Genomic DNA, 57,671 nt, shown 5'->3' on the forward strand with positions numbered 1-57,671 from the left:
GAAGCCAAAGTACTGCGCATGCGTTTCGGCATCGACATGAATACCGACCACACCCTAGAGGAAGTCGGCAAACAGTTCGATGTCACCCGCGAGCGGATCCGTCAGATCGAAGCAAAGGCGCTGCGCAAGCTGCGCCACCCGACGAGAAGCGAGCATCTGCGCTCATTCCTCGACGAGTAAAACAGAACCCCCGGCCCGCGCCGGGGGTTTTGCATTCAGGCCAGTCAAAACATGCCTGTACGCACAGCTTCGCTTGGCGCACGCGCAACACCACCGGTATAATCCGCCCGCCTCTGAGGGCCTATAGCTCAGTTGGTTAGAGCAGAGGACTCATAATCCTTTGGTCCACGGTTCGAGTCCGTGTGGGCCCACCACCTTTAAAGCCGCGCATTGCGCGGCTTTTGGCTGTCTGGACGAGCGACATTAAAATTTCACAGCGACTCAGCGTCCACATTCCGTCCACAGCAGCACGAAACTAGCGTCCTTTCTTTAGGAATTTGCTAGAGACGTACCCGTCTATCACGAACCCATTTAGTTCGTAGGAGACGTACCGCCACGTCGCTTCTAGCAACCCGCTCTTCTCAATAGCACTCTGGAATCGCTTCGTAAAACCTAACAGGCCGCTGTTTTCAAGAACGTGTCGGTGGCGCTCTGCCGCTTCTAGCAACCCGCTCCTCTCGACCGCAGTCTGGTAACGCTCCGCAACTGCAAGCAAGCCGCTGTCCTCCATAGCGTTTCGGTGACGCTCTGCCGCATGCAGCATGCCGCTTCGTTCAAGCATGTTCCTGTAACGCTCTGCAGCTGAAAGTAACTGCTGCTTTTCGTGCTTTTCTTTTGGATGCTCGTCGCCTGGGCGGTCTGTCATTCAATCAGCTCCTTCATAACTCGCCCCGTTGCGAGAGGATTCAAATTCACCACATCAGCCAAATGCCCCGGGCGTGCGGGTTTACGGCGAAGGCTGGTACCGCGGCGGAGCTGGCAGGGAAACTCAAACCGATCACCGCATAGTAAAAGCCCGCCATGCGGCGGGCTCATTATTCAAGCTGGAGACACTGGTATATTCAGCCAGCTATTAATTGGAGAATAGTAGTAAACGCCGTCACCAATAACATACCTTTCCACCGCTTCTTTGAAAAACCTTTCATCGTGCTCAAACACAGTGAAACGGTGAGAACTTAGAGATTTCGGTTTTCCGCGAATATGCGCTCTTAATTCCACATGATATTCACCAACAGCCCACTTATATTTTCTGTTGAAGTAACCATTTACTGCGAGATACGTTTCTGGTGCGATCGAGAAAGGCCCTTCACCGCCAATGGATCTACGCGCCATTTCTACATCAAGCTGAGCTCGAGACTCTAGCAGTCTCATTTCCCTTTCATCTGTTCGGGTGAGGTCTTCCCAAAAACAAACAGGATAAGCCCATTCCTGTCCAGGAAGAATCTTGAAGCTAGTCAAGAGCGTAAGCTGCCCACCCTCTGAACGCTGATAGGTTCTGGCAGGTATAGATATAACCTGGCCACAGGGGAATGTGACTCGGCAGCATAGCTTTTCAATTCTGACCTCTCTGCCGCCCTTGTTCTCAAAACCAAGGTACCACTGGATATTTGGAACCCCTATCTTATGAGTCAACTGAATCCGTTCATGGGCTTCGCAGATCACTCGGTAGCCTCGGAGCCACAAACGAACCGGTGGTAGCTGAGAAAGAATTACAGCCATCACAGCAACAACTGCAGACCAGAACTGCCAATCCAAGTACCAAACGCTATCCATACTTCCGCCGCATCCCTATCACTTGTAAGCAGTGCTTAAGCAGCAATAACGGTTAACGAAATACGCTGCCCTAGAACGGCAAGAGCGTGCTCGACTTGTTCAATCTTCGAGCGGTGCAGCAGATCCACTAACCGATCTACCTGAGGGCGGTTGACTCCAAGCCGCCGAGCCATTTCTGCTTTACCTACACCCTCAGCGCACATGGCGTTCCAAAGCGCCACCTTCGCAGCAGTCAACGCGGGCAAACGCACAACCGGTTGCCCTTTTTTTGCTGGCGAGGCTAATGGGATCGGGCGCCGCTGATCGACATACAGGGATAAAGCCGACTCCAATCCATCAACAGCATCTAGCAATGCTTCAGCATCATTGTCCCCAGCACTATTCAACTCGGGGACATCATCGCAACTGATCCATACGCTGCCCGCCTCATGGTGCAGGGTTACTGGGTAGTCAAACATCGGTCACCTCGCTTACTGATCTGGGATCCTAAAGCTCAATCCTTGAGCCCCAGGTCCTTTAGAATCTTCTTCCTCACCCTTCGCCAATTTCCTTGGATCCGTGGTCAGGGAAAATTGTCTGACGGTCACCGTAGTACGCCTTGAAATGGCTCCCCTTGGCCGGTTCGAAGAGGACACCTTGAGCCTTTAACCATCGTCGAAACTCGCTGTACTTCATGTGTACCTCCTACGTTTCGACGTGCACATGGTGCAACATAAATGTTGCCTGCGCAACACTTATGTTGCGCTACACATACCGCTCGAATAACGTATTTCGAGCCTAAAACTCGCTTACACGCGTTCTACTAGCAGGCCGTATTCACATCCTCCGGCTGTCACCACATCCTTGACCGGGCTATACCTCAGCGATGTACTGTATATGCACACAGTATTTAGTCGTGTCCGATCATGCCTTCCGCCGAAATCGTTTGCTCCCTTGACTGCTCAACTGCCGAGCTTCCGCTGTTCCTAGACCAAGTGCCTGCTGGTTTCCCCAGCCCGGCCCAGGACCACCTGGAAGAGCGGCTTTCTCTTGACGAGTTGCTGGATATACATGCCCCTCAGACCTTCATTGCTCGAGCGATGGGTTACAGCATGATTGGTGCCGGCATTTTCGACGGTGACCTTCTTGTGGTGAACAAAGCGAAGGACGCCAAGCACGGACACATCGTGGTCGCCTGCATCAACGGCGAGCACTTCGTGAAGCGTCTCGAAAATGAAGGGTTGGGATGGGTGCTCAAGGCAGAAAATTCCCGACTATCCGCCGCGCTACGTCATGGAATCCGACGAGCTAAGAATCTCGGGGGTCGTGAGTAACAGCATTCGGCGGCACCTCTGCAATGGCTGACCGCCGCTACGCCCTGATGACTGCAATTCCTTCTACGCCAGTTGCGAAAGAGTGTTTCGACCGGATCTAGCCAGGACTCCCGTCGTCGTAATTAGCAATAACGATGGGTGCGTGATTGCTCGATCAGCGGATGCAAAACCTTTTGTTGGCATGGGAGACCCGTATCACAAGGTCAAACACGCCCTGCGCCGCCACGGCATTGTGGCGTTCAGCTCCAATTACGCACTGTACGGAGATATGAGCCAGCGCGTCATGAGCGTGATCGAAAGCATGGTGCCCTGCGCTGAGGTGTACAACATCGATGAGTCATTCGCCGATCTGACCGGAATCCCGGGATCACTCGAAATCTTGGGCAAACAGATCAGGGCCCAGGTGCTGCAGTTAACGGGTATCCCCACCGGGGTGGGCATTGGTCCAACAAAAACCATCGCCAAGCTGGCGAATTACTCTGCCAAGCGCTGAATGAAACAGACAGGGGGCGTGGTTGACCTGTCAGATCCCGATCGCCTCGAGCGGGTGATGAAAGTCACTCCAGTTGGTGAGGTGTGGGGCGTAGGCCGGCGTATGCAGGAGCATCTCAATGCGCTGAGCATCACCACGGCGTGGGACCTCGCACAGGCAGACGCCTGGAACCTTCGAAAGAAATTCAGCGTTGTTATCGAGCGGACGGCCAGAGAGCTAACCGGGATTTCCTGCATGGAGCTCGAGGACGCAGCGCCGCCGCGCCAAGAAATCTACTGCAGCCGCACTTTTCGTGAGCGCCTCGAAGATCTCGCCCCAATCCGCGAGGCGGTGGCCACCTATTGCACCAGGGCTGCGGAAAATCTCAGGGCACAAGGCTCGGTCTGCACGCAACTACGCGTGAGTATTCGGACAGGCATGTTCAATCCCAACGAAGCCAAGTTTGCCAACGGCGTGGCCATACAGATGCCATATCCAACCGACGAGACCAGGCTGCTAATCCACGCCGCCATCCGAGCCCTAGAGGCTGCTTACCGACCAGGGTTTTCGTATAGCAAGGCGGAGGTGCTTCTACTCGGGCTTTGCGCTCGCAACGAGCACACCCTGGATCTGTTCGCGGATCAGCAACCCGCTGCGTCCGATCGCGTGATGCAGGTAGTCAACACCATCAACGCCCGATGGGGTCGGAGCACGATCCGACCAGGTGCATTACCAAGCAATCCTGACTGGGCCATGCGGCGCGACTTCAAGAGCCCCAGCTACACCACCAAACTCAGCGAGCTGTGGCAGATACCGTGTCGCTGAAAAATCTTGGCCGGAAGAAAACTGCAACGAAAACGCACTTGTCCCCCTCCCGCCGACGGGCTTTGCGTGTGTTTTTATTGCAAACCGAGCGTGCGGTGAAAGGACAGGCGCAGCCCAGCAGTTACGCGGGCCCCAGTGGGTGAGCATCAATTGCACGCTGTGAAAGAATTTGATGAGGAGTGCAAATCGGTACAGTTCAGAGTGTCCACATAGCGTCCACACAGCGCCGGGACAATGTCATTGAATGGCGGGCAATATTCCCTAAATCGTTGTTATCACTGCGTTTGCCCAGATCCATCGTCACTCTTGCTCGGGCTCATAATCCTTTGGTCCACGGTTCGAGTCCGTGTGGACCCACCACCTTTAAAGCCGCGCACTGCGCGGCTTTTTCGTTTGCCTCCGACCTTTCTTGTTGCAACGCCTCGCGCCACGCGACCTGAGCCTCTATTAATCGTGCTAATACCCAAAACGCATATAAACCGGAATAAACGTTCCTAGACTCTCTAAGTGCTCGACCCTATCGTGCGCGCGGGGCCGTTGTCTGCGGTCGGTCGTTACGCCACGTTAAGGACGTTCATGCTCTCCGATTCGCTGCCGCTGCTTTTCGTCTGCGCCTTGCTGGTCTGGGTGCTGGTGTCTTTCGTGCGGGAGACCTGGAGTCCGGACATCGTCGTGGCGATTGCGGTGGCGGTGTTAATCGCCAGCCAGTTGCTGACCCCCTCGGAAGTGCTCGGAGTATTGTCCAACTCTGCACCCGTCACCATTGCCTGCATGTTCGTGATATCCGCCGCACTGGAGCGCACCGGCTGCATCGATGCGTTGGGTAACTGGCTGGGTGGGCTGGTCGGCACCAGCCCGACCCGCGTGCTCGGTGGGCTGACTATTACTGCGCTGGTCATTTCAGCGTTTCTCAACAACACGCCCGTGGTAGCGATTCTGACGCCCGTGGCGATTTCGCTGGCTACGCGGGCCGGCACCACACCTTCTAAGCTGCTGATTCCGCTTTCCTACGCCACCATCCTTGGCGGCACGCTGACGATGATCGGCACCTCGACTAACATCCTGGTCGACGGTGTGGCGCGCAAGGCGGGCCTCGCCCCATTCGGCATGTTCGAAATCACCGGCGCTGCGCTAGTGCTCGCCGCGGCCGGCATGCTGTATATGCTGACCATCGGCAAGCGACTGCTGCCGGAGCGCGACACTCTCTCCAAGCTTCTCGGGCCTAGGCTCGATCGCACCTTCATGAGCGAATTGCGGGTTCCTCAAGGCTCGCCCGTCGTCGGCAAGAGCATTGCCGAGGCCAACCTCAACGGTGGCAGCGGACTGCAGGTGCTGCAGGTGAACCGCGGGGTTCATTTGCACAGCCGACCGGAACAGGATTTCAGCTTGCTGGCCGGCGATGTGTTGGTCATCCACGGCCAGGTCAAGGATGTAGTTGAGCTACGCGGCAGCGGTCATCTGAGCTTCAACCGCAGCGACGCCTTCGAGACCCTCAGCAGCGAGGATGAAGTGCTCGCTGAAGCCATTGTCGGGCGCAACTCGCGTTACAGCCACCGACCGATGCGCGATCTCGATCTCAGCGCCCGCTACGGGATCAATGTGCTGGCCGTGCACCGGCAGGACGAAAACATCCAAGGCAACCTCGACGATTTCCAACTGCAATTCGGTGACGTGATGCTGGTCGAGGGCACACCGGCGCAGATCAAGCGTTTCGCCGACAACGGCGAGCTGATCAGTCTCAACGCCGTACAGGAGCGCGCTTTTCGGCGAGACAAGGCGCCCATTGCCATTGGCACGACGCTGATGGTGATGCTGCTGGCTGCGTTCGGTGTGATGCCAATCGAAGGCCTGGCGATCATTGGTGCCGCGGCGGTTCTGGCGACCCGCTGCCTGGACGTGGAGGACGCCTACAAGGCGGTCGATTGGAAGATCCTCAGCCTGATCTTCGGCATGCTCGCCATCAGCGTAGCGATGAACAAGGTCGGGCTAGTCGGGCTGATTGTTTCCAGCGTGGTCGACCTGACGCCTTGGGCCGGCCCGCTATTCATGCTCGGGTTCATCTATCTGTTCACCTCAGTGCTTACTGAGATCCTCTCTAACAATGCCGTCGCCGTGCTGGTCACACCAATCGCCATCGGCCTCGCCCAGCAGCTCGGTATCGATCCGCGTGCGTTTGTCGTCGCGGTGATGTTCGCTGCCAGCGCCAGCTTCGCCACGCCGATCGGTTACCAGACCAACACATTTGTCTATAACGCCGGTGGCTATCGCTTCGCTGATTTCCTCAAGGTGGGTATCCCGCTGAACCTGTTGCTGTGGGTCGTCGCAACCTTGGTCATCCCGTTGTTCTGGCCGCTCACACCGCTTTGATAACGGTGCTTGCCCTGGATCATTGACCGCATCGGCGTTCAGTTTCATGCTCTCGGGCCTTTGCCCCGATGAACAAGAACAAGGAGCGCGTCATGAAGCTGGAAACCCTCGCCGTCCATGCCGGCTACAGCCCAGACCCAACCACCCGCGCGGTGGCTGTGCCGATCTACCAGACCACCTCCTACGCGTTTGACGATACCCAGCACGGCGCGGACCTGTTCGACCTGAAGGTGCCGGGCAACATCTATACACGCATCATGAATCCCACCACCGACGTGCTCGAACAGCGCGTCGCGGCACTGGAAGGCGGCGTGGCGGCATTGGCTGTGGCCTCGGGAATGGCGGCGATCACCTATGCCATTCAGACCATTGCCGAAGTTGGCGACAATATCGTTTCGGTCGCCAAACTCTATGGCGGCACCTTCAATCTGTTTGCCCATACCCTGCCGCGCCAAGGCATCGAGGTGCGCTTCGCTGCCCACGACGATATCGCTGCGCTGGAGTCGCTGATCGACGAGCGCACCAAGGCGGTGTTCTGCGAATCCATCGGCAACCCAGCCGGCAATGTCATTGATCTCGCCGCGCTGGCAGACGCCGCACACCGCCACGGCGTACCGTTGATCGTCGATAACACCGTCGCTACACCGATGCTGTGCCGCCCCTTTGAGCATGGCGCGGACATCGTCGTGCATTCGCTAACCAAGTACATGGGCGGCCATGGCACCAGCATTGGCGGCATCGTCGTCGACTCAGGGAAGTTTCCCTGGGCACAGCACAAGGAGCGCTTCGCGCTGCTCAACACGCCTGACGTGTCCTATCACGGCGTCACCTACACCGAGGCGTTCGGCCCCGCCGCTTTCATCGGCCGCTGCCGCGTGGTGCCGCTGCGCAACATGGGCGCGGCGATTTCGCCGTTCAATTCGTTCCTGATCCTGCAGGGGCTGGAAACGCTGGCGCTGCGCATGGAGCGGCATTGCGAGAACGCCTTGAAGGTTGCCGAATACCTGCAGGCACACCCGCAGGTGGCGTGGGTGAAATATGCCGGCCTGGCCGATCATCCGGAGCATGAATTGGCGCGCCGTTATATGAGCGGCACGCCGGCGTCGATCCTCTGCTTCGGCATCGAAGGGGGCATGGAGGCCGGCGCGCGCTTCATCGATGCGCTCAAGCTGATCGTGCGGCTGGTCAACATCGGCGACGCCAAGTCGCTGGCCTGTCATCCCGCCAGCACCACGCATCGCCAGCTGAACGCCGAAGAACTCGCCCGGGCAGGCGTTTCCCAAGATCTGATCCGGCTGTCGATTGGCATCGAGCACATCGATGACATCCTGGCCGACCTGACCCAGGCCCTGGACGCGGCCAAAGGCTGATTTCGCAAGACCGCTTTGCTCGCGACGCTTGATATCGCTTGATATCGGCCAGCGAGGCTCCACATTACTGCGACAGACCGCTGTGGAGCCTCGCCATGACCGACTCGCTGATCATCCCCTGCGCACATTGCGCCAGCCTCAACCGCATCCCCGCCGACCGGCTGCACGACGCGCCGCGCTGTGGACGTTGCAAGGAAGAAGCCTTGCCGAACACGCCGTTCGAGCTGCAGCAGAATCAGTTCGCCAACCAGATCAAGGGTGATTTGCCGCTGCTGGTGGATGTCTGGGCCAGCTGGTGCGGCCCGTGCCGCAGTTTCGCCCCAACCTTCGCCCAGGCGGCCGCCCAGCTGCAGGGCCGTTGCCGATTGGCCAAACTGGACAGCGAGGCCAGTCCGCAACTGTCTAGCCAGCTCGGCATTCGTTCGATTCCCAGTTTGATCCTCTTCAAGCAAGGCAAGGAAGTGGCGCGCCAGAGCGGTGCGATGCCATTGCCGCGGCTACTGGCCTGGCTCCAACAGCACGGGATATGACAGGCGCCACGCAGTAGTCTGATCGGCTTCTGAGGAGGCGGAAGAAGGTCTGGTAGCCATGCGGCTCGACGCCGGCATCGTCACGGCACGCGCAGCCTTGGAGATCGGGCTTTTTGGCAAACCTAGAACAGACCACCGACCAACCCCGCAGTTCCATGCATTAGGCCTGCCTTTTATCCGGATATTTCACGCAACGTTTGCCTAGGCTCGAGCGCGATTGGATAATGCCGCCGTTTTCACGGCAGACATTTACCGATAGTCGCTGTACAAGGACGTCGACACGCCAATAACAAAGGCTCGAGGATGAGCCGGTGAGTTCAGCGTGATTCAATTCGAAATCGATCAATGGCAGGCTTGGGCTCCAGGCCTGGCGAGCACTGATGACTGGGCCAATTGGGCCGGGGATCCGTGCGAGCTCGAAAGCAGTGACGCACAACCGGACGTCAGCTTCCTGCCGGCCATGCAGCGCCGCCGCCTGAGTCGCCTGGCGCGCATGGTGTTCGCCGTGGCCACTCCTCTGGCGGCCAACCGGGCGCCAATGCCGCTGGTCTATGCCTCCCGTCACGGCGAGACCACGCGCACTTTCGCCATCCTCAATGACCTGGCGAGCGACGAGCCACTTTCCCCTACCCAGTTCAGCCTGTCGGTGCACAACGCGATCATCGGTCTCTGGTCCATCCAGCAGCAGGACACCAGCGAGATGACGGCGCTCGCAGCTGAAGGTGACGGATTGGAGCATGCCGTACTCGAAGCAGCCTTGTTGCTCGGGGAAGGCGCTCCCGAAGTCCTGGTGGTGGTCGCGGAAGATCAGCCCCCTGCGGTCTATGCGCCCTGGATCCACGACGTCAGCTTTCCTTATGCCGTGGCGCTGTTGCTGAAGCCGGGCAAGACCTGGCAATTGAGCCTCGAAACAGCCGAGCCAGCCGCTAAGCAGGCATCGCACCCGCACGCGATCAAACTGGTCCACGCACTGCTCAAGGACCAACCAACCTTTCAAAACACCTGGGAGAGCCGCCAATGGAACTGGCAGCAAACCTGTTGAACCGCCGATACAGCGCGCCTTGGCTGTGGCGCCTGGTCGCGACCGGGCTGTCGTTTGCCCTGTTCGGTCTCGGCGGGCTCTGCCTGCGAATGATCGTTTTCCCTGTGCTGGGTCTGCTGCCAGGCGACACGACCGAACGCCGCGGTCGGGCGCGGCAGACCGTGAGCCGGCTGTTCTGGCTGTTCGTCCAATTCATGTACCGCAGCGGCGTACTGACCTATGAAGTCGAAGGTGCCGAACGGCTCGGCCGCCCTGGGCAGTTGGTGATCGCCAACCACCCTTCGCTGATCGACGTGGTGGTGCTGATCGCACTGATCCGTGACGCCAACTGTGTGGTCAAGCAGAGCCTATGGGACAACCCTTTCACTCGCGGGCCGATACGTGCGGCTCAGTACATCAGCAATAACGGCAGCGCGGAGATGCTCGACGACGCAGCCGATGCGCTGAGGCAAGGCCAGACGCTGATCATCTTTCCCGAAGGCACGCGCACCACGCCGGGCCAGGCGCCTCAGTTTCATCGGGGCGCGGCGGCTATCGCGCTTCGTGGCGCACGGCTGGTCACACCGGTCGTGATCACCGTAACGCCCACCACCCTGACCAAAGCCGAGCCCTGGTATCGGATTCCGGCAAGACGTTTTCATTTTCATCTGCGCGTCGGTGAGGATATCGACCCGCAGATGTTCGCTTCGCGTGGCGCAGCACCCATTGCCTCTCGGCAACTCAACGATCATCTGCATCGACACTTCATAAAGGAGCTCGCACTCGATGAGCCAACTGCAGCTTGAAATCAAGCAACTGATCATCGACGCCCTGGGTCTGGAAGACCTCGGCCCGGACGACATCGCGGCTGACCAGCCGCTGTTTGGCGAAGGGCTCGGGCTGGATTCGGTCGATGCGCTGGAGCTGGGTCTGGCGATCCAGAAGCGCTTCGGCATCAAAATCGACGCCGATGCGAAGGACACCCGCAAGCATTTCGCCAGTGTCGATAGCCTGACCGCCTACGTCAGCGCCAACCGCGCCGTCACCGAGGAGGCTTGAAATGGAAAGCCGCAACGAAATCTTCCAGACCCTGCGCGATGCGCTGGTTGAGCTGTTTGAACTCGAACCCGAGCGAATCAGCCTGGAAGCCAACCTATACCAAGATCTTGAAATTGACAGCATCGACGCCGTCGACCTGATCGATCACATCAAGCGCCAGACAGGCAAGAAGATTGCTGCAGAGGAATTCAAGTCGGTACGAACCGTGGGCGATGTCGTCGAGGCGGTGTATCGGCTGGTGAACCCGCAACCGGCCTGACCCACCCGATCAACCAACCAAGCATTGTCCGGTGAGCCCAGAGCTCCCCGGATCAAGCTCCCATGCGCAAACGGACGGCACGATGCAGACACCCGCTCGAACAGGCACTGCGAACGCCAGTCGGCTAACAGGCCTCGCCCTGTTGCTGGCCGGCCTCGCCTACCCGTTCGTTGTGTATGTGGGCCTGGAGCAGCTGTCGCCTCGGCTCTTTGCGCTGCTGCTCGGCGCGCTCTGGCTGGCTCGCCTATGCAGTGGCAAGCAGACACCGCTGAGCAATACGGTGGCAGCGACCGCGCTGCTGTTCTGCCTGTTGCTGGGGCTGGCTGACGAGCCGGCGTTGTTACGCTGGTATCCCGTACTGATCAGCCTGGCGCTGCTTGGCCTGTTTGCCGGCAGCCTCTACTCCGGCATGCCGATCATCGAACGCCTCGCGCGGCTAAGCGAACCCGAGCTCCCACCCGCGGCGGTGCGCTATACGCGGCAGGTGACCTGGGTCTGGGTGGGCTATTTCATCGTCAACGCCGGTATCGCCAGCGCACTCGCGCTCTGGGCGCCGCTGAGCTGGTGGACTCTTTACACCGGATTGATCGCCTATCTGCTGATGGGACTGTTATTTGCCGGTGAGTGGTTGATACGCCAGCGCGTCAGGAACGTTACATGAACTGGATTCCCCTCGAACATCTGCTCGACCAGACGCCCACGTCGCGGCCGGTCACGCTCGATCCCGTCCTGGAGCATGCCGAGCTGCGCCAACGAGCGCTGCGTGTGGCTGCCGGGCTGCGTAACCGCGGCGTCGCCAGGCTCGCAGTGCATCTGGAGGACGCCGGCGAGCTGGCGATTGCCTTGCTCGGCGCCTGGCGAGCCGGCGTAACTGTATTGCTACCCGCCGACCTGCAGCCCGCCAGCCGAGCGCGACTGGCCCACCAGGCCGACCTCTGGCTGACCGACCAGGACGGCGATGCTCATCTCTCGGAGCTGTTTGCCGAGCCGCTCGAAGGGGCGAAGCTGGATCTGGACCAGTGCCGACTGCTGCTCTGCACCTCCGGCTCCAGTGGCGAGCCGAAACTGATCGACAAACGCCTGCGCCAGCTGGCAAACGAAGTGGAAACACTCGAAGCCTGCTGGGGCGCCGAACTCAGCGACGCCTGCGTGATTGCCAGCGTCGCCGCGCAGCACATCTATGGACTGCTGTTCCGCGTGCTCTGGCCGTTGTGCGCCGGCCGTCCCTTTCTGCGCCGCGCGCAACCCTTTTCCGAAGACCTGCAGCTGGCCAGCCGTCAGCATCCGCGCTTCTGCTGGGTGGCCAGCCCGGCGTTGCTCAAGCGGATGGGGGACAACCTCGACTGGCCGGCTTTGCGCAGCGTGCGCCGGGTCTTTTCCTCGGGAGGAGCCCTGGATGTCGTGGCAGGGCAGCGACTGCAGCAGCGCCTGGGTCAGCTACCGACCGAGATCTACGGCAGCTCCGAGACCGGTGGCATTGCCTGGCGCCAAGGCGGCGCCCTGTGGCAGCCCTTCGCCGGCGTGCAGTTGAGCCAGGACGATCATGGAGCGCTGCGCATCGCATCGCCTTGCCTACCTCCAGGCCACGTCGAGCAAACCGCCGATGCGGCGCGCATCGAAGCAGATGGACGCTTCGAGCTGCTCGGCCGACTGGATCGCATCGTCAAGCTGGAAGAGAAACGCATTGCTCTGCCGATGCTCGAAACAGCGTTGGCCGCTCACCCTTTCGTCAGTGACGCGCGGCTGGGGGTGATCAATGACAATCGCGCCTACCTCGCGGCGCTGGTCGCACTGAGCGAAGCCGGCCTGCATGCGCTGCGCAACGGGGGTCGACGCGCATTGACCGAGACGTTGCGTAAGCACTTGGCAAACCACTGCGAAGCGCTAGCCTTACCGCGCCGCTGGAGGCTGGTCGCCCAGCTGCCCTGCAACAGCCAGGGCAAGCTCGCGCAGGCACAACTCGACGCGCTGTTACAGGCGCCGCGCCCGCTGCAGCCGGAGCGACTCAGCGCTTCCCAAGAAGAAGACCAGTGGCAGCTGCAGTTGGCCGTCCCGCTGGACCTCGCGCACTTCACCGGGCATTTCCCGCAGACCCCGGTTCTGCCCGGCGTGGTGCAGATCGACTGGGCCATCGGCCTCGCCCGCGAGCTGATCGCCGACCTGCCACCGAGCTTTCAAGGCATGGAAGTGCTCAAGTTCCAACAGCTCGCCCGTCCGGGTGACCAGTTGAGTCTGACGCTGCGCTTCGACCGCGAGCGCAGCAAGCTGCACTTCGCATACCGCAACGGCGACGCACCCTGCTCGTCCGGCCGCATTCTGCTGGGAGATCCGCTGTGACCATGCTTACCCCGCTTGAGCCTGCGATGGCGACCGTGCCCGTTAAGGACAGCCCTCAACAGTTGTCGCTAGTGATTGACGAAGACTGGTTCAAGCCCTGTGCGGTGGTGCCGGTGTACAACCACGAGGCCAGCCTGCCCGGCGTCGTTCGTGCATTGCTCGCCGAAGACTTGCAGTGCGTGCTCGTTGATGATGGCTCCAGCCCGGCAGCGGCGGCGGTTATCGATCAGTTGGCAGAACATCCCTCAGTGCACCTGCTCCGCCACCGCCGCAATCAGGGCAAAGGCGCGGCGGTCGCATCCGGCCTGCGCGAGGCGTCGCGCCTGGGATTCAGCCATGCACTGCAGGTGGATGCCGACGGCCAGCATGACCTGGGCTGCGTGGCGCTGTTTCTCGACCGTGCCAGCCAGGCGCCGGATGCACTGATCTGCGGTTATCCCCAGTACGACTCGAGCGTGCCGAAGGGGCGTCTTTATGGCCGTTACCTGACCCATGTCTGGGTCTGGATCAACACCCTGTCCTTGTCGATCCGCGACTCCATGTGCGGCTTTCGCGTCTATCCGCTGCCCCCCACCCTGGCCCTGCTCGACGCGATGACGTTGGGTCAGCGCATGGACTTCGACACCGAAATCCTGGTTCGCCTGCACTGGCGACAGCAGCCGATGGTCTGGCTTCCGACGCGGGTGCACTACCCGGCCGATGGGGTTTCGCACTTCCGTCTGTGGCGCGACAACCTGCTGATCTCGTCAATGCACGCACGGCTGTTCGGCGGCATGCTCATGCGGGCGCCCGCACTGCTCTGGCGTCGGTGGTGGGGATGAGCGACAAGGCCGCAGCCGGTTCGCATTGGGCCGCGCACCGCGAGCGGGGCAGCTTTGCCTTGATGAAGCTAACGGCTTGGGCCGTGCGCCTGCTTGGCCGACGTGCCATGGCACCGCTGCTGTACCTAATCGTGCTGTATTTCTACCTGTTCAACCGCAGCGCACGGCAGAGCGCCTGGCGTTACCAACAGAACCTCGCCGCGTACAGCGGCCGCGCCGATCTGGCGCCCAACTGGCACTCGGTCTATCGCCAGTTCATGGCCTTCGCCGATGCCTTGCTGGACAAGCTCGATGTCTGGGGTGGACGCCTGAGGCTGGATCGACTGGTGCTGCATGACAGCGCCAACCTGCACGCTGACCTCAAGGCGCCGCGTGGCCAGCTGCTGGTCGGCTCGCACCTGGGCAATCTGGAGATCTGCCGAGCCCTGGCAGAAATGGGCCGCAAGGTCAGAATGAACGTTCTGGTACATACCCGCCACGCCGAACAATTCAACCGGCTACTGAACGAGTCCGGCGCGAACAACTTGCGGCTGATCCAGGTCAGTGAGCTCGACCCGGCGATCATGATGGAGTTGTCCCACCGGCTGGACCAAGGCGAATGGCTGGCCATCGCCGGTGACCGGGTACCGCTACAGGGCGCGCGCATTGCCACCGCCGACTTTCTAGGACAGCAGGCCGCTTTTCCACAGGGCCCCTGGCTATTGGCCGGGTTGCTGCAATGTCCGGCAAATCTGTTGTTCTGCCTGAAACAGGGCGAGCAATTTCATGTCCATCTGGAGCCCTTCGCCGACTGCATCGAATGGCGCCGAGGCGAACGCGATGCCGTCGTGCAGCGCTGGGTGCAGCGCTACGCGGATCGACTGGCGGCACGCTGCCTGGAGGCACCCTTGCAATGGTTCAACTTCTACCCTTTCTGGGACACCCATGAACAACGCTGAGCCCGTCATCTTTGGCGAAAACCACCTGCGCATCGAGGACCTGCTGGCCGTGGCCCAGAGCCGTGCGCCCGCCCGGCTGCAGTCCGACGCGGCGTTCCGCGAACGGATCGCCCGCGGTGCACAGTTTCTCGACACCCTCCTCGACCGCGAAGGTGTGATCTACGGCGTGACCACCGGCTATGGCGATTCCTGCGTGGTGGCGGTGCCGCTGCACCAGGTCGAAGCCCTGCCGCAGCATCTGTTCACCTTTCACGGCTGCGGCCTGGGCAAGCTGCTCGACGCGGAAGCCACGCGCGCGGTCCTGGCCGCCCGCCTGCGTTCGCTGACGCACGGCATGTCTGGGGTACGCATCGAGTTGCTCGAGCGCATGCAGGCGTTCCTTGAGCATGACGTGCTGCCATTGATCCCCGAAGAAGGCTCGGTCGGCGCCAGCGGTGACCTCACGCCGCTGTCCTATGTCGCGGCGACCCTGGCTGGCGAGCGAGAGGTGATGTATCGGGGGGAACGCCGCAGCGCCGCCGAGGTACACCGCCAGCTTGGCTGGACGCCATTGACGCTGCGTCCCAAGGAGGCCCTGGCGCTGATGAACGGCACCGCAGTGATGACCGGCCTGGCCTGTCTGGCCTATGCCCGCGCCGATTACCTGCTGAAACTGGCGACCCGGATCACCGCGCTCAACGTCATCGCACTGGAAGGCAATCCGGAACATTTCGACGAGCGCCTGTTCGCTGCCAAGCCGCACCCTGGGCAAATGCAGGTGGCCGCCTGGATTCGTCAGGACTTGGCCATCGAGGCGCCGGCGGCGCCGCTGCATCGCCTGCAGGACCGTTACTCGCTGCGCTGCGCCCCGCACGTGCTCGGTGTGCTCGCCGACAGCCTGGGCCTGCTGCGGCAGTTCATCGAAACCGAACTGAATAGCGCAAACGACAACCCGATCATCGACGCGGAAAACGAGCGGGTGCTGCATGGTGGGCATTTCTATGGCGGACATATCGCCTTCGCCATGGACAGTTTGAAGAATCTCGTCGCCAACGTCGCAGACCTGCTCGACCGGCAGCTCGCGTTGCTGGTCGATACTCGTTACAACCACGGCTTGCCGAGCAACCTGTCCGGCGCCCCCGAAGCCACAGCGATGATCAACCATGGCTTCAAAGCCGTGCAGATCGGCGCCAGCGCCTGGACCGCGGAAGCCCTGAAGAACAGCATGCCGGCCAGCGTTTTTTCGCGATCGACCGAGTGTCACAACCAGGACAAGGTGAGCATGGGCACCATTGCCGCACGCGACGCATTGCGCAGCCTGGAACTGACCGAGCAGGTCGCCGCCGCCACGCTGATCGCCGCGAACCAGGGCGTCTGGCTGCGTCAACGTCAGCAGGGCTCGCGGCCGCTACCGGCACCGCTATCGCTGATGCACGAAGCGCTTGGCGAAGACTTCCCACCGCTGATCGAAGACCGTGCGCTGGAAGGCGAACTGCGCCTTTGCCTCGAGCGAATTCGTGCGCAGCACTGGGGGCTGTATGCGTAAGGGCGGCGTACTGCAGGCAGAAGTCGAAGTGCTGGTGCCCTTCTTCGACGTCGACTCCATGGACATCGTCTGGCACGGCCATTACGTCAAGTATTTCGAAATGGCGCGCTGCGCCCTGCTCGACCGTATTGGCCACAACTATGTGCAGATGAGAGAAGCCGGCTACGCCTGGCCGATCATCGACGTACAGCTGCGCTACATGCGCGGCGCCCGTTTCAATCAGCGCATCGTTGTTCGCGCCGATCTGGTCGAGTGGGAGAACCGCCTGAAGATCAACTACCTGATCAGCGACGCAGAAACCGGTGAGCGCATGACGCGCGGCAGCACCGTTCAAGTTGCCGTGGAGATCGCCAGCCGCGAAATGCTGCTGGCTTCGCCGAAGGTGCTGGTCGAAGCCGTGGAGCGCGCGCTGCTGTGAAGCGTTTATTCAACAGCCCTTGCTGGGCCTTGCTGGTCGCGCTGAGCCTGATGTTGGCGCCAACATCCCGCGCCAACGCCTTCGATTTGGTCCAACTCAGCCTGCAGTTGCGCGAACCCACGGTGGTTCGTGGCACCTTCACCCAGGAGAAATACCTGCGCGCACTGCCCCAACCGCTGGTCAGCGTGGGCACCTTCGTCCTGGCGCGCGACAGGGGGCTGCTGTGGTTCCTGCAAGATCCGGTGCAACAGGATTACCGCATCAGCGCCGCCGGCATTGCCCGACGCACGCCAAACGGCTGGAAGCAGACCAGTCAACAAGGGCCTGCGGCGCGACAGAACGAGCTTTTTCTAGCCGTACTGCAGGGCGATACCGAAGCCCTGCAGCGCGATTTTGAACTGCAACTGACGGGAACTGCGCAGGCCTGGGCGCTGACTCTGACGCCGCGCTCCCGACTGCTTGCACAGATCTTCTCCACCATTCTGATTCAGGGGGGTGCCACCGCCGAGCGTATCGAGCTGGTCGAAGCCCAGGGCGACAGCACTCTGCTAACGCTGACTGACATTCAGATCGACGATCAGTTGAGCCCCGGCGAACACCATGACCTCGCCGACTGATCACGCGCTCAGGCTGCCGGCCTGGCTCTCCTCGCTATTCTTTTTGGCGCTACTCGGACTGGTCGCGTTGACCGCATGGCAATGGCGCAATGGCCCGCCGATCAGCGCCAACCTGCTGCAGTTGCTGCCCAGCGGCGCGCCAGGGGAACTGGAGCAACTCGCCGAGCAGCGCGTGCAGGCCCCGCTCAATCGCGACCTGATGCTGCTGGTTCAGCATGAAGACGAAGACACGGCCGTCGCGCTGGCCCAGGAGGTCGCTGGCAACCTCAAGGCCAGCGGCCTGTTCGCACAGGTTCGCCGCTCTGTGCAGGCCGATTTGCCAGCGATGCGCCAGCAGTTGCTGGATCAACGACTGGTATTGCTCGACCGGGCCAGCCGCGAAGCCCTGATCGCCTCACCCGAAGACTTCATTCAACAACGTCTGCAGCGCCTGTTCAGCCCGTTCGAAAGCACCAGCCTCGTGCCGGTCGAAGAAGACTGGTTCGGCTTGGCCGACCTGGCGCAGCGTCGGCTCCCGCATCCGGGCAATATCCATCCGCGCCTCGATGGCGCATTGCTGGCCGAACATGACGGCCAGCGTTGGGCCGTGATCCATGCGCAAATCCACGGCGACGCCTTTGATGACAAGCTGCCACTCCTGGTCGACGATCAGGTCCGTGCCGCTCGCCACCGGGTCGAGTCCCAGCAGGGCGAACTGCTCGCGGCTGGCGGCGTGCTGCATGCGGCGTACGGGCAGCGCCAGGCGCGTGAGGAAGCGAGCCTTATCGGCAGCGTCTCGCTCGTCGCCACGCTCGCCTTGCTCCATCTGCTGTTTCGTACATCGCGCGTCCTGCTGGTCGCGTTGCCGGTGCTGGTCGGGGCGCTCAGCGGCGCCGCGGCCTGCGTTGCACTGTTCGGTCAGATCCATGTGCTGACCCTCGTTCTAGGGGCCAGCTTGGTCGGTGTCAGCATCGATTTCCCGCTGCATTACTTGTCCAAAAGCTGGACGTTGCAGCCCTGGCAGGCATTTCGGGCATTACGCTTGACACTGCCCGGCCTGGCCCTGGCGCTGGCGACCAATGTCATCGGCTATCTAGCCATGGCGTTTACCCCGTTTCCGGCGCTGAGCCAGGTCGCCGTCTTTTCTGCCGCCGGGCTTCTGGGCGCCTTCGCCTGCGCGACCTGCCTGCTCCCCTCGTTGGTGAACGTGCCACTGCAGCCGTGGGCGGCCCCGCTGAGCTGGGCTGAACGCGCCTTGGCCCTGCGTCAACGGTTGCTCGGTCGGCTGCCGTCGAGCTGGCTGCTGGCCGGCTTCGTGGTGTTCTGCCTGGCCGGCATCAGTCAGGTGTCGTTCAAGGATGACCTGCGCCAATGGGTCAGCCGAGCGCCGGCGCTGCAACAACAAGCCGAGCGCATCGGCCAGATCACTGGCTTCGAGCCGACCAGCCAGTATTTCCTGGTTCGCGCGCAGACGGCTGACGAGTTGCTGGAGCGCCAGGAAGCGCTCGGCACCCGCCTTGACGAGCTGGTGGCGGAGCAGAAGCTGCGCGGTTATTTAGCTCTGAGCCAGTTGGCGGCCACGACCGTCGCCCAGGAAAGCCTGCATCTCGCCCTGCCGCGCCTGCTGGAATACAGCCAGCCACTGCTGGCGCTTGGCATGACTGCTGGGGCACTCGAAAAGGAACTTGCCGCTCTGCAGGCGAAACCAGTGACAGGTCTGGATCAGGTGTTGGCAGGACCGATTGCCGAACCGTGGCGCCCGCTTTGGCTGGGCACGCGGAGCGACGGCACGGTTGCTGGCCTGATCAGCCTGCAAGGACTGCGCGACAGTTCGGCGCTGCACGGCCTGGCAGATGGTATTGACGGGGTCAGCCTCATCGACCGGCCCGCAGAGCTGAATCGCTTATTTGCCGAGACCCAGCGCCAGGCGGCCCTGCTCAAGATGTTTGCCGCTGTCGTTATCCTGGCTCTGCTGTGCCTGCCGTTCGGCTGGAGCGGCGCCCTGCGCTGCCTGGCTGTTCCGCTACTTGCAGCGCTTGGCAGCCTTGCCTGCCTCGGTTGGCTGGGCCAGCCATTGACCCTGTTTGGCCTGTTCGGCCTGTTATTGGTCACGGCAATCGGGGTGGACTACGCGATTCTCATGCGTGAGCGGATCGGTGGCGCTGCGGTGAGCCTGGTCGGCACGCTACTCGCGGCCGTCACGACCTGGCTATCGTTCGGCCTCCTGGCCTTGTCGAGCACACCGGCTGTGAGCAACTTTGGCCTGGCGGTGGGCATCGGTCTGGTATTTGCGTTTCTGCTCGCGCCTTGGGCGGCAAAAACCACCGAAGAGCCAGCATCTTGACTGCCCAGCGTAACGCCTGGTTATGGCCATGGCGGACCTTGGCTGAGTTTCCAACGCGACCAGACCAAGGCAATCGCCCGAATAACGACCTGTCTTATCCAACCCGCCGGCAACAACCGGCATCCGCCACCCTTGTCGAGTCGAATACATGAAGGCTTCCTCGCATTCAGAAAAACGTAGCGTCGTCGTTATTGGCGCGGGGCCTTCTGGGGCCATCGCCGCTGCCCTGCTCAAGCGTCAGGGGCATGACGTGCTGATCATCGAACGACAGCGGTTTCCACGCTTTTCAATCGGAGAGAGCCTGCTCTCGCATTGCCTGGATTTCATCGAGGAAGCCGGCATGCTCGAAGCGGTACAGGCCGCCGGTTTCCAGATCAAACATGGCGCGGCGTTCGGTTGCGGTGACCGCTACACCGAGTTCGATTTCCGCGACAAATTCACCGAAGGCCACGGCAGCACCTATCAGGTGCAGCGCGCGGATTTCGACCAGCTGTTGGCCGATCAGGCCGCTCTGCAAGGCGTAGAGATTCGTTACGAAGAGGAGATTACCGCCGCGGATTTCGACGGCCCGCACCCGTATTTGCAGGTCCGCCGCCTCGACGGTAGCGAATATGCGCTGCACGCCGACTTTGTCCTCGACGCCAGCGGCTACGGCCGGGTGCTGCCGCGCTTGCTCGATCTGGAAGCGCCGTCGAGCTTTCCGCTGCGCCGTGCGGTGTTCACTCACATCAGGGACAACATTGACGATCCGCATTTCGACCGCAACAAAATCCTCATCACCACCCACCCTGAATGGCGCGATGTATGGTTCTGGACCATCCCCTTCAGCGACGGCCGCTGCTCTCTGGGCGTCGTCGCCAGTGCGGAACGTTACGCAGGACGCCCGCTGGATCTGGACGCCTGTCTCAAGGCGTTCGTCATGGAGGCCCCCAACCTGCAGCGCATCCTCAAGCGCGCTGAATGGGACACGCCGGCACGCCTGATCAACGGATACTCGGCAAACGTCAAAGCGCTGCACGGCCGCGGCTTTGCGCTTCTGGGCAATGCGGCCGAGTTTCTCGACCCAGTGTTTTCGTCCGGGGTCACCATTGCGATGCGCTCGGCAAGCATGGCGGCTGCGGTACTGCACCGGCAGCTGAACGGCGAGACCGTGGACTGGGAAGGCGAATTCTCGACCCCTCTGAAGCGGGGCGTGGATACCTTCCGCGCCTATGTCGAGGGCTGGTACGACGGCAGCTTTCAGGACGTGATCTACTACGAACGCGCCCAGCCGGAGATTCGCCGCATGATCTGCTCGATCCTCGCCGGTTACGCCTGGGACAATAGCAACCCCTACGTCGCCGAGCCCAGACGCCGCTTGCGCGTATTGGCCGAGCTCTGCGCCACTCCGGCGCCTGCATGATTTCGATGAAACACAAGCTGTCACGTCTGATCTGGCTACCGCTGCTGCTGTTGCTCGGCGCCTGCGCGCAGCAACAGCCCTTGCCGAGCCAGGCGCCACGGCTGTCGCTGCCGATGCAGTTGCATGTCCAGCGTTACGAGCAGGGCGAAACCGACGATTGGCTATTGGTGATTCAGCAAGAAGGGGCTGCATTGCGTTGGTCGCTGTTCAACCCACTGGGCGTACCGCTGGCGCGCCAGCTACTCCTTGATGGACGCTGGCAGGCCGATGGGCTGCTGCCGCCCAACGCCGAAGCGCGTGCGCTGTTTGCCGCCTTGCTATTCGCACTCAGCCCCGCTGAGCAGCTGGACGAGCTCTATGCTGGTAAGCCTTGGGCACTTCAGCAAAACGGCCGGTCGCTGGCAGACGATACCTCGGCCTGGCACGTTCGCTATGAGAAAAATGGCGGCTTCGAACTCGACGTCGAACCGACGCTGACCTATCGTGTCGCGCCTATCGCGCCAGCCGGAGCCCGCCAACAATGACTGCCTACCTCAATGCACTCGGGCTGATTTGCGCCCTGGGGCGCGGCAAGGCTGAAGTCGCACGCCGCCTGCTGGCAGGCGACAGCTCAGGTATGCAGCCGCATCCCCAGATGATTGCCGGGCGCCGTCTGCCGGTCGGCGCCGTCACTGGCGAGCTACCCTCGCTCGCCGATGCGCCGCTGCAGCACGCCACCCGCAACAACCAGCTGCTGTTGGCTGCTCTGGACGAAATCAAATGCGAAGTGGATGAAGCAATTTCCCGCTTCGGCCCAAGCCGTGTCGGCGTGGTCATGGGGACGAGCACTTCCGGCATTCAGGAGGCGACCCAGGGAATAGCCCGTCTGGTACGTGACGGCCAATTGCCGTCCAGCTATCACTACACCCATCAAGAGCTTTGTGCACCGGCCAGCTTCATCAGTGAGCGACTGCAGCTCAGCGGCCCGAGCTACGCGATATCCACGGCGTGTACGTCGAGTGCACGCGCACTGCTCAGTGCCAAACGACTGCTGGATGCGGGCGTCTGCGATGCAGTGATCTGTGGCGGGGTGGATTCGCTGTGTGACCTGACCCTTCGCGGTTTCAGTTCGCTGGAGGCGACCAGCGCCCATGTCTGCAATCCGTTCTCGGTCAACCGAGACGGCATCAATATTGGCGAAGCGGCGGCTGTGTTCCTGATGACCCGTGAACGCGCCCCGATTGCCCTGCTAGGCGGCGGCGCCAGTTCCGATGCGCACCACATCTCGGCCCCCGACCCGCAGGGGCTAGGCGCGATAGAGTCGATGGGCAAAGCATTGCGCAGCGCCGCAGTTCTCGCCGAGCAGATCAGCTACCTGAACCTGCACGGCACCGCTACGCGACACAACGATGCGATGGAAAGCCTGGCTGTGGCTGCGGTGTTTCCAGCCGGCGTGCCCTGCTCATCCACCAAACCGCTCACCGGCCATACCCTGGGTGCCGCCGGAGCGCTGGAAGCGGCGTTCTGCTGGCTGACCCTATCCGACCATAACCCTGCACAGCAGCTGTCGCCGCATCGCTGGGACGGCGAGCAAGACGCCGACCTGCCATGGTTGAATCTGGTTGCACCCGGCACCCAAGCGACAGCGGCCGGGCAGCGGCGAACGATGAGCAACTCCTTTGCTTTTGGTGGCAATAACATCAGCCTGATCCTGGGAGATGCGCCATGATTGATTGGCCAGTAGCTGGACTACTGCCTCATGCGGGAGACATGATCCTGCTCGACGCCGTCGAATCATTCGATGCGGATAGCATTACCGCGCAATTGCAGGTGAAGCCTGGCGGCCTGCTCAATTCGCCCGACGGCAGCCTGCCGGCCTGGGCTGGCATCGAGATAATGGCGCAGACGGTCGCCGCCTTTGCTGGCTGCCAGGCGCGCCAGGCCGGACAACCAGTGGAACTGGGCTTTTTACTGGGCACCCGCCGCTTCCAATGCAATGTAGAGCACTTCCCAGCCGGTAGCCGGTTACGCATCCATGCGCTGCGTTCGCTGCAGGATGACAACGGCATGGGCGTGTTCGAATGCCATCTCGACGGGCCCGGCATCCATGCCGAGGCGCGCCTCAACGTGTACCGCCCGCCCGAAGTGGCGAGCTATCTGCAAGAGCCTTCCCCATGAGTAACAGCATTCTCGTCACCGGTTCCAGTCGCGGCATCGGCCGCGCCATTGCGTTGCGCTTGGCACAAAGTGGTCACGACATCGTCCTGCATTGCCGCGCGCGGCGGGACGAGGCGGAAACCGTCCAGACGCAGATCCAGGAGATGGGCCGCGCGGCGCGGATTCTGCAGTTTGACGTGGCAGATCGCGCACAATGTCGTGAACAGCTTGAAGCCGATGTCGAAACCCATGGCGCCTACTACGGCGTGGTGTGCAACGCCGGGCTGACCCGCGACGGCGCCTTTCCCGCCCTGACCGAGGACGACTGGGATCTGGTCATGCGCACCAACCTGGACGGTTTCTACAATGTCCTGCAGCCACTGACCATGCCGATGATACGTCGCCGCCAGCCTGGGCGAATCGTCTGCATTACCTCGGTGTCGGGGCTGATCGGCAACCGCGGCCAGGTCAACTACAGCGCGTCAAAGGCCGGCGTGATCGGCGCGGCGAAGGCTCTGGCTGTGGAACTCGGTAAACGACGCATCACCGTTAACTGCGTCGCACCCGGGCTGATCGATACCGACATGCTCGACGACAACCTGCCCATCGAGGAGATGCTCAAGATGATTCCAGCACAGCGCATGGGCACGCCTGAAGAAGTCGCCGGTGCGGTCAACTTCCTGATGTCGGACGAGGCCAGCTACATCACCCGGCAAGTACTCGCCGTCAATGGCGGGTTGTGCTGATGAAGCGCGTCGTCGTCACTGGCATGGCCGGCATCACCTCACTGGGCAGCGACTGGGCCAGCATCGAGGCTCACTTCAGCAGCAACCGCAGCGGCATTCGCTACATGCCCGAGTGGGACCGGTTCACCGAGCTCAACACCCGACTGGCAGGACCGGTGGATGACTTCGCGGTCCCTAAACACTGGACGCGCAAGCAGTTGCGCAGCATGGGTCGGGTGTCGCGGTTGTCGGTAAAGGCCGCCGAACAGGCCCTGGCTCATGCGGGCCTGCTCGATGATTCATCAATCCGCGACGGACGCATGGGCGTTGCCTGCGGCTCATCTACCGGCAGTACCGAGGAGATCAAGGCCTTCGGCAACATGCTGCTCAACTCGGTGGCCGACGGGCTGAACGCCAACTCCTACATCCGCATGATGCCGCACACCACGGCAGCCAATATCAGCATCTTCTTCGGCCTCACTGGCCGCGTGATTCCCACATCCAGTGCCTGCACCAGCGGCAGCCAAGGCATTGGCTACGCCTATGAGGCGATCAAGTTCGGCCGCTTGCCGATGATGCTTGCTGGCGGTGCCGAGGAGCTTTGTGCCACCGAAGCCATGGTCTTCGATGCGCTGTATGCCACTAGCCTGAAAAACGACGCACCCGATACTTCTCCACGCCCCTATGACGCCGGTCGCGACGGCCTGGTGATCGGCGAAGGTGCTGGCATGTTGGTGTTGGAAGAGCTCGAGCACGCCCTGGCCAGGGGCGCCACCATTCACGCCGAATTGATCGGTTTTGGCAGCAATGCCGACGGCCAACACGCCACTAAGCCGGAACAACTGACCATGTGCCGCGCCATGCAGCTGGCCCTCCAGGATGCCGGACTGCCGCCCGAGGCTATCGGCTACGTCAATGGCCACGGCACCGCGACCGAACAGGGCGACATTGCTGAAACCCTGGCGACTCAATCGCTGTTCGGCAGCCGCATGCCAATCAGCTCGCAGAAGAGCTTTCTCGGCCATACGCTAGGTGCCTGCGGCGCGCTGGAGTCCTGGTTCAGTATCGAAATGATGAACCGCGACCATTACATTCACACCCTGAATCTGGACAGCATTGATCCGCGCTGCGGTGAACTGGACTACCTCGTCGACGCGCCGCGCACCATGCAGCACGAATATGTGATGAACAACAACTTCGCCTTCGGCGGCATCAACACTTCATTGATATTTCGCCGCTGGGCTTGACCCCTTCAACCAAAAACACCGCAAGGAGAATGCAATGAAGAAAAACACATGGATCGGCGCAGCACTGGTGCTCTGTGCATTACCCGGAATCAGCCAGGCCCGCGACACTACGCATTACCTGCCGTTCGAGCAAGTCGTGGCCGAGGCAACCGCCTCCGGCAAACTCGACGGCAGCGTGAAGTTCTACCTGGCCGGCAAGACGCCCAAGAGTGCCCAAATCATTCGCCGGGACGTTTCCACCAGCAAGAAAACCAACGCCTTCAACAAGACCGACGAAGGTGCCTGCAGCTGGGCGCTGCAATCGGCGCTGATCGGCATGCAACAGGCAGCCAAGGCGGCAGGTGCCAATGCGGTGGTGGACATCGCCAGCAACTACAAGCACGTCGAATACAAAGACAGCCAGAAGTATGAGTGCCATGCCGGCGCAATCATGGCGGGGGTGGCAATCAAGGGCAACTTGGCGAAGGTCAAGTAACACCGTGGCGCTCGGGACCGCACAACGGGGCCGGGCGCGCTGCGCGGGCGATGACCATCCAACTGTCGTCGTTGCCGAACGAATAACTGGACCGGGGAGTCAACATACGCAGACCCTTCCACTTCAAGGAGCTGCCCATGTTTGGCAAGTCAACGCACAAGTTCGAAATCAATTACCTCTTCCAGAACGAACCGCGTAACCATCTCATCGATTCGGAAGAAGAGCGCATGTCGCAGGCCAGTGCCGCTCGGCATCTGATCGAATTGCACAATGGCGATGCGGAGAACAGCCTGGTCATACCAGAGGCCGGGGCTGACGAGGGCAAGATTCTGGAACAAGCCGAGGTCATCGGTATCACCGATATCCGGGTGACCAAACTGGTTCACGAGCATGAACCAGGGACCACCCCAGGCCACTACCAGCAGCCATAAAAAAGAGCCGCTAACAGCGGCTCTTTTTTCATCGTAATCAATCAGCGGTGGTATTGCGCCGAGAGTTCGTGAACGGCCTCGATAAACGCACCGGCGTGGGCCGGATCGACCTCAGGGGTAATGCCGTGGCCCAGGTTGAACACGTGACCTTCGCCTTGCCCGAAGCTGCCCAGAATACGGCCGACCTCGGCACGGATCGCCTCAGGCTTTGCGAACAGCACGCTCGGGTCCATGTTGCCCTGTAGCGCGACTTTGTCACCAACGCGTGCACGCGCGACGCCGATGTCGCAGGTCCAGTCCAGCCCCAGTGCTTCGGCACCGGTCGCCGCCATGGACTCCAGCCAAAGCCCACCGCCCTTGGTGAACAGAATGACCGGTACACGTCGACCGTCATGTTCGCGAATCAGCCCATCGACAATTTTCTGCATGTAGGCCAGGGAGAATTCCTGATAGGCCGCGGCGGAAAGGCTGCCACCCCAGGAATCGAAAATCTGCACCGCCTGGGCGCCCGCGAGGATCTGTCCGTTGAGGTAGCTCGTCACCGACTGCGCGAGCTTGTCCAGCAGCGCATGCATGGCCTGCGGATTTTCGTAGAGCATCGCCTTGGATTTGCGGAAGTCCTTCGAGGAGCCGCCTTCGACCATGTAGGTCGCCAACGTCCAAGGGCTGCCGGAAAAGCCTATCAACGGAACGCGGCCGTTGAGCTCGCGACGAATGGTGCGCACCGCGTCCATCACGTAACCCAGATCTTTCTCTGGATCCGTAATCGGCAGCGCCTCAATGTCGGCCATGTTGCTGACGACCTTCTTGAAACGTGGGCCTTCACCGGTCTCGAAGTACAAGCCCAGCCCCATGGCGTCCGGCACAGTGAGGATGTCGGAGAACAGGATCGCCGCGTCCAGCGGGTAACGCTCAAGCGGCTGAAGGGTGACTTCACAGGCGAGTTCGGGATTCATGCACAGGCTCATGAAATCGCCCGCCTTGCTGCGGCTGGCCCGGTATTCCGGCAGGTAGCGGCCGGCCTGACGCATCATCCACACCGGGGTGACGTCGACAGGTTGCTTGAGCAGTGCGCGGAGAAAGCGGTCGTTCTTCAAGGCAGTCATGTCTGGGTTCCAGCTGAAAAGTGGCGGCATTGTCGCAAAGCGGAAAACAAAAGGCACGGCGAGCGCCGTGCCTTTTATCTATGGCCTTGATTCTGGTCAGGCTTTCCGGCGCATGCGGCGGACCTGATCGGCGGGTCACAGAAGCATGACCTGTCTGTGGTCAGACTTCCAGGTAGTCGAGGATGCCTTCTGCAGCCTGACGGCCTTCGAAGATCGCCGTCACCACCAGGTCGGAGCCGCGCACCATGTCGCCACCTGCGAAGATTTTCGGATTGCTGGTCTGGTGTTTGAACTGCCCCATCTCTGGCGCTACGACGCGGCCCTGGTTGTCGGTCTGGATGGCCTGCCCTTCGAACCAGTCGGCCGGGCTCGGACGGAAGCCAAACGCAATCACCACTGCATCGGCTGGCAGCACTTCCTCGGAACCGGGAATCGGCTCGGGGCTGCGACGGCCACGGGCATCCGGCGCGCCAAGACGCGTCTCGACGACCTTGACGCCTTCAACTTTGCCTTCGCCGACAATAGCGATGGGTTGCCGGTTGAAGAGGAACTTAACGCCCTCCTCCTTGGCGTTCTTCACTTCCTTGCGCGAGCCTGGCATGTTCGCCGCGTCACGACGGTAGGCGCAGGTCACGCTCTTGGCGCCCTGGCGAATGGAGGTGCGGTTGCAGTCCATGGCCGTGTCGCCACCGCCCAGAACCACGACTCTCTTGCCTTTCATGTCGACGAAGTCTTCCGGCGACTTCTCGAACCCGAGGTTGCGGTTGACGTTCGCGATCAGGAAGTCCAGCGCATCGTGGACGCCAGGAAGGTCTTCACCGGGGAAGCCTCCCTTCATGTAGGTGTAGGTGCCCATGCCCATGAATACGGCGTCGTAGTCGGCGAGCAACTGGTCGATGGTCACGTCCTTGCCCACTTCGGTGTTCAGGCGGAACTCGATCCCCATCCCGGTAAAGATTTCACGGCGACGGCTGAGGACCGTCTTCTCCAGCTTGAACTCTGGAATACCAAAGGTCAGCAATCCGCCGATCTCCGGATTCTTGTCGAACACCACCGGGGCCACGCCGCTGCGCACCAGTACGTCAGCACAGCCCAGACCGGCCGGTCCAGCGCCGATGATGGCGACTTTCTTGCCGGTCGGCTTGACCTTGGACATGTCTGGACGCCAGCCCATGGCGAAGGCGGTATCGGCGATGTACTTTTCCACGGAACCAATGGTAACCGCGCCGAAACCGTCATTCAGCGTGCAGGCACCCTCGCACAGGCGATCCTGCGGGCAGACGCGCCCGCAGACTTCCGGCAGAGTATTGGTCTGGTGCGCCAGTTCGGCCGCGGCGAGGATGTTGCCTTCCGAAACCAGCTTCAGCCAGTTGGGAATGTAGTTGTGAACCGGGCACTTCCACTCGCAGTAGGGGTTGCCGCAACCCAGGCAGCGGTGGGCCTGCTCGCAGGCCTGCTGCGGCTTGAAGGGTTCATAGATCTCGACGAACTCTTTCTTGCGCTGTCGCAGCAGCTTTTTCTTCGGATCCTTGCGCCCGACTTCGATGAACTGGAAGTCGTTATTCAGACGTTCAGTCATTTCAAAACCTCTTAGCGGCAGCCGCAAGCCCAAGGCTGCAGACTGCGTGACAATCACGGAGCGGGGCAAGCCTCGGGCATCTTGCCGAGGCTTGCCGCTTGAACCTGCTTTTTATTGGGGGTTGGCCCGAGTGCTCGACAGCAGTGACGCCAGGTTGGCCGCCTTTGGCTTCACCAGCCAGAAACGACGCAGATAGTCGTCGAGGTTTTCCAGGAGTTTCGCGCCCCATGCGCTGCCAGTTTCGGCGACATATTCGCGCAGCACTTCCTGTAGATGGCTACGGTGGGCTTCCATGGCCTCACCCGTGATCCGCTGCAGGTTGACCAGTTCGTTGTTCACCCGGTCGACGAAGCTGTTGTCCATATCCAGAACATAGGCGAAACCGCCGGTCATACCGGAACCGAAGTTATAACCGGTCTTGCCGAGGACACAGACAAAACCGCCGGTCATGTACTCACAGCAATGATCGCCGGTGCCTTCCACAACCGCATGGGCGCCAGAGTTACGCACGGCAAAACGCTCACCCGCGGTACCCGCAGCGAACAACTTGCCGCCCGTTGCGCCATACAGACAGGTATTGCCAACGATGGCCGAATGCTGCGATTCGAAAACGCTGCTCTTGGGCTGGGTAACCACCAGTTTGCCACCGGTCATGCCTTTACCGACATAATCGTTGGCATCCCCTTCCAGATACAGATGCAAGCCGCCCGCGTTCCAGACGCCGAAGCTCTGACCGGCGGTGCCCTTGAAGCGGAAGGTGATCGGAGCGTCCTTCATGCCCTGATTGCCATGCACTTGGGCGATCTCGCCGGAGACCCGGGCGCCGATGGAGCGGTCGCAATTGCAGATGTCCAGTTCGAACTCACCGCCACTCTTGGCATCAATGGCAGCACGAGCGAGCTTGACCATTTCCTCGGCCAGCAACCCCTGATCGAACGGTGGGTTCTTCTCCACCTGACAGAACTGCGGCTTGTCGGCCGGAATGTGATCGCTGCCGAGCAATGGCGACAGATCCAGATGGTTCTGCTTAGCAGTTTCACCTGGCAGCAGCTCGAGCAGATCGGTACGCCCAATCAGCTCCTGAAGGGTGCGCACACCAAGCCGCGCCAGCCACTCGCGGGTTTCTTCAGCCACGAAGGTGAAGAAGTTGACCACCATGTCGACCGTGCCGATGAAATGGTCCTTGCGTAGCTGATCGTTCTGCGTGGCGATACCGGTGGCGCAGTTGTTCAGATGGCAAATACGCAGGTACTTGCAACCCAGCGCAATCATCGGGGCGGTGCCGAAACCGAAGCTCTCGGCGCCGAGAATAGCGGCTTTGACTACGTCCAGGCCGGTCTTCAGCCCGCCGTCGGTCTGTACGCGAACCTTGCCCCGCAGGTCGTTGCCACGCAGGGTCTGGTGCGTTTCGGCTAGGCCGAGTTCCCAGGGTGAGCCGGCATAACGAATGGAGGTCAACGGCGAGGCGCCTGTGCCGCCGTCGTAGCCGGAGATGGTGATCAGGTCGGCGTAGGCCTTGGCAACGCCAGCGGCAATGGTGCCGACCCCAGGCTCGGCCACCAGCTTGACCGAAACCAGCGCCTTGGGATTGACCTGCTTGAGGTCGAAGATCAGCTGGGCCAGATCCTCGATCGAGTAGATGTCGTGGTGCGGTGGCGGCGAAATTAGGGTGACGCCCGGCACCGCGTAACGCAGCTTGGCGATCAGGCCGTTGACCTTACCACCCGGCAGCTGGCCACCTTCGCCGGGCTTGGCACCCTGCGCGACTTTGATCTGCAGCACTTCTGCGTTGACCAAATATTCAGGGGTGACACCGAAACGACCAGTGGCCACCTGCTTGATCTTCGAGCTGCGTTCAGTGCGATAACGCGCAGGATCTTCACCACCCTCACCGGAGTTTGAGCGCGCGCCAATGCGATTCATCGCCGCAGCAATCGCCTCGTGGGCTTCAGGGGACAGCGCGCCGAGCGAAATGCCGGCGGAGTCGAAGCGCTTGAGGATCTGTTCCAGCGGCTCGACTTCTTCAAGCGCAAGCGGCTGCTCCGACACTTTGAGCTTGAGCAGGTCGCGCAGCATCGCCGCCGGACGCTGATCGACCAGTGCGGTGTATTCCTTGAAGCGGCTGTAGTCGCCTTCCTGCACCGCAACTTGCAGCGCCGCGACGACGTCGGGGTTGTAGGCGTGGTATTCACCACCGTAGACAAACTTCAGCAAGCCGCCTTGCTGGATCGGCTTGCGTGCACTCCAAGCCTCGGTCGCCAACGCTTTCTGTTCGGCTTCCAGATCGACGAAGCGCGCACCCTTAATACGGCTGGCGACCCCACGGAAACTGACATCGACAATCTCGTCAGCCAGACCCACGGCTTCGAACAGCTGAGCGCCACGGTACGAGGTGATGGTTGAGATGCCCATCTTCGAGATGATCTTCAGCAGGCCTTTGGAGATCCCCTTGCGGTAGTGCTTGAACACCTCGTAGAGGTCGCCAAGTACTTCGCCAGTGCGGATCAGGTCGCCGAGCACTTCGAACGCCAGGAACGGATAGACAGCGGTCGCACCGAAACCGATCAGAACGGCGAAGTGATGCGGATCGCGTGCAGTGGCGGTTTCAACCAGAATATTGCAGTCGCAGCGCAGACCGGTTTCGATCAGGCGGTGATGGACAGCACCTACGGCCAGCGATGCATGCACCGGCAGCTTGCCTGGCTGGATGTTGCGGTCGCTGAGGATCAGCATGACCTTGCCGCTGCGCACAGCCTCTTCGGCTTGGTCAGCGATATTGCGAACCGCCGCTTCCAGGCCGAGAGACTCGTCGTAGTTGAGGTCGATCAGATGGCGCTCGAAACCTGGACGGTCGAGCTCCATGATCGTCCGCCATTTCGCAGGAGAGATCACTGGTGTGGTCAGGATCGCGCGATTGGCGTGATCGGCGGTTTCTTCGAAGACGTTACGCTCTGCGCCCAGGCAGGTTTCCAGTGACATCACGATCGACTCGCGCAGCGGGTCAATCGGCGGGTTGGTGACCTGCGCAAATTGCTGACGGAAGTAGTCGAACGGTGAGCGAACTCGGCGCGACAGCACGGCCATCGGCGTGTCGTCGCCCATGGAGCCGACGGCTTCCTGACCCTGCTCCGCAAGAGGCCGCAGAACCTGGTCACGCTCTTCGAAGGTGACCTGGAACATCTTCATGTATTGCTTAAGCTGGTCGGCATCGTAAAACGCCGAGCCATGGTCGTTATCGTCCAGGGTCGACTGGATACGCAACGCGTTCTGGCGTAACCAGGTCTTGTACGGATGCTGAGACTTCAGACGGCTATCGATGTCATCGGTATGCAATACCTGTCCGGTTTCGGTATCCACCGCCAGGATCTGCCCCGGCCCGACACGACCCTTAGCGATCACGTCTTCCGGCTTGTAATCCCAGACACCCACTTCGGAAGCCAAAGTGATGTAGCCGTTCGTCGTCGTAACCCAGCGCGCAGGGCGCAGACCATTGCGGTCGAGCAGGCAGATCGCATGGCGTCCATCGGTCAGCACTACGCCCGCAGGACCGTCCCAAGGTTCCATGTGCATGGAGTTGAATTCATAGAAGGCGCGCAGATCGGGATCCATCGTCTCGACGTTCTGCCAGGCCGGAGGAATGATCATGCGCAGGCCACGGAACAAATCCATACCGCCGGTGACCAACAGCTCCAGCATGTTGTCCATGCTTGAGGAGTCTGAGCCCGTACGGTTGACCAGCGGATCGAGGGCTTCCAGGTCTGGAAGCAGCTCATTGGCAAACTTCAGTCGGCGCGCCTGCGCCCAGTTGCGGTTGCCGGTGATGGTGTTGATCTCGCCGTTATGAGCGAGGAAACGGAACGGTTGAGCCAACGGCCATTGCGGCATCGTATTGGTGGAGAAGCGCTGATGGAACACGCAGATGGCCGTGGCCAGACGCTCATCGCCGAGATCGGGATAGAACTGCGCCAGGTCCGCCGGCATCATCAAACCTTTGTAGATGATGTCTTTGTCGGAGAGGCTGCAGACGTAGAATTCCTTGTCACCTGCGAGGGCGACTTCGGCACGGCGGCGGGCGAAGAACAGCTTGATGCCGAAATCACGTTCGGACAGGCCTTCCGCCGAGACGAATACCTGTTCGATGCGCGGCAGGCGCTCCAAGGCGAGACGGCCCAGAACAGTGGTATCGACTGGAACCTCACGCCAGCCAACCAGGGTCAGACCCTGGGCAGCAATCTGCTCGTTGAGGCTGGTCCGGGCCGTTTCCGCCTTGGCCGCGTCCTGGCTGAGAAAGATCATCCCGACGGCGTAAAGCGCCGGCAGATCGGCATCGAAATGCTGCTTGGCCATGGCGCGAAGAAACGCGTCAGGCTTCTGCATCAGCAGGCCGCAACCATCGCCGGTCTTACCGTCAGCGTTGATGCCGCCCCGGTGAGTCATGCAGGTGAGTGATTGAATTGCGGTCTGAAGCAGGTGATGGCTTGCCTCGCCTTGCATGTGGGCGATCAGACCGAAGCCGCAGTTATCCTTGAACTCTTCAGGACGAAACAGACCTGCTCTCATAGGCACTCCACCAGCTAAATGCGTTGTAAATCAACCCCTTATTGACGGCGCACAGAATCGCCCCGTCATACACGTGGGCAAAAGGGGGAGCAGTTTACAAAGCCCGGTAGAGCGACACAATTTTATTTTTGCAAGCCCCAAAACAGGGCACCGCGCACTATTTTGGGGCAATCACTGGCGAGTCGGCGAGATTTCCTGCTGGACGCTCATGAAACTCCGCACCCAAGGCTTACCAGCCTGCAGCGAGGGCGGCAATTTCTTGATGGCCTCCAACGCAGCATTACGACTGGGGAAACTGCCGTAGGTCACAACATATAAGGGCCTACCCTCATGCTGCTTGACAAAATAACGGAAACCGTCACCTTGCCGTTTAACCAATGCCTCAGCGTTCGCTTGGGTCCGCGTACCCAACACCTGAACCAGGTAGTTGGTTTTGGACTGGTTGGCGTACCAGTTCGCAGGGGAGGCAGGCGCATCCGCGACAACTTGACGCACGGGTTCCCGCGGCACCTCGGCTACGCGATTGGGCTGAGCGGCCGGAGGCTCCACTGCCACCGGGGCCGCGATTTCTGCAGGCGCTTGAATACTGTCGTCAGCCAGTTCCTCAACAGGCGCCGGCTCCTCGATAGCCTGTGCCGATGAATCATCCGCCTCGGCACTACCAGCAGCAGCAAGTGGCTCTCGGATAACCAGTTGAGCAGGCGGCACCGGGACGATCTCCGACGCCGTATCGGCCTCCTCGTCAAGCGCCTCGGTTACCGGGGCCGTCCCCAGCGGCAATGCGGTGGTGACAGCCGTCGCTGACGAGTCATCCGAGCCTCGCATCATCAGCAAGGTGATCAAGACGATGAAAACGACGACGACCAGAGCGAGCACGTGCTTCATGGGTAGCGGCAAGCTCCATCCGGCCGACTTTCGACGCCCTTTCGACTGCTGCATTGCCTCGAGAAGCTCCTCTCTAGCGGTCTGGTTTATGGCACCCGGCCATCCGCCGGAATCGACATGAATTCGCTCGACCTGCTCTTCAGTAAAACAATCCAGCCCAGATCCAGCCCCTTCGAGGCGCAGCGCGAGATACTCGCGAGTTTCATCTTGCTCGTACGGTTGAAGCGCAATCACATGGAAGCGCTCCTCACCTTCTACCAACGCCTCCAGACGCGCCACCAGAGTATGCTCACCGAAGAGAAAGACGTGCGGCCGCCCTTCAGGGCTACCCTGAGCGAGTCGCAGCAAGGTTTCGACGGCCGCCCCCGTAAGCCGTTCGGCATCATCGACCAGCAGATACACTTCCTGACCGGTCAACGCCAATTGAATGATCTGCGCCATGATCGAGTCGAAGTCGGCGCGCTGACTGCCAAGCGCTTGGGCGATCTGCTGCAAAAGAATGTTCGAATCGAGCGTTTCCTGTGGCGAGATGACCACGCTCTGAACCGCCTGCTTGTTACTGCTGGCCACAAGGGCCTGACGCACCAGTGTTTTGCCGCTACCCTCGGGCCCCGTCACTACCAGTAGCAACTGGCTGTAGCGAGCAAGGTGATGCAACTGCCCAAGCACTGGCTTGCGCTGAGCTGGGAAGAACTTGAAGCCGGGTACGCGTGCAGCAAAGGGATCATGACTGAACCCGTAATGATTCAGATACGAATCGTCAGCAGACAAACTGGACATGGAAATCTCTTAGGTTCTGACTATTGCGTAAGCGCGTCGTAGTTGACGTTCAATGTGGCCTCTAGCACTTCACGGGGGAAGTCACCGGTTACCACGGCTTCGCCCAGGCGCTTGAGCAGCACCAATCGCAACTGGCCGTTCAGCACTTTCTTGTCGACTGCCATGTGCTTTAGGAAATCCTCAGCACTCATGTCGACTGGAGGCACAACTGGCAAACCGGCACGCGACAGCAAGCGCACTGCGCGATCTCGCTCATCGGCACTAATCCACCCCAGCCGGCTCGACATCTCGAGGGCCATGACCGTGCCCGCCGAGACCGCCTCGCCGTGCAGCCATACTCCATAGCCCTGATGGGTCTCGATGGCATGGCCGAACGTATGACCAAGATTGAGCGTGGCGCGAATGCCTGACTCTCGCTCGTCCGCTCCAACCACCTTGGCCTTAGCCTCACAGGAACGCTTTATCGCTTCGGTGAGCGCCACTTGATCCAACGTTCGAAGCCTGTCGATATTCTCCTCAAGCCAGCCGAGGAACGGCTCGTCACAGATCAATCCGTATTTGATGACCTCGGCGAGGCCGGCGGACAACTCGCGCGACGGCAGAGTTGCCAGAGTGGAAGTGTCGATCAGCACTGCCTGCGGTTGGTAGAACGCACCGATCATGTTCTTGCCGAGCGGATGATTGATACCCGTCTTACCGCCCACCGAGGAATCGACTTGAGATAGCAGAGTTGTCGGAACCTGAATGAATTCGACGCCTCGCTGGTAGCTGGCAGCTGCGAAACCGGCCATATCGCCGATCACGCCGCCACCCAGCGCGACGATCGTGGTGTTGCGATCATGCCTAGCCGACAGCAACGCATCAAAGATCAACTGCAGGGTCTGCCAGTTCTTTTGCGCCTCTCCATCGGGGAGCACGATCGGGGTCAGCTTGAATTCGCCAAGGCTGCGCAAAAGGCGCTCAAGATAGAGCGGCGCAACGGTGTCATTAGTAACGATTGCAACCTGCTTGCCACGGATATGGCGGGCCAACAGCTCACCCTGATCGATGAGCTGCGCACCAATCATGATCGGGTAGCTTCGCTCGCCGAGATCGACCTGTAGAGTCTGCATGGGGCCCCCATGATTAAAGGGGACTAGGATAGCGCAGATCGGCCCAAGCTTTCACGAGCCCCAGGAGACTGGAGCTGACTGAGAATCTCCTGCACCACCAGGCGCGGGGGGCGCTCGTCCGTCTGAATGATGATGTCAGCAATTTCGCGATACAACGGGTCCCGAACAGCCATCAAACCGGTCAGCACCTCGCGGGGGTTCGAAGCTCGCAGCAACGGTCGATTGCGATCCCGGGAGGTACGGTCAAGCTGCTGATCGACCGAAGTGCACAGGTAGATAACGCGCCCCCCTGTGCGCAACACCTCGCGATTGTCCTTTCTAAGCACCGCACCGCCACCCGTTGCCAGCACGACGCCGTGCATTTGGCATAGCTCCTGAATGGCGACGTGCTCCCGCTCCCGAAAACCCTGCTCGCCTTCAACATCGAATATCAGCGGAATGCTGGCACCGGTGCGCTGCTCGATCTCCTTGTCGGAGTCCCGAAAGGGGAGACGAAGCTCCTTGGCAAGCAGGCGTCCGATGGTGCTTTTTCCAGCCCCCATCGGACCCACGAGAATGATATTCGGCATCAAGTATTTAACGGCTGGCTTGAATTGCCTGATTATTCATGATCCGCGGAGTTATGAATACCAGTAGCTCGGACTTTCTGTCCTGTACGAGATCACGCCGAAATACACGACCCACGAAGGGCAAATCACCTAAAAACGGAACCTTATCGACGGACTTGCTCTGAGTATTGGAGAACACGCCGCCAATGACGATCGTCTCCCCATCGGTCACCAACACCTTGGCATTGACCTCATTCTTACGAATCGACGGGATACCGCCAGTGCTAGCGGCTTGAGAGAAGTCCGGCTCGTCCTTGGTGACCTTGACCTCCATGATGATGCGGTTGTCAGGGGTAATCTGCGGCGTGACCTCCAAGGATAGCGCTGCCTCCTTGAAAGAGGTGCTGGTGGCGCCGCTGGAGCTTGCTTCCTGATAAGGAACTTCAGAACCTTTAAGAATTTTGGCAGTTTCCTTATCAGCGGTAACGACTTTCGGCTGGGAAACCACCTCACCATTACCCGTTTTTTCCATAGCCGAGAGCTGGAGGTCGAGGATGGCGTTGTTCGTGACAAAACCCAAACCAATGCCAGAAGTAGCGCCAATTGCCCCCATATCAACGAAAGGCAAGTTGAGCGGCGTTTCACGTATGCCAGGGAAACGACCAACCTGCCCCTCGTCCCCATCCTCTACGCCCAGATTGCCGCCTTTGCCCCAAGCGTTCCACTTGTCGCCGGCCCAAAGATTTCCACCCCAACGAACACCGAGGCTCTTGTCATAATCGACATTAGCTTCGACGATCCGGGCCTCGATCATCACTTGGCGCACCGGAATGTCGAGCTGAGCCACGATACGGCGCAGTTCATCAAGACGCTCCTGGGTCTGGTAAGCGATGATGTTGTTGGTGCGGTCGTCAACGGCAATCGAACCACGATCCTCGCTGTCGCCACCTTTGTCGGTGACCGACTGGAATAAGCGCGCGATGTCTGAAGCCTTGGCGTAGTTCACCTGTACCACCTCGCGTCGCAGCGGTGCGAGTTCGGCGATCTGGCGCTGCGCCTCCAACTCCTGCCGCTCCCTCGCGGCGATCTCGTCTGCCGGAGCCACCAGCAGAACATTCCCCACCTGGCGTTTGTCGAGGCCTTTGGTTTTCAGCACGAGGTCCAGCGCCTGATCCCAGGGTACGTTCTGCAAACGTAGAGTGATATTGCCCTGTACGGTATCGCTAGCCACCAGATTCAGATCAGTAAAATCCGCAATTAGCTGCAGAACAGAGCGAACGTCAATGTCCTGGAAATTCAGCGACAACTTCTCACCGGAATAGGTGAAATGTTCGGCCTTGCGTTGCTCGGCATCTGCCTCGCTGAGCGGCTTGACGCTAATGGTCAGCTTGTCGTCGGTCTGGTACGCCAGGTAGTCGTATCGACCGCTGGGCTCGATAGCAATACTGGCGCCATCTCCCTTGCTGCTTGAATCGACAAATTTAACTGGCGTAGCAAAGTCTTGGACATCCAGCCGAACACGCAGCGATTCCGGCAATTGCGTCTTGGCGAAGGAAACTCGAATTTTACCGCCTTGCTCTTCAATACTTGGGCTGATCGAAGGGTCAGACAAGGTGATGACCACATTACCGGCCCCGTCATCTCCACGGCGAAAATCGATATTGCTGATGGATTTTCCAATAGCCAGCGAAGCGTTCGGTGTGACCGGTTTCGTCGAGACCGCCGGAGCAGCTGAAGCAGCAGCTGGGGCGCTAGCGGATTCGCCAAGCACGACGAACAGGTTGTTGCCGTCAACACGGGTCGAGTACGGAACCAGAGAAGTGAGATTCACGATGAGTCGGGTACGCCCCTGCGCCTCCACCACGGTCACGCTTCGCGCATTACCGACACCCAGCTCATGATTTTTCGACCCCAGCTTGCTGGATACGCCTGGCAGATCAAGAGCGATGCGGGCTGGCTGGTCGAGCGTATAGCCGCGAGGAGTGGGAACCGGTTCGTCGAAAGCCAGCTTCAGCTCAACGCGGTCGCCGGGCAACGATGCGACATCAAGTGAATTCAAATTTGCTGCCAGCAATGCAGGCGAGATGAACGCTGCCAGCAACGACAAACCGAGACGAGTGAGAGTGCTATTCATAAAAGGCTTCCGTTGTGCAGACCGGTATAGGTTTTCCATTTTTGCCATGACTCAAGAGCGCTCTTTCAAGGTCAGGCTACGCGGGCGCTCAAGCCACCCACCCTCTCCGTCCGGAACGATTTCAAGCACACCCACCTCGGCTTCGCTGATCTCAACGATACGGCCATGGTTGCGCCCCAGATAGTCACCGACCTTGACTCGGTGAACCCCGTCACCACCTTTGATCAAGGCGTAGTTACCTGCGCCATTGGCCAGCGTGCCAACCATGACGAAGTTTTCAATGTTGAATTCCTCAAGAAACTGCTTGATGCGGCTTTCATCGGGCTTTATATCCTTTGTCCCTTTCTGCCGCTGAGTCAGATCAATCTTCATAGGCGGCTGGAAGGGATGGCGCAACGACGCCGCGCTGTAGGTAAACGCCTCGTACGGCAGAAACGCTGGAAGGGGCTCGATCGAACCTTTCGGCTTGGCACGCACTTCATTCATGTAACTGCGCAGATCTTCGAAATCGCCGCTAACACCACACCCAGCCAACACCACCATGCCCAGGCCCATCGCCACAAGTCGGGCTCCTTTCATTTCTGCAGCCCCTTGTCGTTATAGCGATAGGTCTTTGCCAGGATGCTCATGTGCAGCTTGGAAGACGAATCCTTACTGTTCGGCTTAATCTCGAAATCATGCAGGGTAACGATGCGCGGCAAACTTGATACGCCGCTCACGAAAGTGGCGAGGTCGTGATAAGCGCCAACGACTTTGATCTGTATCGGCAACTCAATATAGAACTGCTGTGTCACTTCTGGCTGCAGCTTGATTTCCTCGAATTCGAGCCCGCTGCCCAGGCCAGTACGGGTGATATCCTCAAGCAAACCCGGCACCTCGGTATCACTCGGCAACTGGCGCAGCAAAGCACCAAAAGACGCTTCCATCTCAAGCATCTGCGCCTTGTACGCCTCCAGGTTCGCCGCCTGAAATGCTTTCGTGGAGAACTGTTGCTTGAGTCTATCTTCCTCTGCCACTTGCTGGTCGAGGCTGGCCTGCAAATCACTGAGATAGAAGTAGTAACCACCGCCGAGAATCAGGGCCATCAGCAATATCGCAGCGATGACCTTTACCGCTGCGGGCCAGGACCCCAGGTTGTTCATGTCCAGATCAGACAGATCGACGCTACGGAGACTCTCCATCGAGCTAGCCAGACTCATGGTTTCTCTCCTTCGACAGCAGCAGCCGGTTGTGTCTGTTGTACCGTTAACTGGAACACGTTCTCCTGGTCGATCGCCCCTGCGGTGACGGCCTTCACTTCGTTCAGGTTCGGCGCGTCCAGCCAATCAGAGCCATCCAAATTACGCATCAGGTTAGAGACTCGGTTGTTTGACTCAGCAGCGCCGACGATGGCGATGTTTTTCCCGGTCATCTTCAACCCGGTGAAGTAAACGCCATCGGGAAGCGTGCGAACCAGTTGGTCGAATACACGGCCGATGATCGGACGATTCCCCTGCAGATCCTGGATAATCTTCATCCGCTCAAGCAGTTGTTGCCGACGCTCTCTCAATTCCTTGATTTCTGCGATTCGGGTATCCAGAACGGCAATTTCCTTGCGAACAAAATCGTTACGCGCGTTCTGTTGCTCGATGGCATGGGTGAAGTACTGGTCTGCAAGAAACAGTAAACCCACTGCCACAACGGCCACCCCGGCCAGCGACACCAGGAAACGCTGTTTACGCTCTTCGCGTAGCTGCTCGCGCCAAGGTAAAAGGTTAATCCGGGCCATCAGTCGAAACTCCTCAAGGCCAACCCACAAGCGATCATCAGGGACGGGGCATCACTGGCGAGAGCGCCAGCGTTGACCTTGCTGCTCAATGCCATATCGGCGAACGGGTTGGCGACTAAAGTCTGGGTTCCGATTTTCTGCTGAATCAGCCGATCCAACCCCGGGATCGATGCCGTACCGCCTGCCAGAAGAATGTAATCCACATCGTGGAACTGCCCGGCAGCGAAGAAGAACTGCAGAGAGCGCGAAACCTGTTGAACGACCGCTTCCTTGAACGGCTGCAACACTTCGCTGTCGAAGTCGTCTGGTAGGCCTCCCTGTTTCTTGGCCAGGCCCGCCTCTTCCATTGACAACCCATAACGCCGTTGTATTTCCTCGGTGAGCTGACGACCACCGAACAGTTGTTCTCGCGTATAGATAGTACGGCCGTTGTGCAATACGCTGAGCGTGGTCATGGTCGCACCGATGTCGACGAGCGCGACGGTCAGCTCGTCATGTCCGGCACCCAGCTGGGGCGCCAGCAAGCCATAGGAGCGCTCCAACGCATAGGCTTCGACATCAACGACCTTTGCAGTCAGCCCCGCCAAGGCGAGCGCCGCTTCCCGTATTTCCACGTTTTCCTTGCGGCATGCTGCCAGTAGCACTTCAACCCGGCCAGGCGAACGAGGGGCAGGACCCTGCACCTCGAAATCGATGGCAACCTCTTCGAGAGGGTAGGGAATGTACTGATCAGCTTCGATCTTCAACTGGTTTTCCAGCTCTTCGTCGCTGAGCCCGGCTTCCATCTCAATGCTTTTGGTGATGACCGCCGAACCAGATACCGCCACAGCAGCCGACTTGACTCCTGTCTTTGCCTTGCCTAACAGTCGGGAAAGCGCCTGCCCCACGCCCTCCAGCTCAGCGATGTTCTTTTCAACCACAGCATTTGGCGGGAGTGGCTCAACCGCATAGGACTCAACCCGATATCGGGAACCTGAGCGGCTTAATTCCAGTAGCTTGACGGACGTCGAACTGATGTCGATCCCAAGCAGCGTGTTCGCTTTCTTAGTGAATAGCCCTAGCACGGCTGATTTCCTATCTCTATCCGCTACTTACGGATTAATTATGTATGTCAGCATTAGATAACAGCCTTGACAGAAGCGCAAATGGCTCCCCTACAGAAAAACCGCTTATAATGTGAACGGTTTTTCCTTTCAGCACCGTCTGCGGCATACACCTCATTCCCCATCCTGGATTCAACGAAACCCGATGCGTTTTCTGAAGTTTTTCCTATGGTCGTGCTTGGCTATTTTCTGCGGACTTTTGCTCAGTCTCAGTGGCGCGTTTCTCTATCTCAGCCCCAACCTGCCATCTGTCGACTCGCTACGCAGCATACAGCTCCAGATTCCGCTGCGTGTCTACAGCCACGATGACAAGCTGATCGCCGAATATGGCGAAATGCGTCGCTCCCCTATCAGCTTCGATGAAATACCCAAGGATTTCATCGCCGCTTTGCTGTCGGCAGAAGACGATAACTTCGCGAATCATTATGGCGTTGATGTTTCCAGCCTGATGCGCGCTGCCACGCAATTATTGAAAACCGGCCATATTCAGACCGGCGGCAGCACCATCACCATGCAGGTGGCGAAGAATTACTTCCTGACCAGCGAGCGCAGCTTTTCGCGCAAGATCAATGAAATCCTCCTCGCTCTTCAGATTGAACGAGAACTGAGTAAGGATGAGATCCTTGAGCTGTACGTTAACAAGATCTACCTAGGAAACCGCGCCTACGGAATAGAAGCTGCAGCGCAGGTGTACTACGGCAAATCAATCAGCGAGCTGAGCTTGGCGCAGATGGCGATGATAGCCGGCCTGCCCAAGGCACCTTCAGCCTTCAATCCGCTCGCGAATAAGGAACGAGCCAAGGAGCGACGAGACTGGATTCTCGGCCGAATGTATCGCCTCGGGAAAATAGACGAGACCCGCTATCACCAAGCATTGGCGGAACTCGTCGATGCGTCCTATCACGGCTCCTCGCCCGAACTCGACGCACCTTATATTGCCGAAATGGCACGCGCCGAAATGGTCGGCCGCTTCGGCAGCGCCGCATACACTGACGGATTCCGCGTCCATACCACCGTCAGCAGCGAACGTCAGATCGCTGCCAACCAAGCCCTTACCCAGGGACTGATCGAATACGACCAGCGCCACGGCTATCGTGGCCCGGAAGCTCACCTGGCTGGCACGGATGAAGCAGACTGGCTGAGACAGCTCGGTGACTATCGCAGCCAGTCCGGGATGCAACCGGCTGTCGTCAGTCACACCTCAAAAGAATCCGTCCAGGCGCTACTTCGAGACGGCAGCGAACACAGCATCACCTGGGAAAGTATGAAGTGGGCCCGCCCATTCATTAATACCAACAGCCTGGGACCGCAACCGAAGGCACCGTCCGACGTGGTCAAACCAGGAGATGTCATTCGGATCCGCATTGTCGAAGGCGAAGCGCTATTCAGCCAGATACCCCAGGCGCAGGGCGCACTGGTATCTCTCGATCCGCTTGATGGATCCATCGAGGCGCTGACCGGAGGGTTTTCCTTTGGGCAAAGCAATTACAACCGCGCCATTCAGGCCAAGCGCCAGCCCGGCTCGAGCTTCAAACCCTTCGTTTATAGCGCCGCACTGGATGCAGGGTTCACCCCTGCCACGCTTGTTAACGACGCCCCCATCGTGTTCGTCGAAGAAGGCCTAGACCGCGTTTGGCGACCCAAGAACGATAACAACACCTTCCTCGGCCCGATCCGCTTGCGAGAGGCACTGTACAAATCACGCAACCTAGTGTCGATTCGCCTGCTGCAAACGCTCGGCATCCCGCAGACCATCGACTACATCACACGTTTTGGATTCAAGCCCGAAGACCTGCCAGCGAACTTGTCGCTTGCGCTTGGCACAGCAACCTTGACACCAATGGAAATCGCTACCGGCTGGACAGCATTTGCCAATGGCGGCTACAAGATAGAGCCGTATTTGATAGAGCGGATCGAGGATAGAGACGGGAAGGTGATATTCAGCGCAGATCCTGTGCGCGTGCCAGAACGCAACACTGCTGATCCAACCTCTGGAGCGGCGCCCGAGGCGACAGCCATTGCCTACGCACAGAACGACTCGTTCATTGCCGACGACCGCTCAGAGCTGCCCCCCCAGCCTCCCAGGTACGCCGAACAGATCATTGATGATCGGACCGCTTACATCATGACCAGCATGCTGCAAGACGTCATCAAACGAGGCACGGGCAGAAAAGCCTTGGCGATGGGCCGTGGCGATATCGCGGGAAAGACCGGGACCACGAACGAATCAAAAGACAGCTGGTTCTCGGGCTATAACGCCGACATCGTCACCACCGTCTGGACCGGGTTCGATCAGCCTCAGAGCTTAGGTCGCCGTGAGTACGGCGGCACGGTGGCCCTTCCCATATGGATGAAATACATGAGCGCTGTGCTGGAGGGCAAACCTGAACATGCCCCTGCTGAGCCTGAAGGCATCCTGACCCTGCGCATCGACCCTGACAGTGGCCGCGCAGCGGCACCAGGGACACCAGATGCCTATTTCGAAATATTCCGAAGCGAAGATTCACCGCCCGGCATGAACGATGAGCTGATGCCAGGCGCAACCATCCCTGGCAGTCCGCTACCGGCCAGCGAAACGGCACCTATGGATCTTTTCTAAAAGTCGAATACTACGTGAGAGCGTAGCCGAGCTCCGCTAAGCGTTCTGCGGGATTTCGATGATAAAAAAACCGGCCATTGGCCGGTTTTTTTTAACTACAGCCCCGTCAAAGCGGAGCCATAGACCACCACTCAACCACCGAAGACGTCGTCGACAGACTTAAGCGGGTAGTTAGAGGGGTAGGGCAGAGTCGCCACGCCACTTTCAATGGCAGCCTTGGCGACCGCATCGGAAACCAGTGTGATCAGGCGCCGATCCATAGGCTTCGGAATGATGTATTCCCGACCGAACTCCAGACTGTCAACGCCATAGGCGGCCGCCACCTCGGCCGGCACCGGCAGCTTGGCGAGGTCACGCAGCGCCAGCGCGGCTGCTATCTTCATTTCCTCGTTGATGCGCTTGGCCCGGACGTCCAGCGCACCGCGGAAAATGAACGGGAAGCCCAGCACGTTGTTGACCTGATTCGGATAATCCGAACGGCCGGTTGCCATGATTACATCGGAGCGCGTCGCGTGCGCCAGCTCCGGACTGATCTCAGGGTCCGGGTTGGAGCAGGCAAATACCACCGGATTGGCTGCCATACGCTTGAGACCCTCGGCACTCAGCAGATTGGCGCCCGACAGGCCCACGAAGACGTCGGCACCGTCTAGCGCGTCATCCAGGGTGCGCTTGTCGGTCTCATGTGCAAACACTGCTTTGTACTGGTTTAGATCGTCACGACCCGCATGGATAACACCCTTGCGATCGATCATGAAGATGTTCTCGATTTTCGCGCCCATGCTAACCAGCAACTTCATGCAGGAGGTTGCAGCGGCGCCGGCGCCAAGGCAGACGATTTTTGCCTGTTCCAAAGACTTACCGGCAATTTCCAGTGCATTGAGCATGCCCGCTGCAGTGACGATAGCCGTGCCGTGCTGATCGTCATGAAATACGGGAATGTCGCATTGTTCGATCAAGGTCCGTTCGATCTCGAAGCACTCAGGCGCCTTGATGTCTTCCAGATTGATCCCACCAAAGGTGATGGAGATACGCTTGACGGTATCGATGAAGGCCTGCGGACTCTCCGCATCGACTTCGATATCAAACACATCGACCCCAGCGAATCGCTTGAACAGTACACCCTTGCCTTCCATAACCGGCTTGGATGCCAGTGGCCCAAGGTTGCCAAGACCGAGAATTGCGGTGCCATCGGAAATCACCGCAACCAGATTGCCTTTGCCGGTGTATCGATAAGCCAACTCAGGATCTCGGGCGATCTCCCGGACCGGCTCCGCCACACCAGGACTGTAGGCCAGCGAAAGATCGCGAGCGGTGGACGTGGGCTTGGTCAGCTCGACGCTCAACTTTCCCGGACGGGGCTGGGAATGATAGTCGAGAGCGGCAGTTTTCAGGTCAGTCATGGGGCAATTCCGCTTATTTTACTGGGACAGACAGGTGGTCGAGGATACGCCAAGACCGAGCGCCGTCACAAGGGAACGGAAAACCTGACTGTCAAGGTCTGGCCGTACGACTTTTGGCGACGGCTTCAGGACAAAGGCATGAGCATCGACGGGTGGCTTAGCTTCAACAGCCAACGCGCCCGCCGCGACCGATCACCACGACTCTTTCGGTCGATAACCCAGCCCCTGACCTCGACATCCTTGCCAGACAACCCCCTCAGCGCATCATCGAAAGCGGCAACGACCTGAGGAGGGATCTGCACCACAAGCGAACCACCCAGTTCCAACCAGACACCTCCTCGGTTGGTCTCCATGCGCTCGACACGGGCCCTGACAATCGCAAACCCACCGCCACGCACGCGGTCCGCCGCGATCACAGGAGGTTTCCGCCAAACCCCTTTGCCAGCAGAACGCGCCTGCAGCTCCGCCGCTCGCTGGCATTCGGCCAACGATACGTTCGGCGCGATGGCGACAAAGAAGCCCAATCCTTCGGCAAGCATTTGCGCTTCCAGATTTTCGCCATGTTTGTCGAAGGCGTGAGCAAGAACGCGTCCGTAGTGATCCCTGGATTGCCGACCAATCCTTATAGCGACATAACCATCATTGGTGCTCACCAACGATTGCAGCCGATTCTTTGCAGCCTCTGCAAACGGCTCGGCACTGCGCCCTTTACGGCCCATTTCGGTGGCATTCAACCCAATGAGTCGCACACTGCGACCATCGACCAGCCGCAGCGTATCGCCATCAATAACTGTCGCGACCTTCACGCGCGAGAGCGGCTCGCCGGCCGGGCAAAGCGCCGCAGCTTGCAAGCTGAAGAAGATAGAAACGAAAAAGGCGCCCACCTGGGACGCCTTTTTCAGTTGCTCGGAGAATCTCATCGGATTCCCGTAGCGACGACAGCTTATTACTTGGCGCCAAACACACCAAAGCGCTGCTTGAAGCGGTCGATACGGCCACCGGTATCCAGCACTTTCTGCTTGCCGGTGTAGAACGGATGGCACTCAGAGCAAACGTCGATGCTCAGGTTCTTGGCCAGCGTAGAGCGAGTCTTGATGACGTTGCCGCAGCTGCAAGTGGCGTCGATTTCTACGTAATTAGGATGGATATCGGCTTTCATGGAAAAATCCTCTAGGACTTGTGCCGCCACCCGACCCTATGTCGAGTACCGCACGGAAGGGCGCGAATAATAACAGAGCAAGGAGGCGATGCAAGGGCTGCTGATCGGACAGATATCCGCCTCGCCCCACAGCCCGGGACTACAGGCCAGCCTGCTACCCCGCCGGATCGTTTAAGATCGGCATTCGCCGCCAAGGACTTTCGCGTGCCCCGATCCATACTCCGCCTCGCGCTGCCCTCGCCATTGCGCAGACTCTTCGATTACCTCCCACCTGCTGGGGTCTCAAACGCCGGGCTGCAGCCGGGTATGCGCCTGCGCGTACCGTTTGGCCGACGCGAAATCATCGGAATACTGGTAGAGGTCGTCAATCACAGCGAAGTCCCCGAGGCGAAGCTCAAACCGGCTCTGGAGTTGCTCGATGCGCGACCTCCCCTACCGTCGCCGCTGTTCAAGCTATGCCTGTGGACTGCCCAGTATTACCAGCACAGCCTCGGCGACACGCTCAGCTGGGCGCTGCCAGTCCTGCTGCGCCAGGGCGAACCCGCCGAGGCGAGACAGGAGCGCTTCTGGCATGTAGCCAACGGCGCGCGGCCCGAAGACCCGAGACTGAGCCGGGCGCCACGCCAACGCGAAGCACTGAAGACCATCGCTCAGCATCCTCACGGCGTGGCGCATGCCCTGCTTTCGCAGCTGCAGCTGAGCAAAGACAGTCTCGATTTGCTGTTGCAGAAAGGCCTGCTGCGCGTCGAGACCCGGCGCTGCCACCAGACTCCCCGGCACCAGGGCAGCTGGCTGCTGCAGGCGGAATTACCGCTGAACCAGCAGCAACGCGCCGCCTTCGAAGCCATTCGCTCAGGCCTGGATGGTTTTCAGGCATACCTGCTTGCCGGCGTCACCGGGAGCGGCAAGACCGAGGTCTACCTGCAGCTGATCCATCAGGTGTTGGAGGCTGGCAAGCAGGCTCTGGTGTTGATTCCCGAGATCAACCTCGGGCCACAGACCCTGGCGCGCTTCGAAAAGCGCTTCAATGCCCGCATCGCCCTGCTCCACTCCAATGTCAACGACCGCGAACGTCTAGATGCCTGGCTTGCGGCGCGGGACGGCGAGGCCGACATCATCATCGGTACCCGCTCAGCATTGTTCACCCCGATGAAAAACCCGGGGTTGATCATTCTCGATGAAGAGCATGATGCCTCTTATAAACAGCAGGAAGGCCTGCGCTATCACGCACGCGACCTCGCCGTGGTCAGAGCGCGCCAAGAGAACGTCCCGATTTTGCTGGGGTCGGCGACACCGTCGCTGGAAAGCCTGCACAACGCGCACAGCGGGCGCTACGGACTATTGAAGCTGACCGAGCGTGCCGGAGGGGCACAAGCGCCACGTTTCCTGCGCCTGGACATAAAGAGCCGCCCGCTCGATTCCGGCATTTCCGGCCCGTTGCAGCAGGCCATGGCGCAAACACTTGCCGCCGGACAGCAGGTGCTGGTGTTCCTCAACCGGCGCGGCTTCGCTCCCTCGCTGCTGTGCCACGATTGCGGATGGATCGGCCAGTGCCCTCGCTGTGACGCCAGGATGACGCTGCATCAGCGTCACAACGAGCTGCGCTGCCACCACTGCGGCCATGCCGAACGCCCGCCGCATAACTGTCCAGAATGCAACAAGCTCGACCTGAGGCCCGTAGGCGCGGGCACCGAGCGAGCGGAGGAGCGACTCGCCACGCTCTTTCCTGACTACCCGGTGCTGCGCATCGATCGTGACAGCACCTCGCGCAAAGGCTCGATGGAGCAGCTGCTGGCCACCATCAGCCGCGGCGAGCCATGCCTGCTGGTGGGCACTCAGATGCTCGCGAAGGGCCACCACTTCCCGCGCGTGACCTTGGTCGCCATTCTTGATGCGGACGGTGGGTTGTTTTCGGCCGATTTCCGCGCAAGCGAACGGATGGCTCAGCTGATCGTGCAGGTAGCCGGCCGCGCTGGGCGGGCCGAGGAGCCCGGCAAAGTGATCATCCAGACCCACTTGGCTGACCACCCGCTGCTGGTTCAGCTGACCGAGCAGGGCTACTTCGCCTTCGCCGAACAGGCGCTGAGCGAGCGGCGCGCGGCTGGCTTGCCTCCTTTCAGCCATCTTGCGCTGTTGCGGGCCGAGGCGGTGAAACCCGGCCAGGCCGAAGACTTCCTCGATCAAGCCTGTATTCAGGCCGAACAGCTGATAGCGCAACTCGGCCTCACGGGTGTCGAGCTGCTGGGGCCGGTGCCCGCTCCGATGGAGCGACGTGCCGGGCGTTTTCGAGCGCAGCTGCTGCTACAAGCTAACGCCCGCGCACCACTGCATAACCTTATGAGCGCCTGGATGCCGCAGGTAGAGGCATTGCCGGGTAGCCGCACCGTCCGCTGGTCGTTGGATGTTGACCCGATCGACCTGTTCTGATGTTGGCCTGTCGCACAGACTCCAGCACAACTAAGCGCCTTAAGCCTTGAAGGTTCGGCCTCGGCGCACCGATAATGCCCAGTTTTCGACCAAAGCCTTCGGCCGACCGAGCACATCATGAAAGACAGCATTCGCCATCTGATCCAGCAAGCCCTGGCCCGTCTCACCGCTGAAGGCGTGCTGCCGGAGGGGTCGAACCCGACTATTCAGGTGGAGAACACCCGCGACAAGACCCACGGCGACTTTGCCAGCAACGTCGCGATGATGCTGGCAAAGCCCGCCGGGATGAAGCCGCGCGATCTGGCGCAAAAGCTCATCGAAGCATTGCCAGCAGACCCCAGCGTCAGCAAGGTTGAGATCGCCGGCCCGGGCTTTCTCAATTTCTTCCAGAACAGCGCTGCGTTGGCGCAGCGGCTGGAAGCCGCCCTTGCCGACCCTCATCTCAGCGTCAGCAAAACGGGCTCCAAGCAACGCGTTGTGGTCGACCTCTCCTCACCGAACCTGGCGAAGGAAATGCACGTCGGCCACCTGCGCTCGACTATCATCGGCGACGCCGTGGCGCGCGTGCTCGAATTCCTCGGAGACGAGGTTATCCGGCAGAACCACGTGGGCGATTGGGGCACCCAGTTCGGCATGCTGCTGGCTTACGTGAAGGAACAACCGAAAGGGTTCGACTCACCGGAGCTGGCGGACCTGGAAGGCTTCTACCGCGCAGCGAAGCAACGGTTCGACGAATCGACCGAGTTTGCCGAACGCGCGCGCAAGCTAGTCGTGGAGCTGCAAGCAGGCGATGCCGAATGCCTGCGGCTGTGGAAGCAATTCAACGAACTCTCACTCAGCCATGCGCAAGAAGTCTACGACCGCCTTAACGTCATGCTCACCCCGGACGATGTAAAAGGCGAAAGCGCCTACAACGCCGAACTTGCCGACATAGTCGCATCGCTCAAGGTCAAAGGGCTGCTGACTGAGAGCAACGGCGCCCAATGCGTCTTTCTCGATGAATTCAAGAACGCCGAAGGCAACCCGCTCCCGGTGATTGTGCAGAAAGCCGGTGGCGGCTACCTCTACGCCACCACTGACCTGGCTTCCATGCGCTACCGCAGTCAGCAGCTAAAGGCCGATCGCGCGCTCTATTTTGTCGATCAGCGCCAAGCGCTGCATTTCCAAATGACCTTCGAGGTGGCTCGACGCGCCGGCTTCGTCCGCAGCGACATGCAGCTCGAGCACATGGGTTTCGGCACCATGAACGGTGCCGATGGCCGCCCCTTCAAGACCCGGGATGGCGGCACGGTGAAGCTGGTTGACCTGCTCGATGAAGCCGAGCAGCGCGCCTACAGCCTGGTTAAAGGCAAAAACCCGGATCTTGACGAAGGGGAGCTGCGGCAGATCGCCCGTGCTGTGGGCATCGGCGCTGTGAAATATGCAGACCTGTCCAAGCACCGCACCAGCGATTACAGCTTCAACTTCGAGCAGATGCTCAGTTTCGAAGGCAACACCGCCCCCTACCTGCTTTACGCCTACACCCGGGTGGCCAGCGTGTTTCGCAAGCTGGGTACCGGCATGGACGGACTCGGCGGCGAGATCAACCTGGAAGCCGAACAAGAGCAAGCGCTAGGCGCGAAGCTGGCTCAGTTCGCCGAGGTGCTCAACGGTGTGGGTGAGAAGGGTGTTCCCCATCTGCTGTGCAGCTATCTATACGATCTGGCAGGGCTGTTCTCCAGCTTCTACGAACACTGCCCGATACTCACCGCTGAGAGCGAGACGGTTAAACAGAGTCGCCTGCGCCTCGCCGCCCTGACCGGCAAAACGCTGAAACAGGGCCTTGCCCTGCTTGGCCTGGAAACGCTGGAGCGGATGTAAGTGGCAGCCAGGAAAAAACCTGCCCCGAAACGTGGTGCGAGCCGCTACCAGGCACCCGCCAAAAAGCCGGTACCCGGCTGGATCTGGCTCGTGTGTGGACTGGTCATCGGCGGCTTCATTGTGTTCTTGATGAACCTCGAACCTGGCGGCGATGAGATCCAGCGCACCAAGGACACTGCGAAATCCAAGGAGCAGCCGAAGCGTTCGCCTCCCGCCACGGGCCAACCAGCGAAACCGAAGTACGACTTCTATACGCTGCTGCCTGAGTCGGAAGTGATCTTGCCGCCAGAGGCGTCAAAGCCTGAGCCGCCCAAGCCGGTCACGCCGGAAGAGGCTGCAAAGATCGACGCGGCGCGCGCCGAAGCCGCTCTGAATGGCCAGGTACCACCGCCTCCGCCCACAGTGGCCAAGGCACCGGTGACTCAGTTTTTCTTGCAGGCAGGCTCGTTCCGCAAGAAGCCCGAAGCGGAAAAGGTTAGGGCGCAGATCATTCTGCTCGGCCAGGATGTACGGGTTGAGAGCGTGACCGTGCGTGACGAGGACTGGTATCGGGTGCTGGTCGGGCCATTTGCCGACCGAGCAAGACTCGATCAGGCCCAGAAGGCGCTATCAGCAAGCGGTTACAAGAACCTGCTGCTTCAACAGCGCCAGGCGCGCTGAGCCGAGGCTTTATTTCAAGCACGGGAGCAGCGCTGTAGCCGGCGCTGCTTCTCTGTAAACGGGCAGCACCCGCCCGGCGCTCAGCTCTTACGATCCCGAGGCGCATAGGCGAATACGTCTGCACGCATCTGTTTTGCATCCATTCCCGCCTCCACCAATGCATCCAGCGTGCCGTAGACCATCGCGGGAGACCCGCTGGCGTAGACGTGAACTGGCTGGAGATCGGTGAAGTCCTCGCAGACTGCTTGATGCAACATGCCGCGCCGCCCCGCCCACTCACATACATCACTGACAATCTGATGCAGAAACAGATTGGGCATCTGTTGCCATTCCTGCCAATGCGTCAGCTGATAGAAGTCTTCCGGGCGCCGCACCCCCCAGTACAGATGCACCGGATAGGCGAAGCCCGCGGCCCGGCAATGCTCGATCAAGCTGTGCATCTGCGCCATCCCGGTGCCTGCAGCAATCAGCACCAATGGCCCCTCTGGCAGCTCGGCGAGATGGGTATCGCCGAACGGCATCTGCACGCGAGCCGTCCCGGTGCGCCTGATCTGCTCCAGCAGGTCGATGGCTGACGATTCACGCGCTAGCACGTGGAGCTCCAGCTCACGTCCGCGCCCTGGCGCAGACGCGAGCGAAAAGGCGCTGTATTCGCCATCCTCCCGCTCGAGCAGCAAGTACTGCCCAGCATGGTAGCGCGGCAGTTTTCCGGCCGGCGCACGCAGTAGCAGGCGAAACACGTCGCCCCCCACCTCTTCACAGCTGACGAGCTGGCAACTCAGCGTACGCACCGGTAGCTCCCCCGGCGCAAGCACACCATCCCACAGCAGAACGCAATCTTCCTCTGGCTCAGCCAGGCAGGCGAAAACTTCGCCGTGATCATGGCTTTCGCCACGCTGACGCACCCGGCCGTCAACCAGCAGCGCAGCGCATATCAGGCAATTACCGTTGCGGCATGCTTGCGGACAGTCGTAGCCCAACCGGCGCGCGGCGTCGAGAATCAACTCACCACGTTCGACGTCGAGCACTGCTCCGGAGGGTTGCAGGGTTACTTTCATCAATTCAAAACCTGAGTAAATGCGCGGCTGTCATCAGTCGATGCCAAGCTCGGCCCAGAGTTCGTCGACCCTACGCTTCACCGCCTCATCCTGCACGATGGCACGCCCCCATTCACGAGTAGTCTCGCCGGGCCACTTATGAGTGGCATCGAGGCCCATCTTGCTGCCGAGACCGGACACCGGCGAGGCAAAGTCGAGATAGTCGATTGGTGTGTTCTCGATCAGCACCGTATCGCGCTTGGGATCCATGCGCGTGGTGATGGCCCAGATAACGTCATTCCAATCCCGTGCGTTGATGTCATCGTCGGTAACGATGACGAATTTTGTGTACATGAACTGCCGTAGAAAGCTCCATACGCCCAGCATTACGCGCTTGGCGTGGCCGGGGTACTGTTTTTTCATGGTTACCACCGCCATGCGATAGGAACAGCCTTCCGGCGGCAGATAGAAATCAGTGATCTCGGGAAACTGCTTCTGCAGGATCGGTACAAAAACCTCGTTGAGCGCGACACCAAGTATCGCCGGTTCATCTGGCGGCCGACCTGTGTAGGTGCTGTGATAGATAGCGTCGCGACGTCGGGTGATGCGCTCCACGGTGAACACCGGGAAGCGATCGACCTCGTTGTAGTAGCCGGTGTGATCACCGTACGGCCCTTCATCGGCCATCTCGCCAGGCTGAATGTAACCCTCCAGAACAATTTCGGCACCGGCCGGCACCTGCAAATCGCTGCCTCGGCATCTGACCAGCTCGGTACGGCTGCCGCGCAACAAGCCAGCAAAGGCATATTCGGAGAGCGAATCCGGAACCGGTGTAACAGCGCCAAGGATCGTGGCCGGATCAGCGCCGAGCGCCACCGCCACTGGGTAGGGTCGGTCGGGATACTTCTCGCACCACTCACGAAAGTCCAGCGCACCGCCTCGATGGCTGAGCCAGCGCATGATCACCTTGTTGCGACCAATCACCTGCTGGCGATAGATACCGAGGTTCTGCCGCTCCTTGTTAGGGCCCTTGGTGATTGTCAGCCCCCAGGTGATCAGTGGCCCAGCATCGCCTGGCCAGCAGGTCTGAACCGGCAGCAGAGACAGATCAACATCATCACCTTCGATGACCAGCTCCTGACAGGGCGCATCCTTGAGCACCTTGGGCGCCATGCTAATGACCTTCTTGTAGATCGGTAGCTTGCTCCAGGCATCCTTCAGCCCTTTTGGCGGCTCCGGCTCCTTGAGAAAGGCCAAGAGCTTGCCGATCTCACGTAGCTCGGACACTTCCTCCGCCCCCATGCCCAGGGCAACGCGCTTGGGAGTGCCGAAGAGATTTCCGAGAACCGGCATATTAAAGCCGGTCGGGTTCTCGAAGAGCAGCGCTGGCCCCTGCTTGCGCAGGGTTCGATCGCATATCTCGGTCATTTCCAGAACGGGAGAAACGGCGGTTGAAACGCGCTTGAGTTCACCGCGCTGTTCCAGACCTCGGATAAAGTCGCGCAGATCGCGATACTGCATTGCTTGAGCCTCGCAGGGGCCGGCAGGTGTCCGGGCGGAAAGTGTAGCCTTGGCGCAGGTCGATACAAAACCTGCAGACAGACAAAGGCCGGGTTTCCCCGGCCTCGGCAGCAACGACCAGACTTATTTGCGCTTCATTGACATGAAGAATTCTTCGTTGGTCTTGGTGTCCTTCAGCTTGTCGAGCAGAAACTCGATCGCAGCGCTTTCGTCCATCGGATGCAGCAGCTTGCGCAGAATCCAGATGCGCTGCAGCTCTTCCTCGCTGGTCAGCAATTCTTCGCGACGAGTACCCGAACGGTTGATGTTGATCGCGGGGAATACCCGCTTCTCGGCGATACGGCGATCAAGCTGCAACTCGAGGTTACCAGTGCCCTTGAACTCCTCGTAGATCACTTCATCCATCTTCGAGCCGGTTTCCACCAGCGCAGTGGCGATAATAGTCAGCGAACCGCCTTCCTCGATGTTCCGCGCGGCGCCGAAGAAACGCTTGGGCTTTTCCAGGGCATGGGCGTCGACACCGCCAGTCAGTACCTTGCCGGAGCTAGGAATCACCGTGTTATAGGCACGGGCCAGACGGGTAATGGAATCCAGCAGGATGACCACGTCCTTCTTGTGCTCGACCAGGCGCTTGGCCTTCTCGATCACCATCTCAGCGACCTGCACGTGGCGGGTCGGTGGCTCGTCGAAGGTAGAGGCGACCACTTCGCCGCGCACGGTGCGCTGCATTTCGGTCACTTCTTCCGGGCGCTCATCGATCAGCAGAACGATCAGGTGGCATTCGGGGTTGTTACGGGTGATGTTGCTCGCAATGTTCTGCAGCATGATCGTCTTGCCCGCTTTCGGCGGTGCGACAATCAGACCGCGCTGACCTTTGCCGATCGGGGCGCAAAGGTCGATCACCCGGCCGGTGAGATCTTCCGTGGAGCCATTACCGGCTTCCATCGTGAGTCGCTTGTTGGCGAACAGCGGAGTCAGGTTCTCGAACAGAATTTTGTTCTTCGCGTTTTCCGGGCGATCAAAGTTGATCGTATCAACCTTGAGCAGCGCGAAATAACGCTCGCCTTCTTTAGGCGGGCGAATCTTGCCGACGATGGTGTCGCCGGTGCGCAAATTGAAGCGGCGGATCTGGCTCGGCGAGACATAGATGTCATCCGGGCCGGCGAGATAGGACGAATCCGCGGAGCGCAAGAAGCCGAAGCCGTCTTGCAGAATCTCCAGCACGCCATCACCGGAGATTTCCTCACCGCTTTTCGCGTGCTTTTTCAGCAGAGAGAAAATCACGTCCTGCTTGCGCGAACGGGCCATGTTGTCGATGCCCATCTGTTCGGCCATTTCCAGCAGTTCGGTGATGGGCTTTTGCTTAAGTTCGGTCAGATTCATAGAAAGAGTCAGAAGGGATGAAGAAAGCGATTAGCTTGAGAAGCCGCGCAGCAGGAGACGAACAGGTTCGTTGTGCTTTATGAGGCTGAAGTGCGTCGGCGACGGCATGCAGAGGGCGACGGAGAAGCGTCGCAGGGCCGAATTTAGCACCGTGCAGGCGAAGCGTCCACCCTGCAGTTATAAAAAACCCCCGCATTTGCGGGGGCTTTCGAAAGCAGCAACCGTGAATCAGATATTGCTATCGAGAAACGCTGCCAGCTGGGACTTCGACAGAGCACCCACCTTGGTGGCCTCGACATTGCCGTTCTTGAACAGCATCAGCGTCGGAATGCCACGTACGCCGTACTTCGGCGGGGTTTCCTGATTCTCGTCGATGTTCAGTTTGCAGACTTTGAGCTTGCCTTCGTATTCCTTGGCGATCTCATCGAGCACTGGAGCAATCATCTTGCACGGGCCACACCACTCGGCCCAGTAATCGACCAGAACAGGACCATCGGCCTGGAGCACGTCCTGCTCGAAGCTGCTGTCGCTGACATTGTTGATGTATTCGCTCATGGAGTTTCTCCAGGGTCAAAATCAGAAGTGACGCCATCATAGCCCGGCTTGGTGCGGATCGAAAGTCGCAGCCTGTCGCTTGGGCAATAGACCATGGAAGGCGCAATGGATCGATCACGGAGCGCTATGACGCAGCGCTGCGCGTTGGCGGATGAGGGCGATCATGTCAGGATGTCGGAGTTTTGCACAGAGACTGCCCCATGCGCCCAACAGCCGCCGAACCCTTTCCGATGATCGCCGCCCTTGATCTCGGCTCGAACAGCTTCCACATGGTGCTGGCCCGCACCAGCAACGGCGAGATGCGCATCCTCGAGCGGCTCGGCGAAAAGGTCCAGCTGGCCGCCGGCATTGATGAGAACAGACAGCTCGACGAAGCTGCCATGCAGCGCGGCCTGGACTGCCTTCGCCGCTTCGCTCAGCTGGTCAATCATCTCCCCCAGGGCGCGGTGCGCGTGGTCGGCACCAATGCCCTGCGAGAGGCGCGCAACCGCGCCCAGTTCATTCGCCAAGCTGAGACAATCATCCAGCATCAGGTCGAGGTGATTTCCGGCCGAGAGGAAGCGCGACTCATCTACCTTGGCGTATCGCATACCTTTCCCGCGTCTAGTGGCAAGCGGCTGGTCGTCGACATCGGCGGTGGCAGCACCGAATTCATCATCGGCGAAGGTTTCGATTCGCTATTGCGTGAAAGCTTGCAAATGGGTTGTGTGAGCTTTACTCAGCGGTTTTTTCAGGACGGCAAGATTACGCCGGCCCGCTACGCGCAGGCGTATACCGCCGCGAGGCTAGAGCTGATGAGCGTCGAGCACGGGCTGCATCGGCTCGGCTGGCAGGATGCGGTGGGTGCGTCCGGCACCATTCGCGCCGTCGGTCTCGCGATCAAGAGCGCCGGGCTTAGCAACGGAGAAGTCACGGCCGATGGCATCGGCTGGCTCAAGCGCAAACTGTTCAAGTTGGGCGATGTTGAAAAGCTCGACATGGACGGTATCAAGCCGGACCGCAAGAGCATCTTCCCTGCGGGCTTGGCCATTATCGAAGCGATCTTCGACGCCCTGGAGCTGACCAGCATGGCGCACTCCGAAGGCGCACTGCGCGAAGGCGTGCTCTACGA

Annotated in this window: 51 protein-coding genes, 1 tRNA gene and 2 pseudogenes (2 of these 54 running past the window's edge); 32 read left to right on the forward strand and 22 right to left on the reverse strand. The window is 60.0% G+C overall.

The genetic code is table 11. From position 1 onward, the window contains the following. A protein-coding gene (gene rpoD / locus ACQKIK_RS20315) for an RNA polymerase sigma factor RpoD (RefSeq protein WP_045430723.1) crosses the window boundary here: on the forward strand, window positions 1-180 show its 3' portion. 1,677 nt of this gene lie to the left of the window's left edge; only the last 180 of its 1,857 coding nucleotides appear in the window; its start codon lies beyond the left edge, outside the window; it ends in the stop codon at window positions 178-180. Between the two features lie 117 nt (window positions 181-297). Then, window positions 298-374, forward strand: a tRNA-Ile gene (locus tag ACQKIK_RS20320). A 101-nt stretch (window positions 375-475) separates the two neighbouring features. Here the strand turns inward: ACQKIK_RS20320 and ACQKIK_RS20325 are convergent. From ACQKIK_RS20325 to ACQKIK_RS20340, 4 genes are all read right to left on the reverse strand, one after another. Continuing rightward, on the reverse strand, window positions 476-865 hold the full coding sequence (locus ACQKIK_RS20325; protein WP_499137277.1) for a hypothetical protein: 390 nt from the start codon (window positions 863-865) through the stop codon (window positions 476-478). A gap of 173 nt (window positions 866-1,038) precedes the next feature. Beyond that, the gene (locus ACQKIK_RS20330) at window positions 1,039-1,773 is read right to left on the reverse strand and encodes a hypothetical protein (RefSeq protein WP_499137278.1); all 735 of its coding nucleotides are present in this window, start codon (window positions 1,771-1,773) and stop codon (window positions 1,039-1,041) included. Window positions 1,774-1,808: 35 nt separating this feature from the next. Further along, complete coding sequence (locus ACQKIK_RS20335; protein WP_499137279.1) at window positions 1,809-2,231, reverse strand: type II toxin-antitoxin system HicB family antitoxin; 423 nt, start codon at window positions 2,229-2,231, stop codon at window positions 1,809-1,811. Between the two features lie 73 nt (window positions 2,232-2,304). Next, complete coding sequence (locus tag ACQKIK_RS20340; protein ID WP_499137280.1) at window positions 2,305-2,448, reverse strand: type II toxin-antitoxin system HicA family toxin; 144 nt, start codon at window positions 2,446-2,448, stop codon at window positions 2,305-2,307. A gap of 230 nt (window positions 2,449-2,678) precedes the next feature. Between ACQKIK_RS20340 and ACQKIK_RS20345 the strand changes: the two are divergent. From ACQKIK_RS20345 to ACQKIK_RS20465, 25 genes and pseudogenes are all read left to right on the forward strand, one after another. Further along, window positions 2,679-3,117 (forward strand): annotated as a pseudogene (locus ACQKIK_RS20345) (LexA family protein). Between the two features lie 18 nt (window positions 3,118-3,135). After that, window positions 3,136-4,383: pseudogene (gene umuC / locus ACQKIK_RS20350) on the forward strand (translesion error-prone DNA polymerase V subunit UmuC); the annotation flags it as partial. Window positions 4,384-4,959: 576 nt separating this feature from the next. After that, a complete protein-coding gene (locus ACQKIK_RS20355) occupies window positions 4,960-6,750 on the forward strand; it encodes an SLC13 family permease (protein ID WP_463309605.1) in 1,791 nt (596 codons plus the stop codon). 92 nt (window positions 6,751-6,842) lie between these two features. Next, the gene (locus tag ACQKIK_RS20360; protein WP_045430729.1) at window positions 6,843-8,120 is read left to right on the forward strand and encodes a bifunctional O-acetylhomoserine aminocarboxypropyltransferase/cysteine synthase; all 1,278 of its coding nucleotides are present in this window, start codon (window positions 6,843-6,845) and stop codon (window positions 8,118-8,120) included. Between the two features lie 95 nt (window positions 8,121-8,215). Continuing rightward, the gene (gene trxC, locus ACQKIK_RS20365) at window positions 8,216-8,650 is read left to right on the forward strand and encodes a thioredoxin TrxC (protein ID WP_499137281.1); all 435 of its coding nucleotides are present in this window, start codon (window positions 8,216-8,218) and stop codon (window positions 8,648-8,650) included. 322 nt (window positions 8,651-8,972) lie between these two features. Then, window positions 8,973-9,692, forward strand: coding sequence for a beta-ketoacyl synthase chain length factor (locus ACQKIK_RS20370; protein ID WP_499137282.1), 720 nt, complete (start codon window positions 8,973-8,975; stop codon window positions 9,690-9,692). Then, complete coding sequence (locus ACQKIK_RS20375) at window positions 9,668-10,477, forward strand: lysophospholipid acyltransferase family protein (RefSeq protein ID WP_499137283.1); 810 nt, start codon at window positions 9,668-9,670, stop codon at window positions 10,475-10,477. Before ACQKIK_RS20370 ends, ACQKIK_RS20375 begins: the two co-directional genes overlap by 25 nt. Further along, the gene (locus ACQKIK_RS20380) at window positions 10,458-10,730 is read left to right on the forward strand and encodes a phosphopantetheine-binding protein (RefSeq protein ID WP_045430738.1); all 273 of its coding nucleotides are present in this window, start codon (window positions 10,458-10,460) and stop codon (window positions 10,728-10,730) included. Before ACQKIK_RS20375 ends, ACQKIK_RS20380 begins: the two co-directional genes overlap by 20 nt. Before the next feature lies 1 nt (window position 10,731). Continuing rightward, window positions 10,732-10,989 (forward strand): acyl carrier protein, encoded by a 258-nt coding sequence (locus tag ACQKIK_RS20385; RefSeq protein WP_045430740.1) that lies wholly within the window; start codon window positions 10,732-10,734, stop codon window positions 10,987-10,989. Window positions 10,990-11,071: 82 nt separating this feature from the next. After that, window positions 11,072-11,650, forward strand: coding sequence for a COG4648 family protein (locus ACQKIK_RS20390; protein WP_499137284.1), 579 nt, complete (start codon window positions 11,072-11,074; stop codon window positions 11,648-11,650). After that, window positions 11,647-13,326, forward strand: a complete 1,680-nt coding sequence (locus ACQKIK_RS20395) for an ApeI family dehydratase (RefSeq protein ID WP_499137285.1) — start codon at window positions 11,647-11,649, stop codon at window positions 13,324-13,326. The genes ACQKIK_RS20390 and ACQKIK_RS20395 overlap by 4 nt, the downstream gene beginning before the upstream one ends. Then, entirely contained in the window at window positions 13,323-14,147 is an 825-nt protein-coding gene (locus tag ACQKIK_RS20400; RefSeq protein ID WP_463307576.1) for a glycosyltransferase family 2 protein, read from the forward strand. The genes ACQKIK_RS20395 and ACQKIK_RS20400 overlap by 4 nt, the downstream gene beginning before the upstream one ends. Then, window positions 14,144-15,085: a lysophospholipid acyltransferase family protein gene (locus tag ACQKIK_RS20405; protein WP_463307575.1), complete on the forward strand. Its 942-nt coding sequence runs from the start codon at window positions 14,144-14,146 to the stop codon at window positions 15,083-15,085. Before ACQKIK_RS20400 ends, ACQKIK_RS20405 begins: the two co-directional genes overlap by 4 nt. Then, entirely contained in the window at window positions 15,072-16,610 is a 1,539-nt protein-coding gene (locus tag ACQKIK_RS20410) for an HAL/PAL/TAL family ammonia-lyase (RefSeq protein WP_463307574.1), read from the forward strand. The genes ACQKIK_RS20405 and ACQKIK_RS20410 overlap by 14 nt, the downstream gene beginning before the upstream one ends. Further along, window positions 16,603-17,028 carry an acyl-CoA thioesterase gene (locus ACQKIK_RS20415; RefSeq protein ID WP_064481363.1) on the forward strand — a complete coding sequence of 142 codons (426 nt, stop codon included), beginning with the start codon at window positions 16,603-16,605 and terminating at the stop codon, window positions 17,026-17,028. The genes ACQKIK_RS20410 and ACQKIK_RS20415 overlap by 8 nt, the downstream gene beginning before the upstream one ends. A 50-nt stretch (window positions 17,029-17,078) precedes the next feature. Next, the gene (locus ACQKIK_RS20420; RefSeq protein ID WP_463307588.1) at window positions 17,079-17,645 is read left to right on the forward strand and encodes an outer membrane lipoprotein carrier protein LolA; all 567 of its coding nucleotides are present in this window, start codon (window positions 17,079-17,081) and stop codon (window positions 17,643-17,645) included. Beyond that, on the forward strand, window positions 17,629-19,968 hold the full coding sequence (locus ACQKIK_RS20425; protein WP_463307573.1) for an MMPL family transporter: 2,340 nt from the start codon (window positions 17,629-17,631) through the stop codon (window positions 19,966-19,968). Before ACQKIK_RS20420 ends, ACQKIK_RS20425 begins: the two co-directional genes overlap by 17 nt. A 148-nt stretch (window positions 19,969-20,116) precedes the next feature. Further along, window positions 20,117-21,370, forward strand: a complete 1,254-nt coding sequence (locus tag ACQKIK_RS20430) for an NAD(P)/FAD-dependent oxidoreductase (RefSeq protein ID WP_463307572.1) — start codon at window positions 20,117-20,119, stop codon at window positions 21,368-21,370. Further along, window positions 21,367-21,894 carry a DUF3261 domain-containing protein gene (locus tag ACQKIK_RS20435; protein WP_463307571.1) on the forward strand — a complete coding sequence of 176 codons (528 nt, stop codon included), beginning with the start codon at window positions 21,367-21,369 and terminating at the stop codon, window positions 21,892-21,894. Before ACQKIK_RS20430 ends, ACQKIK_RS20435 begins: the two co-directional genes overlap by 4 nt. Beyond that, window positions 21,891-23,078, forward strand: a complete 1,188-nt coding sequence (locus ACQKIK_RS20440) for a beta-ketoacyl-[acyl-carrier-protein] synthase family protein (protein ID WP_463307570.1) — start codon at window positions 21,891-21,893, stop codon at window positions 23,076-23,078. The genes ACQKIK_RS20435 and ACQKIK_RS20440 overlap by 4 nt, the downstream gene beginning before the upstream one ends. Further along, entirely contained in the window at window positions 23,075-23,527 is a 453-nt protein-coding gene (locus ACQKIK_RS20445) for a hotdog family protein (protein ID WP_463307569.1), read from the forward strand. Before ACQKIK_RS20440 ends, ACQKIK_RS20445 begins: the two co-directional genes overlap by 4 nt. Further along, entirely contained in the window at window positions 23,524-24,252 is a 729-nt protein-coding gene (fabG, locus tag ACQKIK_RS20450) for a 3-oxoacyl-ACP reductase FabG (protein ID WP_499137286.1), read from the forward strand. The genes ACQKIK_RS20445 and fabG overlap by 4 nt, the downstream gene beginning before the upstream one ends. Then, complete coding sequence (locus ACQKIK_RS20455) at window positions 24,252-25,478, forward strand: beta-ketoacyl-ACP synthase (RefSeq protein WP_499137287.1); 1,227 nt, start codon at window positions 24,252-24,254, stop codon at window positions 25,476-25,478. The genes fabG and ACQKIK_RS20455 overlap by 1 nt, the downstream gene beginning before the upstream one ends. Window positions 25,479-25,512: 34 nt before the next feature. Then, window positions 25,513-25,953, forward strand: a complete 441-nt coding sequence (locus ACQKIK_RS20460) for an excinuclease (RefSeq protein WP_319297453.1) — start codon at window positions 25,513-25,515, stop codon at window positions 25,951-25,953. A gap of 137 nt (window positions 25,954-26,090) precedes the next feature. Then, the gene (locus ACQKIK_RS20465) at window positions 26,091-26,384 is read left to right on the forward strand and encodes a hypothetical protein (RefSeq protein ID WP_499137288.1); all 294 of its coding nucleotides are present in this window, start codon (window positions 26,091-26,093) and stop codon (window positions 26,382-26,384) included. Window positions 26,385-26,425: 41 nt separating this feature from the next. On the opposite strand, the gene hemE is transcribed toward ACQKIK_RS20465, so the two are convergent. The 11 genes from hemE to ACQKIK_RS20520 all read right to left on the reverse strand — a co-directional run bounded on the left by hemE (window position 26,426) and on the right by ACQKIK_RS20520 (window position 41,920). Continuing rightward, on the reverse strand, window positions 26,426-27,490 hold the full coding sequence (gene hemE / locus ACQKIK_RS20470) for a uroporphyrinogen decarboxylase (protein WP_200636340.1): 1,065 nt from the start codon (window positions 27,488-27,490) through the stop codon (window positions 26,426-26,428). A gap of 160 nt (window positions 27,491-27,650) precedes the next feature. Next, complete coding sequence (locus ACQKIK_RS20475; protein WP_046162902.1) at window positions 27,651-29,069, reverse strand: FAD-dependent oxidoreductase; 1,419 nt, start codon at window positions 29,067-29,069, stop codon at window positions 27,651-27,653. 111 nt (window positions 29,070-29,180) lie between these two features. Next, window positions 29,181-33,629 (reverse strand): glutamate synthase large subunit, encoded by a 4,449-nt coding sequence (gene gltB / locus ACQKIK_RS20480; RefSeq protein ID WP_127838321.1) that lies wholly within the window; start codon window positions 33,627-33,629, stop codon window positions 29,181-29,183. A 171-nt stretch (window positions 33,630-33,800) separates the two neighbouring features. Further along, window positions 33,801-35,294, reverse strand: a complete 1,494-nt coding sequence (locus ACQKIK_RS20485; RefSeq protein ID WP_127838320.1) for an AAA family ATPase — start codon at window positions 35,292-35,294, stop codon at window positions 33,801-33,803. A gap of 20 nt (window positions 35,295-35,314) precedes the next feature. After that, window positions 35,315-36,406, reverse strand: a complete 1,092-nt coding sequence (gene aroB / locus ACQKIK_RS20490; RefSeq protein WP_463307568.1) for a 3-dehydroquinate synthase — start codon at window positions 36,404-36,406, stop codon at window positions 35,315-35,317. A gap of 23 nt (window positions 36,407-36,429) precedes the next feature. After that, window positions 36,430-36,975 (reverse strand): shikimate kinase AroK, encoded by a 546-nt coding sequence (gene aroK, locus ACQKIK_RS20495; protein ID WP_046162906.1) that lies wholly within the window; start codon window positions 36,973-36,975, stop codon window positions 36,430-36,432. 7 nt (window positions 36,976-36,982) lie between these two features. Continuing rightward, window positions 36,983-39,088, reverse strand: coding sequence for a type IV pilus secretin PilQ (locus ACQKIK_RS20500; protein ID WP_463307567.1), 2,106 nt, complete (start codon window positions 39,086-39,088; stop codon window positions 36,983-36,985). Window positions 39,089-39,139: 51 nt separating this feature from the next. Beyond that, window positions 39,140-39,667 (reverse strand): type 4a pilus biogenesis lipoprotein PilP, encoded by a 528-nt coding sequence (pilP, locus tag ACQKIK_RS20505; RefSeq protein WP_128120281.1) that lies wholly within the window; start codon window positions 39,665-39,667, stop codon window positions 39,140-39,142. Further along, a complete protein-coding gene (gene pilO, locus ACQKIK_RS20510; protein WP_046162909.1) occupies window positions 39,664-40,287 on the reverse strand; it encodes a type 4a pilus biogenesis protein PilO in 624 nt (207 codons plus the stop codon). The genes pilP and pilO overlap by 4 nt, the downstream gene beginning before the upstream one ends. Continuing rightward, window positions 40,284-40,856, reverse strand: coding sequence for a type 4a pilus biogenesis protein PilN (pilN, locus tag ACQKIK_RS20515; RefSeq protein ID WP_045430800.1), 573 nt, complete (start codon window positions 40,854-40,856; stop codon window positions 40,284-40,286). Before pilN ends, pilO begins: the two co-directional genes overlap by 4 nt. Next, window positions 40,856-41,920: a pilus assembly protein PilM gene (locus tag ACQKIK_RS20520; RefSeq protein ID WP_045430802.1), complete on the reverse strand. Its 1,065-nt coding sequence runs from the start codon at window positions 41,918-41,920 to the stop codon at window positions 40,856-40,858. Before ACQKIK_RS20520 ends, pilN begins: the two co-directional genes overlap by 1 nt. A 184-nt stretch (window positions 41,921-42,104) precedes the next feature. Here ACQKIK_RS20520 and ACQKIK_RS20525 point away from each other — a divergent pair, with 184 nt between their 5' ends. After that, window positions 42,105-44,558 carry a penicillin-binding protein 1A gene (locus ACQKIK_RS20525; protein ID WP_499137289.1) on the forward strand — a complete coding sequence of 818 codons (2,454 nt, stop codon included), beginning with the start codon at window positions 42,105-42,107 and terminating at the stop codon, window positions 44,556-44,558. Between the two features lie 131 nt (window positions 44,559-44,689). On the opposite strand, the gene ACQKIK_RS20530 is transcribed toward ACQKIK_RS20525, so the two are convergent. From ACQKIK_RS20530 to rpmE, 3 genes are all read right to left on the reverse strand, one after another. Further along, on the reverse strand, window positions 44,690-45,958 hold the full coding sequence (locus ACQKIK_RS20530) for a malic enzyme-like NAD(P)-binding protein (protein ID WP_045430808.1): 1,269 nt from the start codon (window positions 45,956-45,958) through the stop codon (window positions 44,690-44,692). A 125-nt stretch (window positions 45,959-46,083) separates the two neighbouring features. Continuing rightward, window positions 46,084-46,878 carry a thermonuclease family protein gene (locus ACQKIK_RS20535; RefSeq protein ID WP_499137290.1) on the reverse strand — a complete coding sequence of 265 codons (795 nt, stop codon included), beginning with the start codon at window positions 46,876-46,878 and terminating at the stop codon, window positions 46,084-46,086. A 26-nt stretch (window positions 46,879-46,904) separates the two neighbouring features. Continuing rightward, window positions 46,905-47,117 (reverse strand): 50S ribosomal protein L31, encoded by a 213-nt coding sequence (gene rpmE / locus ACQKIK_RS20540; RefSeq protein WP_019341291.1) that lies wholly within the window; start codon window positions 47,115-47,117, stop codon window positions 46,905-46,907. Between the two features lie 204 nt (window positions 47,118-47,321). On the opposite strand from rpmE, the gene ACQKIK_RS20545 reads away from it, so the two are divergent. The 3 genes from ACQKIK_RS20545 (at window position 47,322) to ACQKIK_RS20555 (ending at window position 52,064) form a co-directional block, all read left to right on the forward strand. After that, window positions 47,322-49,544: a primosomal protein N' gene (locus tag ACQKIK_RS20545; protein WP_499137291.1), complete on the forward strand. Its 2,223-nt coding sequence runs from the start codon at window positions 47,322-47,324 to the stop codon at window positions 49,542-49,544. A 117-nt stretch (window positions 49,545-49,661) separates the two neighbouring features. Then, the gene (argS, locus tag ACQKIK_RS20550) at window positions 49,662-51,404 is read left to right on the forward strand and encodes an arginine--tRNA ligase (RefSeq protein WP_046162913.1); all 1,743 of its coding nucleotides are present in this window, start codon (window positions 49,662-49,664) and stop codon (window positions 51,402-51,404) included. Beyond that, entirely contained in the window at window positions 51,405-52,064 is a 660-nt protein-coding gene (locus ACQKIK_RS20555; RefSeq protein WP_499137292.1) for an SPOR domain-containing protein, read from the forward strand. Between the two features lie 80 nt (window positions 52,065-52,144). On the opposite strand, the gene ACQKIK_RS20560 is transcribed toward ACQKIK_RS20555, so the two are convergent. The 4 genes from ACQKIK_RS20560 to trxA all read right to left on the reverse strand — a co-directional run bounded on the left by ACQKIK_RS20560 (window position 52,145) and on the right by trxA (window position 56,560). Then, the gene (locus ACQKIK_RS20560; protein ID WP_499137293.1) at window positions 52,145-53,122 is read right to left on the reverse strand and encodes a CDP-6-deoxy-delta-3,4-glucoseen reductase; all 978 of its coding nucleotides are present in this window, start codon (window positions 53,120-53,122) and stop codon (window positions 52,145-52,147) included. 33 nt (window positions 53,123-53,155) lie between these two features. Continuing rightward, on the reverse strand, window positions 53,156-54,622 hold the full coding sequence (ubiD, locus tag ACQKIK_RS20565) for a 4-hydroxy-3-polyprenylbenzoate decarboxylase (protein ID WP_499137294.1): 1,467 nt from the start codon (window positions 54,620-54,622) through the stop codon (window positions 53,156-53,158). A 123-nt stretch (window positions 54,623-54,745) separates the two neighbouring features. Then, on the reverse strand, window positions 54,746-56,005 hold the full coding sequence (gene rho / locus ACQKIK_RS20570; RefSeq protein ID WP_045430829.1) for a transcription termination factor Rho: 1,260 nt from the start codon (window positions 56,003-56,005) through the stop codon (window positions 54,746-54,748). 228 nt (window positions 56,006-56,233) lie between these two features. Then, window positions 56,234-56,560, reverse strand: coding sequence for a thioredoxin TrxA (gene trxA / locus ACQKIK_RS20575; protein ID WP_019341284.1), 327 nt, complete (start codon window positions 56,558-56,560; stop codon window positions 56,234-56,236). 200 nt (window positions 56,561-56,760) lie between these two features. Here trxA and ppx point away from each other — a divergent pair, with 200 nt between their 5' ends. Then, window positions 56,761-57,671 carry the 5' portion of an exopolyphosphatase gene (gene ppx, locus ACQKIK_RS20580; protein ID WP_499137295.1) on the forward strand. It continues 592 nt past the right edge of the window, so the window shows 911 of its 1,503 coding nt (coding positions 1-911); it begins with the start codon at window positions 56,761-56,763; its stop codon lies beyond the right edge, outside the window.

Origin of the sequence: Pseudomonas sp. NPDC047961, from assembly GCF_050272435.1 — a bacterium.
Lineage (GTDB): Bacteria > Pseudomonadota > Gammaproteobacteria > Pseudomonadales > Pseudomonadaceae > Stutzerimonas.

Coding starts and splice junctions, on each gene's coding strand:
- ACQKIK_RS20500 (WP_463307567.1), bottom strand. CDS start 39,088: ATGAATAGCACTCTCACTCGTCTCGGTTTGTCGTTGCTGGCAGCGTTC.
- ACQKIK_RS20405 (WP_463307575.1), top strand. CDS start 14,144: ATGAGCGACAAGGCCGCAGCCGGTTCGCATTGGGCCGCGCACCGCGAG.
- ACQKIK_RS20415 (WP_064481363.1), top strand. CDS start 16,603: ATGCGTAAGGGCGGCGTACTGCAGGCAGAAGTCGAAGTGCTGGTGCCC.
- ACQKIK_RS20430 (WP_463307572.1), top strand. CDS start 20,117: ATGAAGGCTTCCTCGCATTCAGAAAAACGTAGCGTCGTCGTTATTGGC.
- ACQKIK_RS20445 (WP_463307569.1), top strand. CDS start 23,075: ATGATTGATTGGCCAGTAGCTGGACTACTGCCTCATGCGGGAGACATG.
- trxA (WP_019341284.1), bottom strand. CDS start 56,560: ATGAGCGAATACATCAACAATGTCAGCGACAGCAGCTTCGAGCAGGAC.
- ACQKIK_RS20335 (WP_499137279.1), bottom strand. CDS start 2,231: ATGTTTGACTACCCAGTAACCCTGCACCATGAGGCGGGCAGCGTATGG.
- trxC (WP_499137281.1), top strand. CDS start 8,216: ATGACCGACTCGCTGATCATCCCCTGCGCACATTGCGCCAGCCTCAAC.
- ACQKIK_RS20410 (WP_463307574.1), top strand. CDS start 15,072: ATGAACAACGCTGAGCCCGTCATCTTTGGCGAAAACCACCTGCGCATC.
- ACQKIK_RS20380 (WP_045430738.1), top strand. CDS start 10,458: ATGAGCCAACTGCAGCTTGAAATCAAGCAACTGATCATCGACGCCCTG.
- ACQKIK_RS20360 (WP_045430729.1), top strand. CDS start 6,843: ATGAAGCTGGAAACCCTCGCCGTCCATGCCGGCTACAGCCCAGACCCA.
- ACQKIK_RS20475 (WP_046162902.1), bottom strand. CDS start 29,069: ATGACTGAACGTCTGAATAACGACTTCCAGTTCATCGAAGTCGGGCGC.
- rho (WP_045430829.1), bottom strand. CDS start 56,005: ATGAATCTGACCGAACTTAAGCAAAAGCCCATCACCGAACTGCTGGAA.
- ACQKIK_RS20465 (WP_499137288.1), top strand. CDS start 26,091: ATGTTTGGCAAGTCAACGCACAAGTTCGAAATCAATTACCTCTTCCAG.
- fabG (WP_499137286.1), top strand. CDS start 23,524: ATGAGTAACAGCATTCTCGTCACCGGTTCCAGTCGCGGCATCGGCCGC.
- gltB (WP_127838321.1), bottom strand. CDS start 33,629: ATGAGAGCAGGTCTGTTTCGTCCTGAAGAGTTCAAGGATAACTGCGGC.
- rpmE (WP_019341291.1), bottom strand. CDS start 47,117: ATGAAAGCCGATATCCATCCTAATTACGTAGAAATCGACGCCACTTGC.
- ACQKIK_RS20525 (WP_499137289.1), top strand. CDS start 42,105: ATGCGTTTTCTGAAGTTTTTCCTATGGTCGTGCTTGGCTATTTTCTGC.
- ACQKIK_RS20375 (WP_499137283.1), top strand. CDS start 9,668: ATGGAACTGGCAGCAAACCTGTTGAACCGCCGATACAGCGCGCCTTGG.
- ACQKIK_RS20530 (WP_045430808.1), bottom strand. CDS start 45,958: ATGACTGACCTGAAAACTGCCGCTCTCGACTATCATTCCCAGCCCCGT.
- ACQKIK_RS20385 (WP_045430740.1), top strand. CDS start 10,732: ATGGAAAGCCGCAACGAAATCTTCCAGACCCTGCGCGATGCGCTGGTT.
- ACQKIK_RS20535 (WP_499137290.1), bottom strand. CDS start 46,878: ATGAGATTCTCCGAGCAACTGAAAAAGGCGTCCCAGGTGGGCGCCTTT.
- ACQKIK_RS20435 (WP_463307571.1), top strand. CDS start 21,367: ATGATTTCGATGAAACACAAGCTGTCACGTCTGATCTGGCTACCGCTG.
- pilO (WP_046162909.1), bottom strand. CDS start 40,287: ATGAGTCTGGCTAGCTCGATGGAGAGTCTCCGTAGCGTCGATCTGTCT.
- ACQKIK_RS20440 (WP_463307570.1), top strand. CDS start 21,891: ATGACTGCCTACCTCAATGCACTCGGGCTGATTTGCGCCCTGGGGCGC.
- ACQKIK_RS20340 (WP_499137280.1), bottom strand. CDS start 2,448: ATGAAGTACAGCGAGTTTCGACGATGGTTAAAGGCTCAAGGTGTCCTC.
- ACQKIK_RS20425 (WP_463307573.1), top strand. CDS start 17,629: ATGACCTCGCCGACTGATCACGCGCTCAGGCTGCCGGCCTGGCTCTCC.
- ACQKIK_RS20390 (WP_499137284.1), top strand. CDS start 11,072: ATGCAGACACCCGCTCGAACAGGCACTGCGAACGCCAGTCGGCTAACA.
- ACQKIK_RS20355 (WP_463309605.1), top strand. CDS start 4,960: ATGCTCTCCGATTCGCTGCCGCTGCTTTTCGTCTGCGCCTTGCTGGTC.
- pilP (WP_128120281.1), bottom strand. CDS start 39,667: ATGAAAGGAGCCCGACTTGTGGCGATGGGCCTGGGCATGGTGGTGTTG.
- ACQKIK_RS20330 (WP_499137278.1), bottom strand. CDS start 1,773: ATGGATAGCGTTTGGTACTTGGATTGGCAGTTCTGGTCTGCAGTTGTT.
- ACQKIK_RS20560 (WP_499137293.1), bottom strand. CDS start 53,122: ATGAAAGTAACCCTGCAACCCTCCGGAGCAGTGCTCGACGTCGAACGT.
- aroB (WP_463307568.1), bottom strand. CDS start 36,406: ATGCAGACTCTACAGGTCGATCTCGGCGAGCGAAGCTACCCGATCATG.
- aroK (WP_046162906.1), bottom strand. CDS start 36,975: ATGCCGAATATCATTCTCGTGGGTCCGATGGGGGCTGGAAAAAGCACC.
- ACQKIK_RS20395 (WP_499137285.1), top strand. CDS start 11,647: ATGAACTGGATTCCCCTCGAACATCTGCTCGACCAGACGCCCACGTCG.
- pilN (WP_045430800.1), bottom strand. CDS start 40,856: ATGGCCCGGATTAACCTTTTACCTTGGCGCGAGCAGCTACGCGAAGAG.
- ACQKIK_RS20325 (WP_499137277.1), bottom strand. CDS start 865: ATGACAGACCGCCCAGGCGACGAGCATCCAAAAGAAAAGCACGAAAAG.
- argS (WP_046162913.1), top strand. CDS start 49,662: ATGAAAGACAGCATTCGCCATCTGATCCAGCAAGCCCTGGCCCGTCTC.
- ACQKIK_RS20420 (WP_463307588.1), top strand. CDS start 17,079: ATGTTGGCGCCAACATCCCGCGCCAACGCCTTCGATTTGGTCCAACTC.
- ubiD (WP_499137294.1), bottom strand. CDS start 54,622: ATGCAGTATCGCGATCTGCGCGACTTTATCCGAGGTCTGGAACAGCGC.
- hemE (WP_200636340.1), bottom strand. CDS start 27,490: ATGACTGCCTTGAAGAACGACCGCTTTCTCCGCGCACTGCTCAAGCAA.
- ACQKIK_RS20460 (WP_319297453.1), top strand. CDS start 25,513: ATGAAGAAAAACACATGGATCGGCGCAGCACTGGTGCTCTGTGCATTA.
- ACQKIK_RS20485 (WP_127838320.1), bottom strand. CDS start 35,294: ATGTCCAGTTTGTCTGCTGACGATTCGTATCTGAATCATTACGGGTTC.
- ACQKIK_RS20455 (WP_499137287.1), top strand. CDS start 24,252: ATGAAGCGCGTCGTCGTCACTGGCATGGCCGGCATCACCTCACTGGGC.